The sequence below is a fragment of the Brevundimonas sp. Root1423 genome (genome assembly GCF_001426805.1).
In genome coordinates, this window is the sequence record NZ_LMFL01000012.1 from 559,352 (window position 1) to 608,803 (window position 49,452).

Annotated in this window: 47 protein-coding genes, 1 tRNA gene and 2 pseudogenes; 29 read left to right on the top strand and 21 right to left on the bottom strand. The window is 68.7% G+C overall.

The annotated features are described in order from the left end of the window. Nucleotides 1–28: 28 nt before the first annotated feature. On the top strand, nt 29–598 hold the full coding sequence (locus ASD25_RS10090) for a hypothetical protein (protein WP_056616940.1): 570 nt from the start codon (nt 29–31) through the stop codon (nt 596–598). A gap of 1 nt (nt 599) precedes the next feature. Here the strand turns inward: ASD25_RS10090 and fabB are convergent, their stop codons facing one another. The 5 genes from fabB to ASD25_RS10115 form a co-directional block, all read right to left on the bottom strand. Then, complete coding sequence (fabB, locus tag ASD25_RS10095; protein ID WP_056616942.1) at nt 600–1,829, bottom strand: beta-ketoacyl-ACP synthase I; 1,230 nt, start codon at nt 1,827–1,829, stop codon at nt 600–602. Nucleotides 1,830–1,888: 59 nt separating this feature from the next. Continuing rightward, nucleotides 1,889–2,410, bottom strand: a complete 522-nt coding sequence (gene fabA / locus ASD25_RS10100) for a 3-hydroxyacyl-[acyl-carrier-protein] dehydratase FabA (RefSeq protein ID WP_156389275.1) — start codon at nt 2,408–2,410, stop codon at nt 1,889–1,891. An 82-nt stretch (nt 2,411–2,492) separates the two neighbouring features. Next, nucleotides 2,493–3,191: a Crp/Fnr family transcriptional regulator gene (locus ASD25_RS10105; RefSeq protein ID WP_056616950.1), complete on the bottom strand. Its 699-nt coding sequence runs from the start codon at nt 3,189–3,191 to the stop codon at nt 2,493–2,495. A gap of 96 nt (nt 3,192–3,287) precedes the next feature. Beyond that, nucleotides 3,288–3,503, bottom strand: a complete 216-nt coding sequence (locus ASD25_RS10110; protein WP_056616953.1) for a hypothetical protein — start codon at nt 3,501–3,503, stop codon at nt 3,288–3,290. A 99-nt stretch (nt 3,504–3,602) separates the two neighbouring features. After that, on the bottom strand, nt 3,603–4,169 hold the full coding sequence (locus ASD25_RS10115) for an SH3 domain-containing protein (RefSeq protein WP_082572323.1): 567 nt from the start codon (nt 4,167–4,169) through the stop codon (nt 3,603–3,605). Between the two features lie 20 nt (nt 4,170–4,189). Between ASD25_RS10115 and ASD25_RS10120 the strand changes: the two genes are divergently transcribed. Next, the gene (locus ASD25_RS10120) at nt 4,190–5,176 is read left to right on the top strand and encodes a D-glycerate dehydrogenase (RefSeq protein ID WP_056616956.1); all 987 of its coding nucleotides are present in this window, start codon (nt 4,190–4,192) and stop codon (nt 5,174–5,176) included. A gap of 370 nt (nt 5,177–5,546) precedes the next feature. Here ASD25_RS10120 and ASD25_RS10125 read toward each other — a convergent pair whose 3' ends face one another. Together ASD25_RS10125 and ASD25_RS10130 are read right to left on the bottom strand one after the other, a co-directional pair. Further along, the gene (locus ASD25_RS10125) at nt 5,547–6,299 is read right to left on the bottom strand and encodes a molybdopterin-synthase adenylyltransferase MoeB (RefSeq protein WP_056616959.1); all 753 of its coding nucleotides are present in this window, start codon (nt 6,297–6,299) and stop codon (nt 5,547–5,549) included. Between the two features lie 31 nt (nt 6,300–6,330). Further along, nucleotides 6,331–6,720 (bottom strand): BLUF domain-containing protein, encoded by a 390-nt coding sequence (locus tag ASD25_RS10130; RefSeq protein WP_056616962.1) that lies wholly within the window; start codon nt 6,718–6,720, stop codon nt 6,331–6,333. 142 nt (nt 6,721–6,862) lie between these two features. Between ASD25_RS10130 and hslV the strand changes: the two genes are divergently transcribed. From hslV to hslU, 3 genes are all read left to right on the top strand, one after another. Continuing rightward, complete coding sequence (gene hslV / locus ASD25_RS10135) at nt 6,863–7,420, top strand: ATP-dependent protease subunit HslV (RefSeq protein ID WP_056617212.1); 558 nt, start codon at nt 6,863–6,865, stop codon at nt 7,418–7,420. 97 nt (nt 7,421–7,517) lie between these two features. Beyond that, the gene (locus ASD25_RS10140; RefSeq protein ID WP_056616965.1) at nt 7,518–8,423 is read left to right on the top strand and encodes a DUF4440 domain-containing protein; all 906 of its coding nucleotides are present in this window, start codon (nt 7,518–7,520) and stop codon (nt 8,421–8,423) included. A 103-nt stretch (nt 8,424–8,526) separates the two neighbouring features. After that, nucleotides 8,527–9,828 (top strand): ATP-dependent protease ATPase subunit HslU, encoded by a 1,302-nt coding sequence (hslU, locus tag ASD25_RS10145; RefSeq protein WP_056617214.1) that lies wholly within the window; start codon nt 8,527–8,529, stop codon nt 9,826–9,828. Between the two features lie 13 nt (nt 9,829–9,841). On the opposite strand, the gene ASD25_RS10150 is transcribed toward hslU, so the two are convergent. Continuing rightward, nucleotides 9,842–11,560, bottom strand: coding sequence for a hypothetical protein (locus ASD25_RS10150; protein ID WP_056616968.1), 1,719 nt, complete (start codon nt 11,558–11,560; stop codon nt 9,842–9,844). 206 nt (nt 11,561–11,766) lie between these two features. On the opposite strand from ASD25_RS10150, the gene ASD25_RS10155 reads away from it, so the two are divergent. The 5 genes from ASD25_RS10155 (at nt 11,767) to ASD25_RS10175 (ending at nt 15,268) form a co-directional block, all read left to right on the top strand. Then, nucleotides 11,767–12,471, top strand: coding sequence for a response regulator transcription factor (locus tag ASD25_RS10155; protein WP_056616970.1), 705 nt, complete (start codon nt 11,767–11,769; stop codon nt 12,469–12,471). After that, nucleotides 12,440–14,083 (top strand): cell wall metabolism sensor histidine kinase WalK, encoded by a 1,644-nt coding sequence (locus ASD25_RS10160; protein ID WP_156389251.1) that lies wholly within the window; start codon nt 12,440–12,442, stop codon nt 14,081–14,083. The genes ASD25_RS10155 and ASD25_RS10160 overlap by 32 nt, the downstream gene beginning before the upstream one ends. Further along, entirely contained in the window at nt 14,080–14,508 is a 429-nt protein-coding gene (locus ASD25_RS10165; RefSeq protein ID WP_056616973.1) for an HPr kinase/phosphorylase, read from the top strand. The genes ASD25_RS10160 and ASD25_RS10165 overlap by 4 nt, the downstream gene beginning before the upstream one ends. Nucleotides 14,509–14,594: 86 nt before the next feature. Then, the gene (locus ASD25_RS10170) at nt 14,595–14,999 is read left to right on the top strand and encodes a PTS sugar transporter subunit IIA (RefSeq protein ID WP_056616976.1); all 405 of its coding nucleotides are present in this window, start codon (nt 14,595–14,597) and stop codon (nt 14,997–14,999) included. Next, a complete protein-coding gene (locus tag ASD25_RS10175; RefSeq protein ID WP_056616979.1) occupies nt 14,996–15,268 on the top strand; it encodes an HPr family phosphocarrier protein in 273 nt (90 codons plus the stop codon). The genes ASD25_RS10170 and ASD25_RS10175 overlap by 4 nt, the downstream gene beginning before the upstream one ends. Nucleotide 15,269: 1 nt before the next feature. On the opposite strand, the gene ASD25_RS10180 is transcribed toward ASD25_RS10175, so the two are convergent. Then, nucleotides 15,270–16,250 (bottom strand): rhodanese-related sulfurtransferase, encoded by a 981-nt coding sequence (locus ASD25_RS10180; RefSeq protein ID WP_056616982.1) that lies wholly within the window; start codon nt 16,248–16,250, stop codon nt 15,270–15,272. 103 nt (nt 16,251–16,353) lie between these two features. Further along, on the bottom strand, nt 16,354–17,847 hold the full coding sequence (locus tag ASD25_RS10185) for a PAS domain-containing protein (protein ID WP_235562691.1): 1,494 nt from the start codon (nt 17,845–17,847) through the stop codon (nt 16,354–16,356). Between the two features lie 202 nt (nt 17,848–18,049). Here ASD25_RS10185 and ASD25_RS10190 point away from each other — a divergent pair, with 202 nt between their 5' ends. Further along, on the top strand, nt 18,050–18,685 hold the full coding sequence (locus tag ASD25_RS10190; RefSeq protein ID WP_056616986.1) for a response regulator transcription factor: 636 nt from the start codon (nt 18,050–18,052) through the stop codon (nt 18,683–18,685). 364 nt (nt 18,686–19,049) lie between these two features. Here ASD25_RS10190 and ASD25_RS10195 read toward each other — a convergent pair. After that, nucleotides 19,050–19,125, bottom strand: a tRNA-Ala gene (locus ASD25_RS10195). Nucleotides 19,126–19,301: 176 nt separating this feature from the next. Here ASD25_RS10195 and ASD25_RS10200 point away from each other — a divergent pair. The 6 genes and pseudogenes from ASD25_RS10200 to hisS form a co-directional block, all read left to right on the top strand. Further along, entirely contained in the window at nt 19,302–19,607 is a 306-nt protein-coding gene (locus ASD25_RS10200) for a YggT family protein (RefSeq protein WP_056616989.1), read from the top strand. Between the two features lie 126 nt (nt 19,608–19,733). Further along, nucleotides 19,734–20,612: a 3-hydroxybutyryl-CoA dehydrogenase gene (locus tag ASD25_RS10205; protein WP_056616991.1), complete on the top strand. Its 879-nt coding sequence runs from the start codon at nt 19,734–19,736 to the stop codon at nt 20,610–20,612. Next, on the top strand, nt 20,612–21,181 hold the full coding sequence (locus ASD25_RS10210) for a hypothetical protein (RefSeq protein ID WP_056617219.1): 570 nt from the start codon (nt 20,612–20,614) through the stop codon (nt 21,179–21,181). Before ASD25_RS10205 ends, ASD25_RS10210 begins: the two co-directional genes overlap by 1 nt. Before the next feature lie 82 nt (nt 21,182–21,263). Further along, nucleotides 21,264–22,532, top strand: coding sequence for a DUF418 domain-containing protein (locus tag ASD25_RS10215; protein ID WP_056616994.1), 1,269 nt, complete (start codon nt 21,264–21,266; stop codon nt 22,530–22,532). Between the two features lie 51 nt (nt 22,533–22,583). Beyond that, nucleotides 22,584–22,873 (top strand): ATP phosphoribosyltransferase regulatory subunit (locus ASD25_RS31900; protein WP_235562692.1); only part of this gene is annotated, 290 nt, incomplete at its 3' end. 1 nt (nt 22,874) lies between these two features. Continuing rightward, nucleotides 22,875–24,173: pseudogene (hisS, locus tag ASD25_RS10220) on the top strand (histidine--tRNA ligase); the annotation flags it as partial. A gap of 362 nt (nt 24,174–24,535) precedes the next feature. Here hisS and ASD25_RS10225 read toward each other — a convergent pair. Next, nucleotides 24,536–26,662, bottom strand: a complete 2,127-nt coding sequence (locus ASD25_RS10225; RefSeq protein WP_056617001.1) for a M13 family metallopeptidase — start codon at nt 26,660–26,662, stop codon at nt 24,536–24,538. 152 nt (nt 26,663–26,814) lie between these two features. Here ASD25_RS10225 and ASD25_RS10230 point away from each other — a divergent pair, with 152 nt between their 5' ends. Both ASD25_RS10230 and ASD25_RS10235 read left to right on the top strand, forming a co-directional pair. Next, nucleotides 26,815–28,650, top strand: coding sequence for a cation:proton antiporter (locus ASD25_RS10230; protein ID WP_056617004.1), 1,836 nt, complete (start codon nt 26,815–26,817; stop codon nt 28,648–28,650). Between the two features lie 214 nt (nt 28,651–28,864). Next, nucleotides 28,865–29,527 carry a TetR/AcrR family transcriptional regulator gene (locus ASD25_RS10235; RefSeq protein ID WP_056617006.1) on the top strand — a complete coding sequence of 221 codons (663 nt, stop codon included), beginning with the start codon at nt 28,865–28,867 and terminating at the stop codon, nt 29,525–29,527. Between the two features lie 51 nt (nt 29,528–29,578). Here the strand turns inward: ASD25_RS10235 and ASD25_RS10240 are convergent, their stop codons facing one another. Further along, entirely contained in the window at nt 29,579–30,700 is a 1,122-nt protein-coding gene (locus tag ASD25_RS10240; RefSeq protein WP_056617009.1) for an aromatic ring-hydroxylating dioxygenase subunit alpha, read from the bottom strand. Nucleotides 30,701–30,753: 53 nt separating this feature from the next. Beyond that, entirely contained in the window at nt 30,754–31,614 is an 861-nt protein-coding gene (locus ASD25_RS10245; protein WP_162252068.1) for an FkbM family methyltransferase, read from the bottom strand. Between the two features lie 185 nt (nt 31,615–31,799). On the opposite strand from ASD25_RS10245, the gene ASD25_RS10250 reads away from it, so the two are divergent. Beyond that, nucleotides 31,800–32,753: an alpha/beta fold hydrolase gene (locus tag ASD25_RS10250; protein WP_056617014.1), complete on the top strand. Its 954-nt coding sequence runs from the start codon at nt 31,800–31,802 to the stop codon at nt 32,751–32,753. 117 nt (nt 32,754–32,870) lie between these two features. Then, nucleotides 32,871–34,976 carry a transglycosylase domain-containing protein gene (locus ASD25_RS10255; protein ID WP_056617016.1) on the top strand — a complete coding sequence of 702 codons (2,106 nt, stop codon included), beginning with the start codon at nt 32,871–32,873 and terminating at the stop codon, nt 34,974–34,976. 184 nt (nt 34,977–35,160) lie between these two features. On the opposite strand, the gene ASD25_RS10260 is transcribed toward ASD25_RS10255, so the two are convergent. From ASD25_RS10260 to ASD25_RS10270, 3 genes are all read right to left on the bottom strand, one after another. Further along, complete coding sequence (locus ASD25_RS10260) at nt 35,161–35,886, bottom strand: M48 family metallopeptidase (protein WP_056617019.1); 726 nt, start codon at nt 35,884–35,886, stop codon at nt 35,161–35,163. Then, a complete protein-coding gene (locus ASD25_RS10265) occupies nt 35,852–37,132 on the bottom strand; it encodes a polyhydroxyalkanoate depolymerase (protein WP_056617022.1) in 1,281 nt (426 codons plus the stop codon). Before ASD25_RS10265 ends, ASD25_RS10260 begins: the two co-directional genes overlap by 35 nt. A 118-nt stretch (nt 37,133–37,250) precedes the next feature. Beyond that, on the bottom strand, nt 37,251–37,871 hold the full coding sequence (locus ASD25_RS10270; RefSeq protein WP_056617024.1) for an SCO family protein: 621 nt from the start codon (nt 37,869–37,871) through the stop codon (nt 37,251–37,253). 53 nt (nt 37,872–37,924) lie between these two features. Between ASD25_RS10270 and ASD25_RS10275 the strand changes: the two genes are divergently transcribed. Together ASD25_RS10275 and ASD25_RS10280 are read left to right on the top strand one after the other, a co-directional pair. Next, on the top strand, nt 37,925–39,397 hold the full coding sequence (locus ASD25_RS10275; protein ID WP_235562693.1) for an ActS/PrrB/RegB family redox-sensitive histidine kinase: 1,473 nt from the start codon (nt 37,925–37,927) through the stop codon (nt 39,395–39,397). 71 nt (nt 39,398–39,468) lie between these two features. Continuing rightward, a pseudogene (locus tag ASD25_RS10280) lies at nt 39,469–39,889 on the top strand (response regulator). Between the two features lie 182 nt (nt 39,890–40,071). Here ASD25_RS10280 and ASD25_RS10285 read toward each other — a convergent pair. Beyond that, the gene (locus ASD25_RS10285; protein WP_056617027.1) at nt 40,072–41,571 is read right to left on the bottom strand and encodes a phosphomannomutase/phosphoglucomutase; all 1,500 of its coding nucleotides are present in this window, start codon (nt 41,569–41,571) and stop codon (nt 40,072–40,074) included. Nucleotides 41,572–41,772: 201 nt separating this feature from the next. Here ASD25_RS10285 and gpmA point away from each other — a divergent pair, with 201 nt between their 5' ends. The 3 genes from gpmA (at nt 41,773) to ASD25_RS10300 (ending at nt 44,495) form a co-directional block, all read left to right on the top strand. Further along, entirely contained in the window at nt 41,773–42,489 is a 717-nt protein-coding gene (gene gpmA / locus ASD25_RS10290) for a 2,3-diphosphoglycerate-dependent phosphoglycerate mutase (protein WP_056617030.1), read from the top strand. Further along, entirely contained in the window at nt 42,486–43,124 is a 639-nt protein-coding gene (gene ribD, locus ASD25_RS10295) for a bifunctional diaminohydroxyphosphoribosylaminopyrimidine deaminase/5-amino-6-(5-phosphoribosylamino)uracil reductase RibD (RefSeq protein ID WP_056617032.1), read from the top strand. Before gpmA ends, ribD begins: the two co-directional genes overlap by 4 nt. A gap of 93 nt (nt 43,125–43,217) precedes the next feature. Further along, nucleotides 43,218–44,495 (top strand): pentapeptide repeat-containing protein, encoded by a 1,278-nt coding sequence (locus tag ASD25_RS10300; RefSeq protein ID WP_056617034.1) that lies wholly within the window; start codon nt 43,218–43,220, stop codon nt 44,493–44,495. Nucleotides 44,496–44,546: 51 nt separating this feature from the next. Here ASD25_RS10300 and ASD25_RS10305 read toward each other — a convergent pair whose 3' ends face one another. Continuing rightward, nucleotides 44,547–45,014, bottom strand: a complete 468-nt coding sequence (locus ASD25_RS10305; RefSeq protein WP_056617036.1) for an Hsp20 family protein — start codon at nt 45,012–45,014, stop codon at nt 44,547–44,549. A 270-nt stretch (nt 45,015–45,284) separates the two neighbouring features. Between ASD25_RS10305 and ASD25_RS10310 the strand changes: the two genes are divergently transcribed. From ASD25_RS10310 to ASD25_RS10320, 3 genes are all read left to right on the top strand, one after another. Next, complete coding sequence (locus ASD25_RS10310) at nt 45,285–46,112, top strand: class I SAM-dependent methyltransferase (protein WP_056617038.1); 828 nt, start codon at nt 45,285–45,287, stop codon at nt 46,110–46,112. 107 nt (nt 46,113–46,219) lie between these two features. Then, entirely contained in the window at nt 46,220–47,074 is an 855-nt protein-coding gene (locus ASD25_RS10315; RefSeq protein WP_056617042.1) for a class I SAM-dependent methyltransferase, read from the top strand. Further along, nucleotides 47,071–48,111, top strand: coding sequence for an alpha/beta fold hydrolase (locus ASD25_RS10320; protein ID WP_082572329.1), 1,041 nt, complete (start codon nt 47,071–47,073; stop codon nt 48,109–48,111). The genes ASD25_RS10315 and ASD25_RS10320 overlap by 4 nt, the downstream gene beginning before the upstream one ends. Here ASD25_RS10320 and hisN read toward each other — a convergent pair. Both hisN and ASD25_RS10330 read right to left on the bottom strand, forming a co-directional pair. Next, nucleotides 48,108–48,893, bottom strand: a complete 786-nt coding sequence (gene hisN, locus ASD25_RS10325; RefSeq protein WP_056617045.1) for a histidinol-phosphatase — start codon at nt 48,891–48,893, stop codon at nt 48,108–48,110. The two genes, ASD25_RS10320 and hisN, sit on opposite strands and share 4 nt — an antisense overlap. Nucleotides 48,894–48,937: 44 nt before the next feature. Further along, a complete protein-coding gene (locus ASD25_RS10330; protein ID WP_056617048.1) occupies nt 48,938–49,315 on the bottom strand; it encodes a helix-turn-helix domain-containing protein in 378 nt (125 codons plus the stop codon). Nucleotides 49,316–49,452 lie beyond the last annotated feature (137 nt).

Here is a 49,452-nt window from a genome sequence, read left to right on the forward strand (position 1 = left end):
TGGCGGGAACACTGGCGGAGTCATCCGGATGCGCCTTCTCCCGTCGCTTGTTGCAGCCCTGACCCTGTGCGCGCCCGCGGCCCCGGCCGCGGCGCAGACCGCGGCCGAACGGCCCCGGGTCGCCGTCGTGGTGGTGACGCTGGATCAGGTCCGCCAGATACAGGTGGAACACGGGCGTGCGACGCTCGCCTATCTGGGCGACGAAAAGTGGGGGCAGGTAACCTTGGCGGAGCCCGCGCTGACGCCGGACGCCTTCATGTCCTGCAAGGACGAACGGGCCGACGGCAAGCTGGACTATTGCATCCGCTATTATCTGACGCGGGCCGGGCTGGCAGACGCCCCGCCGACGGTGGTCATCGCGTTCGACGATCGGCCGGCCGAGGCCCGAACGCGCCACAGCGGCGAGATGCGCGTGACCTGCTATGGCCGCGGTGTGGTTCCGGCTGACGCGGCGGCGCAGGACACATGGCTGTGGCCGGACTCGGCGCGGATGCACGGCGTCAACGACTGGAACCGGGACCGCGACGCGCTGGACGCCTGTATCAGGGCGGCGGCGTCAGAGCCTTGGACGGGCCTGAGACAGCCCGACCCGGCCTGACTCAGACCTTGCTGAGGATCAGCGTGCCGTTGGTGCCGCCGAAGCCGAAGCTGTTCGACATGACGTGCTTCAACTCGCCGTCGTGGCGTTTGCGCAGGATCGGCATGCCCTCGAACTCGGGGTCGAGGTTTTCGATGTGGGCGCTCTCGGCGGCGAAGCCGTTCTTCATCATCAGCAGGCAGTAGATCGCCTCCTGCGCGCCCGCGGCGCCCAGCGAGTGGCCCGTCAGCGACTTGGTCGAGCTGATCATCGGCAGGTCGTCGCCGAAGACGTTGCGCACCGCGCCCATCTCCTTGCTGTCGCCGACCGGCGTCGAGGTGCCGTGCGGGTTGAGGTAGTCGATCTTCGGGTTGCCGGCCATTTCGAGGGCGATCTTCATGCAGCGCTCGGCGCCCTCGCCCGAGGGGGCGACCATGTCGTAGCCGTCGGAATTGGCGCCGTAGCCGGTGACCTCGGCGTAGATGGTCGCGCCGCGCGCTTTCGCCCGCTCGTATTCTTCCAGCACCACGATGCCGGCGCCGCCGGCGATGACGAAGCCGTCGCGGTCCTTGTCATAGGCGCGGCTGGCGACCGCGGGGGTTTCGTTGAAGTTCGAAGACATGGCGCCCATGGCGTCGAACATGTTGGACATGGACCAGTCGATGTCCTCGACGCCGCCGGCGAAGACCACGTCCTGCTTGCCCCAGGCGATCTGTTCGGCGGCCGCGCCGATGCAGTGGGCGCTGGTGGCGCAGGCCGAGCTGATCGAATAGTTGACGCCGCGCAGCTCGAACCAGGTGGCGAGCACGGCCGACGGACCCGAAGCCATGGCCTTGGGCACGGCGAACGGCCCGATGCGTTTGGGCGAGTTCTTTTCGACTGTGGTGGCGGCGGCCTGCAGGATGATCTGGGTCGAGGGGCCGCCCTCGCCGACGATGACGCCGATGCGGTCGGACTTGATCTCGTCCGCGGTCATGCCGCTGTCCTTGAGCGCCTCCTCGAAGGCGATGTGGCCCCAGGCGGTGCCGTTGGCCAGGAAGCGGGCGGCGCGGCGGTCGACGTGCGGCGCCCAGTCCTCGGCGGTCACGCCCAGAGCCGGCGGCGCCCAGACCTGCGAGCGGAAGCCATGCTGGATATGATCCGGCGCGGCCACCACGCCCGACTTCGCGTCGCGCAGGGACGCGGTGACCTCATCCTGGCCCGTGCCGATGGAAGAGACGATACCCAGGCCGGTGACGACGACACGCCGCATGTTTGTTTCCTTTGTCAGACTTCAGTCGCCGCGTTGTCCGCGGTCTTCAAGCGAAATGGTCAGCCGCCGATGGGTTCGCCACCGCCGAACAGGCCGACGCGCATATCGTTGCAGGTGTAGATGACCTCTCCGTCGGCCTCGAGCACGCCGTCGGCAATGCCCATGACCAGGCGGCGGTTGATGACCCGCTTGAGATCGATCTTGTACACCACCTTCTTGATGTCGGGGGTGACTTGACCGGTGAATTTCACCTCGCCGACGCCCAGGGCGCGGCCTTTTCCGGGGCCGCCGATCCAGCCGAGATAGAAGCCGACCAGCTGCCACATGGCGTCCAGACCGAGACAGCCGGGCATGACCGGGTCGCCGATGAAGTGGCACTGGAAGAACCAGAGGTCGGGGTGGATATCCAGCTCGGCCTCGACATAGCCCTTGCCGTGCGCGCCGCCGTCGCCGTTGATCTGCGTGATCCGGTCGAACATCAGCATCGGCGGGGCCGGCAGCTTGGCGTTGCCCGGACCGAACAGGTCGCCGCGGCCCGCGGCGAGCAGGGCCTCATAGTCGAACGAGGACGGGTGTTGGATCTGGCTCAACGCGGCGCTCCGGCAGGTGTTGCCGTGGAGGTACACGACGGGAACCGGAGGCTCAATGATTTAGACAGGGACCTCAGACCAGCCGGTCCGGCACGGGCGAGGGGCCGGCGCGGTAGCATTCGCAGGCTGCGCGTTCCAGCGCGGTGCGGTCGGTGATGGTGACCCGGCCGCGCGAATAGGTGATGGCCCCGGCCTTCTGCAGGGTCTGGGCGGCCTCGTTCACCGTCGTCCGCTGCGAACCCAGCATCGAGGCCAGATATTCCTGCGTCAGGTTCAGGGTGTCGCCCTCGACCCGGTCGTGACAGCGCAGCAGCCATTTGGCGAAGCGCTGTTCGGCGCGATGCAGGGCGTTGCAGGCGGCGGACTGCTCCAGCTCGTTCTGGACCGCCACGGCATAGGCGGCGAGCACGGCCCGCAGGGCGGGGCGGTCGTTCATCAGGGCGCGCAGCCGGGCCGCGTCGACCCGCCGGGCGCTGCCGGCCGCCTGTGCGGCCAGGCGCGAATAGGTGTGGGCCGGAGCGGCCGCCGCGGCGGGGCTGGTGACGCCTTCGGGTCCGACCATATAGGCCTCGACCGTGCGACCGTCCTCCATCACCGCGACCGCGGAGACGATGCCGCTGTCGACGAAATACAGGTGGGTGACCAGATCGCCGGCCTCGCAGAACACGTGGCCCAGCGGAAAATCATAGGGCGACGCAATCGCAAGAACCGCGTCACGATCTTCAGAAGTCAGTTGCGCAATCAAATGGTTGCGAAGCGTGGCCGGAGGCATCTTCGCCGCTTAGGGGAAGCCGGAATGATCCGTCCGTCGAAATCCGACTTTTACGGAACGCAGCGCTGGCCCGGCTCGCTTGTAACACGCGACCGACTACAGACTCCCATGCCAAATGTCCGGGTCCGAGGGGCGTTCGAGACGCAGGACCATGCGGTCGCCGTCGAACACCTCGACCCCGTTGCAGGTGCGATGCAGCCCCAGCTGGCGGCCCGCATTGCGCGCCGCCTCGCCGTCGTCGGCGCATTCGATGAAGTCGAGCGCCGGCGAACGGCCGCGACGGTCGAAAAAGAGAAACTGATAAGTCCGCACCGGAACGCCCTCCTCGTGCGGCGTTCACTCAAAACACGCGTCCAACAGGCGTCTGTCGGCAACCGGACTTAGCCGTACACAGTTTCGCGACTGCAAGAATCAGCGGCCGCGTCCGGCGGGACGCGACGCGTTGCAAAGCGCCCGTTCCTGCGCTCCGAAGACCGCGGTCTGGCGCACCCAGCCGCGCAGGCGGCGGACCCGGACCTCGCACCAGCCGTCCTCGCATTCGGTCACCGAGGCCAGGGCGTGGGGGCTCAGGCGGGCCCGCACAGCCGCGGTGTCGGAGCGCCCGGCGCGGATCGGGATCTCGGCGTCCGAGGCGTTCAGCACGCTGCGGCGGCTGGAGACCACGCTGCGGTGGACCCAGGCGACCGCGCCCTCGGGATCGCAGATCTTGCGCCATTCGGTCGTCTCGGCGACCACCTGAACCGGCAGGCCCGAGGCGCGGTATTCCCACAGGATGCGGTAGTCCAGACCGGGGCCGTAGCGGGCCCGGACCTCGGACGACTTCAGCGAGAGCCAGCGCGGCACCGGCTGGCCGCTGGGCGTGGGCCGGCCGTCGGGCATGGTCTGGCCCGCGCCGGCGAGGACGCCTGCGCCAAGAACCGCCGCGATGACAGCCAGCCTTTGGAGGCGGGAGCGAGCTTTGCTAGACACCGTCTGCATCCGTGAATCGAAGGCTTCGAATGTCCTCCCCCCGGCTTAAGGTCGTATTAACCAGACGCCTGCCGGACGCGGTCGAAACCCGCGCGCGCGAGCTGTTCGACGCAGAGCTGAACCTGACCGACCGGCCGATGGAGCGGGCGGCGCTCGAAGCCGCCGTGCAGAGGGCCGACGTGCTGGTTCCGACCATCACCGATGTGATCGATGCGGACCTGATCTCGAAGGCGGGCGACCAGCTGAAGATGATCGCCAATTTCGGCGCCGGCGTGGATCATATCGACGTCGACGCTGCCGTGGCGCGCGGGATCATCGTCACCAACACCCCGGGCGTCCTGACGGAGGACACCGCCGACCTCGCCATGGCCCTGATGCTGGCCGTCAGCCGCCGCATCGTCGAAGGCGCGCAGGTGGTGGCCGCCGGCGGCTTCGAGGGCTGGACCCCGACCTGGATGTGCGGTCGCAAGCTTTGGGGCAAGCGGCTGGGTATCGTCGGCATGGGCCGCATCGGCCAGGCGCTGGCCCGGCGGGCGAAGGCGTTCGGGATGCAGGTCCACTATCACAACCGCAAACCCGTCCCGGCCATGATCGCGGAAGAGCTGGGGGCGACCTACTGGGACGATCTGGACCAGATGCTGGCGCGGATGGACCTGATCTCGCTGAACTGCCCGGCGACGAAGGAGACGCACCATCTGCTGTCGGCCGAACGGCTGGCGCTGCTGCGGCCCGAGGCGCTGCTGATCAACACCGCCCGCGGCGAGCTGATCGACGAGGCGGCGCTGGCCGCCGCGGTGGCGGCCGGGCGGATCGGGGGCGTGGGTCTGGACGTGTTCGAGAACGAGCCCGCCGTCCATCCGGGCCTGCTGGGCCACCCCAACGTCGTCCTGCTGCCCCACCTCGGCTCGGCCACGATCGAGGCGCGTCAGGACATGGGCGACCGGGTCATCGCCAATATCCAGACCTTCGCCAACGGCCACCGGCCGCCGGACCGGGTCATTCCGGCGATGCTGTGAGGTCAGCCCTTTATCCCTACGGAAAACAGAACCTGATCCCTTACAGGTTGCTTTCCGTCTGCGCCGTGCTGGTCTTCCTGGTCTCGCTTGCGTTCGGGATTCTGCAGCAGAGGCCAACCGGTCTTGGGTTCATGATAATGGTCGGGTTCTTCGGCGTGGTGTTGGTCCGGGGCCTGTTCTCATGGAACAGCGAACCGACCGCCAGACGCCAGTATGCAACCGCGCTGGTCCTAACCGTTCTCTACGGCATGCTTGGAGGCTTCGCGCTCGACGCGACCCTCATCAGATATCATCTCTGGCGAGGCGAGTGCCCCGTCTGGATGGATTTCTCGGGCCGCTGCATCTACCCCTACCCCGACGTAAATCAGGCCTACGGACGGACGGTTGAGCCACCACAAGCTGGACAGCCGGGGTCCGCCGAGACCGCCACGGTCCGGGCGGTTCCAGCCAGACCATCGTAGAGCAGCAGGCGGCCCGCAAGAGGCTCGCCGGCGCCCGTTATCAACTTGATCGCCTCCAGCGCCGCCATCGAGCCCACCACCCCGGCCAGCGCGCCGACGACGCCGACGCGCGCGCAGGTCTCGGCGTCCGGCGGCGTTTCGGCGACCAGACAGCGATAGCAGGGACGGCCGGTGAAGACCCCGACCTGACCGCTCCACCGGCCAAGGGCGCCGGACACCAGCGGGATCCGCGCCGCGACGCAGGCGGCGTTTACGGCGAAGCGGGCGGCGAAATCGTCGGTCCCGTCGATGATCACGTCGCAGCCCTCGATCAGACTCGGGGCGTTGTCGCTCGTCAGTCTTTCGGCGGCCGGTTCGATGCGAATATGCGGGTTGAGAGCCGTCAGCGTCTCTGCGCCCGCCTCGACCTTGGCGCGGCCGATGTCGCCGGTGGCGAAGGCGATCTGGCGCTGCAGGTTGGACAGGCCGACGACGTCGTCATCGATCAGCCGCAGGGTCCCGACGCCCGCCGCGGCCAGATACAGGGCCGCCGGGCTGCCGACCCCGCCCATGCCGACGATGCCGACGCGCGCGGCGCTCAGGCGTTGCTGGCCGGGACCGCCCACCTCGGACAGGACCAGATGACGGGCGTAGCGTTCGATTTCGTCGTCGGAGAAGCTCACCGCTCTCCGTTAGGCCGGGATCGCTCCCGCGTCACGCGGCCTTGCGATCGTCGAACATGATCCGCGCTCCGTCGGGGGTGATGCTGGACAGGCAGGGCAGGCCCAGCGTCTGGAGCATGGCGGCGGGATCGCCGCACAGCCCCATGGGTTCGTCCAGGGCGCGCTCGGCGATCGGCGTATCGACGAGGATCCGCAGGCCCGAATGGCGCCCGTCCACCAGCAGGCGACGGATCAGGCGATCGATATCGGCCCGCGAGCCCTCGATGGCCTGAAGGATATGTCCCTGATGGAACATCACGCAGCTGGTGATGTGATCGCGCCGGTTATTGCTCTCGGCGGCGCCCAGAATCTGGGCGATCGACAGCGTGGACACGCCGGTCGCGCCGACGGCTTCGCTGGCATAGATGACGCGGTGAAGCACGCCGTCTCCCTTATATGGCCGAATATGGGGAATGGTTTGGCGTTATAATGGATTAGATTGGTAATATTATGGCTCGGCAGGGCCGTTGTATTTTCGATCCTTCCGGCTTGCCGCGCCGTATTTCGGTCGCCATCTGCAACGGATGGCTAACGACGCATCCAACTTTCCCGACTGGCACGGCACCACCATTCTGGCGGTGCGAAAGGACGGCCGCACGGTGATCGCCGGCGACGGCCAGGTCTCCATGGGGCCGACCATCGTCAAGGGCGCGGCGCGCAAGGTCCGCGTCCTGGCCGGCGGCAAGGTGCTGGCGGGTTTCGCCGGCGCCACGGCCGACGCCTTCACCCTGATCGAGCGGCTGGAAGCCAAGCTGGAGCAGTATCCCGACCAGCTGGCCCGGGCCTGCGTCGACCTGGCCAAGGACTGGCGAACCGACCGCTATCTCCGCCGGCTTGAGGCCATGCTGCTGGTCGCGGACAAGAGCTCGATCTTCACCGTGACCGGCGTCGGCGACGTGCTGGAGCCCGAGCATGGCGTGGCGGCGGTGGGGTCCGGCGGCAATTTCGCCCTGTCGGCCGCGCGCGCCCTGATCGACCACACGGACATGGACGCCGAACAGATCGCCCGACGCGCCATGGCGATCGCCGCGGACATCTGCGTCTACACCAACGGCAATCTGACCGTCGAAACACTCGACTGAAGGCTCCGGACTGTCTTCGTCGCGACCGGGCGGGTTCCGGGCGAATTAAGCTGACAGGCGGCGGTTTGTGATCTCCTGTTCGGGCAGGAGACCCCGCATGCTTCACGCCCTGATGACCCTGACGCTCGCCTTCGCGCCGACGGAGGCCGGAACCGGCGTGCGGTCGCCCGAGGCGGCGGCCGCTGCTGCAACGGAGGTTGTCGCCGCCGAGCGGGCCTTCGCCGGCGATGCGCCGTCGATGGGCATCGCGGGCAGTTTCAACAAATGGTCGACGCCGGACGCAATCATCATTGGCGACGGTCAGGCGCAGCCGGTCAGCGTGGCCTATCCGGACCGCCCGCGCCCCGCGGACGAACCTCTGCTGGAGTGGTGGCCGAATTTCGCAGGCGCCTCGCACTCGGGCGATTTCGGCTTCAGCACCGGCGGCGTGAAGCTGGGCGGACGTCGGACCGGCCAGTATTTCACCGTCTGGAACCGTCAGGCCGACGGCTCATGGAAATGGGTCTATGACGGCGGCTCGGGTTCGACCGCCGCCGATGTGCCGGGACCTGAAACGGAGCCGGAAATCCTGCCTGCCGGCATCGAGCGGCGCCAGTCGACCGAGGCCACCATGGCCGAGGTGAGGGCCCGCGAGGCCGAACTCGCCGAGGCGGCAAGCACCGACCAGAAGGCCGCCTATCTGGCCGCCATGGCTGACAACGGGCGACTGTATGTCGCCCCGCGGCCGCCCGCGATCGGCCGGGAGGCCTTCGCCGAGGCGCTTTCCGCCTGGCCGACAACCTTCCGCTTCGGTCCCACCGAGGGAGGCGGCGCCTCGACCGCAGGCGACATGGCCTGGACCTATGGCGCGGCGGCCTGGACCCGCAATGGAGAGGCGCGCACCGGCTTTTATGTCCGCATGTGGCAGAGGCAGACCGACGGCTGGAAGATCGTGCTGGCCCAGCTGGTCCCGAACCCGCCGCCGCCTCCGCCGCCGCTGTCTTCGGTTCCCGCCGCGGGCTGAGGCTTCAGGGGCGGTCTCATGGAAGGGTTGCGGAACGGAGGATTGCGCCCTTCGTGACGCACCACCCCTCCCCAATCGCGCAGCGCCGCACCATGTGCGCTTCATGACCGACCTCTCTCCCCGCGAAATCGTCTCCGAACTGGACCGTTTCATCGTCGGCCAGCACGACGCCAAGCGCGCCGTCGCCGTGGCCCTGCGCAACCGCTGGCGGCGCAAGCGCGTGCCCGACGACCTGCGCGACGAGGTGACGCCCAAGAACATCCTGATGATCGGCCCCACGGGCGTCGGCAAGACCGAGATCGCCCGACGTCTGGCCCGGCTGGCCGGCTCGCCCTTCCTCAAGGTCGAGGCCACCAAGTTCACAGAGGTCGGTTATGTCGGCCGCGACGTCGACCAGATCATGCGCGACCTCGTCGAGGCGGCGCTGGTGATGGTGCGCGACAAGCGCCGCGCCGGGGTGAAGGCCAAGGCCGAGGGCCAGGCGGAGGAACGCATTCTCGACGCCCTCGTCGGTCCCGGATCGCAGCCCGCCACGCGCGAAAGCTTCCGCAAGAAGCTGCGCGCCGGCGAGATGGACGACAAGGAGATCGAGATCACCCTGGCCGACACGGCCTCGCCGATGCAGGGGCTGGATCTCCCCGGCGGCGGCAATGTCGGCATGATCAATCTGTCGGAAATGCTGGGCAAGCTGGGCGGCGGGCGGACGAAGACCGCCAAGCTGACGGTGCGCGACGCGGTGGCGCCGCTGGTCACCGAGGAAAGCGACAAGCTGCTGGATCAGGAAAGCCTGACCACCGAGGCGATGCAGCTGGCCGAGAACGAGGGCATCGTCTTCATCGACGAGATCGACAAGGTGGCCGGCCGTTCCGACCGCTCGGGCGGCGACGTGTCGCGCGAGGGGGTCCAGCGCGACCTGCTGCCGCTGATCGAGGGCACGACGGTCTCGACCAAATACGGGCCGGTGAAGTCCGACCATGTCCTGTTCATCGCCTCGGGCGCCTTCCACGTCGCCAAGCCGTCGGACCTGCTGCCCGAGCTGCAGGGCCGGCTGCCGATCCGGGTCGAGTTGAAGGCCCTGACGCGCGACGACTTCGTGCGCATCCTGACCGAGCCCGAGGCCAATCTGATCCGCCAGAACCAGGCCCTGCTGGCCACCGAGAACGTCACCCTGACCTTCACCCCCGACGCGGTCGAGGCCATGGCCGATGCGGCGGTGGCGGCCAATGGCGCGGTCGAGAACATCGGCGCGCGACGGCTGGTGACGGTAATCGAACGGGTGCTGGAGGAGACCAGTTTCAAGGCCTCGGACCTGACCGGTCAGACCGTCGCCTTCGACGGGCCGAAGGTCCGGGAGCTGGTCGGCGACCTGTCCCGCGACGCCGACCTGAGCCGGTTCATCCTCTAGGCGGCCAAACCCCCTAGGCGGCCAGGCCGGCGGCCCTCATCAGCCCCTTCAGCGGGGCGAGGGCTTCGGGCGTGGTCGACAGGGTCGCGCGGGACTGGGGCGCGCGGAACAGCTTGACCGCCTCGGCCTTCGCCCGGTCGGCGGCCGGACCGATCGGCGCGGTTTCACCGGCGGCCATGCGCAGGAGGGCGGACAATTTGTTCGGCAGGGGCGCGGGCGAGCGCGCCAGCATGGTTACGATCTTCGCCTCCCGCTCGACCGTTCCACCCACCGCGCCGATGGCGGCAGAAATCTCCGCGTCGTCGCGGTCGTTCAGGCCGCAGGTGTGCACGGCGCGCTGCAGGTTGGCGAGGACTCCCAGCTTGTGCGCCGCGGTCTGGCCGACGGCGCTGGCGCGCATCTCGGTCTCGAACCGCAGCGAACCGACGCAGGCTGACAGCCAGCGGGCCGCCGACCGCTTGTTGGCCGTGCCGGTGACGTTTTCGCACAGCCGGGTCAGGGCCTCGGCCTCGCACAGCACGGTGGTGCAGGTCTTGGCGTAGGCGCCGACGAAATCGGCGGTGACGATGGACTTGGAGCGCTCGTTGAAGGCGTTCTGGACCTCTTCCAGCGTCAGCAGGCGGCCGGCGGTGACCGTCAGCGCCATGGCCAGGGTGCGCAGGATGTCGATCTCGCCGGCGGCGTCGTTGGGGCGCAGGCGCCGGGGGCTCATGAGTTCGCGCAGCACCATCCGCGCGAGGGCGGCGGCGAGCAGGGGAAACTCTCCCGCCTCGAGCCGCGCGCCCAGCCGGACGGCCGGGCCTTCGACGTTCGGCATCTGCAGGGCCATCCGCGCGTCCGTGCGGATCAGGGCGGCGATCTCGTTGGGCGCGACCATCCGCACCACGGCCGCCATGGAGGCGCCCTGATCGAGCGCCGGTCCCAGGATGTCCGACAGATTGGTGCGCGCGGCCATCATCTCGCACAGGATCTGCTCGATGGGGACCAGCACCATGGCGCGCGGGTGACCGTCCATCGGCGCGCGATCGGCCAGGTCCATCAGCCGGTCCAGCCGCACACGGCCCCCCCGCAGCCCGGTCAGGGCGCACGACACGACTCCGCCCATGATGAAGGCGCGTTCGGGCTGGCCCTCCAGCCTGTGCGCAAGATCGGCGAGGGAATGGTCTTCCAGATTGGGGAACTGCCCCCGGCGGCCTGCGGCGATGACACGCTCAAGGGCCTTGCCGGTCAGCTTCTGATAGTGACGCATCAGATCGTGAACCGGCTGACCCACCGCCTGGCTTTCCGGCACAGCCACCTTCTGGACGGCGTGCTGCAGCTCGACGCCCGAGGCTTCCAGCTTTTCCGCCAGATCGGGACGGTGCAGCAATTCGAAGGCGGTGACGCCCTGACGGCTCAGCCAGTCCTCGAGAACCCGGCCGATCGTCTCGCGCGCCTGCGGGTTGTAGAAATCCTGCGGGACATTGCAGCGGGGGCCGCTTTCCTCCTCGGGGATGACCCGTTTCCGCTTCACCTCGGGCGCGCCGCGGGTCAGGACCGTCGAGCTGGCGAACTCCATGGTGTCCGGATCGAGGGTCTCTTTCGTCACCCGCACGGCCGCCGCGCGGTGGTCGGCCAGCATGTCCTCGGCGGCCTGGACCGCTACGGTGCGGTCCTCCGTCGCCATCTGGAGGGCCCAGGGCGCGGGCGCCGTCTTTCGTATGTAAACTTCGTAGTGGACGGAACCGGCCATCAAAACGCTCTAACTATTCCCGTCCATGATGGGGCAAAGGCTTTAAGGCGGGGTTTCGTTGTCAATTGTGGCGACCGGCCCCATCTTGAGACCTTGCCGTCGGGATTTCGGTCGACCGGTCCCCGACAATGATGGATTAGAACGGTAACGCTTGGCGTGCGTTGAGACTGCGAACGACGAACGAGAAGCCTGCAAGGAGACCGCCTTTGGCCAATATCACCCTGGTCGACGACGACGAGAACATCGTCGCCTCCGTCTCGCTGGCGCTGGAAAGCCACGGCCACAAGATCACGGCCTATCATGACGGGGCGGCCGGGCTTGAGGCGTTGGAGGCCAGTCCGCCGGATCTGGCCATCCTCGACGTGAAGATGCCCCGCATGGACGGGATGGAGGTGCTGCGCCGCCTGCGCCAGACCTCGCAGATTCCCGTCATCATGCTGACCTCGCGGGACGAGGAGATCGACGAGATTCTGGGCTTCAACCTGGGCGCCGACGACTACATCCACAAACCCTTCAGCCAGCGTCTGCTGATCGAACGGGTCAAGGCCCTGCTGCGCCGCACCGGCGCCGACGGCGGCGAGCCCGAACCGACGGGTGAGAACGCCTCCAAGGCCATCAAGCGCGGCAAGCTGTCGATGGACCCGGCCCGCCACGAGAGCACCTGGGAGGGCAAGCCGGTCAAGCTGACCGTCACCGAATTCCTGCTGTTGCAGGCGCTGGCCCAGCGCCCCGGCTTCGTGAAGAGCCGCGACAACCTGATGGACGCCGCCTACGACGACCAGGTCTATGTCGACGACCGCACCATCGACAGCCACGTCAAGCGGATGCGGAAGAAGTTCCGGGTTGTCGACCCCGAGTTCGACGCCATCGAGACCCTGTATGGCGTTGGATACCGCTATCGCGAAAGCTGATCCGCTCCCGCCGGGAGACGACGAACCGCGCCGCCCGTTGAAACGCTTCGGGGGGTCGCGGCTCGGCGGCCTGATCCTGGCCCTGAACCTGCTCAGCCTGCTGATCCTGTTTGTCGGGGCCCTGCTGCTGAACGAGTGGCAGAGCGCCCTGACGAAGGCGCGTCAGGAGACCCTGATTGCGCAGGGCGAACTCCTCGTGAGGGTGCTCGGCGAGCCCCAGATCGGCGTCACGCGCGGATCGCCGACCCCTTCGCTTGACTATGTCGAGGCCAGCCGCTGGCTGCGCGATAACTTCATTCCGGCGGGCCAGCGTGCGCGGCTGTTCGACATCGACGGCATTCCCGTCGCGGACAGCTACGAGGTGACAGAGGCGATCCCGGGCCAGGCGCTGCCGCCGGCCCGGCCCGCGGGAACGCCCGTGGATGAGGACGACGCGAAGGATCGGGCGCGCGACGAGGCGAAACTGGCTGACGCCCGGGCGGCCCTGGCGGCCGAGGTGGAGGCGGCGCTCGACGGGGACGTCCAGTCCGGCCTGCGCCGATCGGAGAACGGCGACCGCGTGGTCTCGGTTTCCATTCCGGTGCGCCACGTCCAGCAGGTGCTGGGCGTGCTGACGCTGGAGGCCGGCGACGTCGACGAGACCTTGGCCGCCCAGCGCCGCGCCCTGATGCCCTTCGCCCTGGTGGCCTTGTTCGTGAACCTGCTCGGCTCGCTGCTGATGCACCTGTTCGTGGCCCGGCCGGTTATGCGGCTGTCGGCGGCGGCCGACGAGGTCCGGCTGCAGCGCGCCCGCGCTATCTCCCTGCCTGATCTGGAGGGCCGCAAGGACGAGATCGGCGATCTGGCCCGCTCGCTGGAGACCATGACAGAGACCCTGTCGGACCGGATGGACGCCATTGAACGGTTCGCCGCCGATGTCTCGCACGAGATCAAGAACCCGCTGACCTCGATCCGGTCGGCGCTGGAGACCCTGCCGCTGGTGAAGACCGAGGCCCAGCGCGAGAAGCTGACGGCCCTGCTGCAGCAGGACGTGCGGCGGCTGGATCGGCTGATCACCGACATCTCCAACGCCTCGCGGCTCGACGCCGAACTGGCCCGGGACCGGCCCCGGACGCTGGACCTGACCACCCTGCTGACCGAGATCGTCGGGGTGTACGAGGCGGGGCGGAAACCGGGCGAGCCCCGCATCGTCTTCGCGGCGCCGACCGGCGACCATATCCTTGTTGTCGGCCGCGACGGGCCCCTGGGGCAGGTCTTCCGCAATCTGATCGACAACGCCCGCTCGTTCAGCCCCGCCGAGGGCGAGGTGCGGGTGACGCTGTCCCGCGAGGCGGCTGACGCCGAACACCCCGCCCGGGTGCAGATCGACGACGACGGCCCGGGCATTCCGCCCGAGAACCTGGAGACCGTCTTCCAGCGATTCTACACCTCGCGGCCCAAGGGCACGGCGTTCGGGGCCAACTCCGGCCTCGGCCTGTCGATCGCCCGTCAGATCGTCGAGGCCCACGGCGGCGCGATCCGGGCGGAAAACCGGATGGACGGGCATGGCGCGGTCGTCGGCGCCCGGTTCGAGGTCGCCCTGCCGCTGACCTTTATCGGACGCCGCGGATGAGCGGCCAGCCCCTGCATGGCACGGTCGCGGCGCGCTGGACCCCGGCCTCGGGCTGGCGCGGGGTTCTGATCACCGGCGCGTCCGGCGCGGGCAAGAGCGACCTCGCCCTGCGGCTGATCGGTCAGGGCTGGCGGCTGGTGGCCGACGACTACGCCCACGTCTTCGCTTCGGGCGGGGCCCTGTACGCCACGTGCCCGCCGACGATCGCGGGCCGCATCGAGGCGCGGGGCGTGGGTGTCGTCCCGGCCTGCGCGCTGGATCTGGTCCGGCTGGTGCTGGCTGTGGAGTTGTCGACAGACCCGGTCGAACGCCTGCCGGAGCCCCAAAACACCATCATCGCCGGGGTTCCGCTGCCCGTGGTCCGGCTGTGCGGATTCGAACCCTCGGCGGTCGAAAAGGTCACACTGCTGACCAGCCCGCTTTAACCCGGCGCGGACTTGGGCTATTCCGCCCGGCTTGCGGCAAGCTCAAGGGCTGTCGGACGCGGGGCGTGAGCTTTGGTTATACCGTCATGATCGGGCTGGTGATCGTCACCCACGGGGGACTGGCCTCGGAATTTCTGGCGGCCATGGAGCACGTCGTGGGCCCGCAGCGCGGGGTCGCGGCCATCTGCATCGGGCCCGAGGACGACATGGAGCGCCGCCGGCGCGACATCGTCGACGCCGCCAATGCAGTCAACGACGGCGACGGCGTCATCCTGCTGACTGACATGTTCGGCGGCACGCCCTCCAACCTGGCCATTTCGGTGATGGAAGAAACCCACGCCGAGGTCATCGCCGGGCTGAACCTGCCGATGCTGATCAAACTGGCCAGCGTGCGGGGCCGCGAACCGCTGGAATCCTGTGTGGCCCACGCCCAGGACGCGGGTCGGAAATACATCTCGGTCGCCAGCTGGGTGCTGCAGGGCGAGAAATGACGGTCACGGCTACGGCGAACATCTGCAACACCCGGGGCCTTCACGCCCGCGCCTCGGCCAAATTCGTCAAACTGGCCTCCAGCTTCGACGCCGAGGTCGAGGTCACCCGCGACGGCGTGACCGTGAACGCCCTGTCGATCATGGGGCTGCTGATGCTGGGCGCCGGCAACGGCTGCGGCATCGAGATCAGGGGCGAGGGCCCCGAAGCCGAGGCCGCGGTGGCCGCGCTCTCGGATCTGGTCGAACGCAAATTCGACGAGGACCAGTAGGTCAGTCCGGGCCCTGATCCTCGGGCGGCGTCTGCACGGCCCCGATGTGGACCACACCGCGCCGGTCCGCGATCTCCACCTGTTTCGCGCGTTCCAGATAGCGCGCCCGGTCCGCCTCGGTGCGGCTGCCGGCGCAGCGGTCGCAGGCCACGCCCTCGACATAGCGCGGCGACCGGCGCCCCGCTTCGCTGACCGGCATCCGGCAGCCCCGGCAAAGGCTGTGGCTGCCGGGCGTCAATCCGTGGCCGACGGCGACGCGCTCATCGAAGACGAAGCATTCGCCCCGCCACAGGCTGTCGGTCTCGGGCGTCGTTTCCAGATAGCGCAGGATGCCGCCCTCAAGATGGAAGACGTCCTGAACCCCTTCGGCCTTGAGGAAGGCGGTCGCCTTCTCGCAGCGGATGCCGCCGGTGCAGTACATGGCCACCTTGGGTGGGTTGGGCCCATCCAGCAGGGCGCGGCCCTCCGTCCGGAACCAGTCGGGGAAGTCGCGGAACCCGCGCGTATTGGGCTGAACCGCCCCCTCGAACGCGCCGACCGCCGCCTCATAGTCGTTGCGGGTGTCGATCACGACCGTCGCGGGATCGCGGATCAGGGCGTTCCAGTCGGCGGGGGCGACATAGGTTCCGGCGTCGGACGGGTCGAGGTCCGGCTGGCCCATGGTGACGATCTCGGGCTTGATCCGCACCTTCAGGCGATGGAACGGCATCTTCTCCGCCGTCGCATATTTCACGTCCAGGCTTGCAAAGCCGGGCAGGGCGCGGATGCTGGAAAGCACCCGTTCGATCGCCTCCGCCGGACCGGCGATGGTCCCGTTCAGGCCCTCATGGGCGACCAGCAGCGTGCCGCGCACCTCGGGCCGGCACAGACCTTCCAGCCGCTCGCGCACCGCCTCGCAATCGGCGATGGCCGCGAACCGGTACAGGGCTGCGACGCGGAGCGCGCCTGCCTCCGCCGTGTGATCGCGATCGTCCGCGCGCATGAATCTCTTTCAGTCGCCGCGCTCGAAGCGGCGCACGCCTATACGAGCGTGGCGGCGGACTGGCCAGAGTGGCGGCGAGGCGGATGGGCCGGGCGGCCTGCGCTCACTGACCATCCGCAGAAGGCGGCGCGTCCTGATCGCCCGCCGCGCGCCGGCGTCGCCGCGCCCTGGGTCCCGCTTTGGGCCCGGCCTTGGGCGCACCCTCGACCGGCAGGGAAACCCGCAGGTGGAAGCCCGTCTTGCCCGGCATGACGGCCATGGTTCCGGAAAGGCGTTCGACGCGCGCCTTCATGCCCGACAGGCCGACCCCGACGCCTTCGCCGGACGTCGGGTCCAGGTTGGCGCCGGCCAGTCCGACCCCGTTGTCGATCACGTCCAGACTGACGGTCGCGGCGGACGACGGTTTCAACAGGATATGGACCTCGGTCGCCCGGGCGTGCCGATGGACGTTCATCAGCGCTTCCTGCGTGATCCGGAACAGCGTCAGCTCGGACGCCGAGGACAGGTTCGGCAACTCTCCGGTTTCGGTCACGACCGACAGTCCGGTGCGCGCGCCGAAGCCCGCGCCGAATTTCTCGATCGCGCGGGACAGGCCCAGCCGTTCGATATCGGGTGGATGAAGCAACCAGGAGAAACTGCGCACCTCCTCGTGGGCGGCCTTCAAAGCCTGCCGGATATCCCCCACGGGCTCGTCCGGAAGCGGGGCCGCCGCAGTCCGCTCCAGACGCGACAGGGCCAGGTCGATGACGACCAGATACTGGGCCATGGTGTCATGCAGTTCCCGGGCGATCCGCCGCCGTTCCTCGGTCTCGGCATGCATCACCGCCAGCGACTGCCGGTGCGCGGCCTCCAGCAGGGCGTGGTGCTCGCTGACGTCGATGGCGAAGCCGAGGACCTGGCCCATGGCCCCGTCGAGCGTCCGGTTCAGCACCTCCTCGCGGATTTCGATCCACCGCCAGTCGCCGTCCGCATGGCGCATCCGCGTCGTCACGCGGGCGATATAGCCTTCGTCCGCCGCCGCCAGCCGGCGTCTGTGCGCGTCGAGGCGCGGAGCGTCCTGGGGATGGATCAGATCGGCCTCGGCGGGCGACGCGTCTTCCGCGTACCCCAGCAGGGTCGCGACGTCGGCCGCCACGGTCGGCGAGCGGTCATAGATGGCCGCCGCGCCCGATCCCATCAGATTGAGATGCTGGAACAGAACCCGTCGCCAGCCGACGGCGCCGTCCCGGTGTTCGGCCGGGGAGATGATCTCGACCACGGCCCCGCCCGGCATGGACTGAAGCCTGAAGGAGGTCGGGGAGGTCTTGTAATGTGAACGGCGGATCGGCGCGGTCGCCTCCACCGGGCCCCGCCCTTCAATCGCGCGGTGGAAGGCGTTGCTCAGGACCAGCCACGCATCCGGCGGGAGCAATTGCTCCAGTGTTCGTCCGGCGGCCTCGGCCCGGGTCCATCCCATCGCCTGCAGGAAGCCGGCGCTGATCCGGGTGAAGCGAGGGCCTTCCCCTTCGTCCGCCACGACAGCCAGCGGGGCGCCGAGGCCGAGAATCCAGTCTCCTTCAGCCGGTTCGACGTAACGACCAGGGTCGCCCGCCGGCATCATGGCTAAATATGGCCCATATCGAGACTCGGTCAGAGAAATACTGATTTCCGAAGCAATAGTAAGGCGATGGTGTGCGCTACCGTGCCGATATCCAGCCCAAGTCCCGCATCAACCTCAGGAAGTTCATATCAGTAGTTCAACTTATATACTAGGTGGTGACTTTTCCGTATCTTGATCACTGAGACTGGGGAGGGCTGGAATGCTGCGCGTCCTGATCGCGGACGATCATGAGATTGTGCGTCGGGGCGTGCGGGACGTTGTGGCGAACCAACCCGGCTGGGAAGTCTGCGGCGAGGCGAGCGAAGGCTCCGCGATTCTGGCCCTGGCGCAGGAACAGCAGCCGAACGTCGTCGTGCTGGATGTCTCCATGCCCGGCCTGAACGGCATGGCCGTCACCCGTCAGATCCGGCAGCTGCTTCCGGCCACGGAAGTGCTGCTGTTCACCATGCACGACGACGACGAGACGGTCGCCGGAGGGCTGGCGGCCGGCGCCCGCGGCTATCTTCTCAAGACCGAGGGCGAGGCCCAGCTGGTCGCCGCGATCGGCGCTCTGGCCGTGCACCGTCCGTATTTCTCTCCGGTCATCGCCGAGATGCTGCTGGACGCGACGGTCCACGAGCGCACCCGGTCGCGCCTGGAAACCTTCACCCTTCGCGAGCTCGAGGTCGCGCAGCTGATCGCCGAGGGCTGCAGCAGCAAACAGATCGCCCGGAAGCTGGGCATCAGCATCAAGACCGTGGAAAGCCACCGCGCCGCGGCCATGCGCAAGGCCGGCGTCCGCCGCGCCGCCGAGTTCGTGCGCTTCGCGATCAAGCACAACCTGATCCGGGCCTAGGCGCCGGGCCCGCACGCGGCCATGCGGATCAGGGAGAACCCGCGAAGTTTTCTCAGGGGCCTGCGACGGCCGCATAGCGTGGGCGCCCGATACCCCGGCGCTTCGCGGACCGACATGGTCGGGATGCGCCGGACGAATTCCGCCCCTTCGACCCTGCTTCCAGCCCGGTCACCGCGACATTCCAGCGGCAGGGAGCCGTCCTTCGCACTGCCGGCGGCCCGATTCCTCTCCCCGGGTCCCCGATGAAACTGACCGGTCCCGCCCCAGTGCGGGGCCGGATTTTTTCCAACGGCCTGCGCGCCCGCGGTTCGGTTCAGGGAGCTGTCGTGGATATCGCCAAGCCTGAGACGCTCTGTGGAGCGCCTGGTGGAGCCGAGGGGAGTCGAACCCCTGACCTCGTCATTGCGAACGACGCGCTCTACCAACTGAGCTACGGCCCCCCTTGTCCCACGGTCAGTGGGGCGCAGGCGAGCCGGCGACATACGAGGGGCGGGGCCGGAGTGTCAACGGGGTTGAGCCGGGTCGGTCCGGAGCGGAGCCCTGCGGCGCCGTAATCGTTGGACGTGGGGCGCGGCCACGCTAGAAGCGGGGCTCAATCGGTTTCCGGAGTCCCTTCATGGGTTACGCCATCGTCTGGCTGGTTAATACGATCCTGTCGCTCATGACCTGGGCGATCATCCTGTCGGCCATCTTCAGCTGGCTGTTCGCCTTCGACGTGATCAACCGCCGCAACCAGTTCGTCGCCCAGCTGGCCGACTTCCTCGACCGGATCACCACGCCGATCCTCGAGCCGTTCCGCAAGGTCATTCCGCCGCTGGGCGGGATCGACATCTCTCCGATCGTCGTCCTGCTGTTGATCAATTTCCTCAAGATCCTGTTCAACCGGCTGACCGCGCCGATCCTGATCCAGATGCTGGGATAGGCGCGACCGCCGCGACACGCCTTCACCCGTTCCTCACCGACCCTCGCTTCCGGCCTTGCGCCGTCCGGCGAGGGTCCTAAGGTGCCGCTCCGACCGGGCCCAGCGCCCGCCAGCCAACCGGACTTCATGACCACGATCCGTTCCGTCGCCATCGTCGGCGCAGGCCAGATGGGCGCAGGCATCGCCCAGGCGGTGGCCGTGGGCGGCTATCAGGTGCTGCTGTACGACGCCGCCGCCGATCGCGTGCCGCAAGCCCAAGGGGCTATCGCCGCCAGCCTTGCACGCCAGGTCGCGCGCGGCCTGATTGACCAGACCGCCGCCGACGCCGCCCTGGCGCGCATCTCCGCCGCCCCCTCCCTCGCCGCCGCGGCGAAAGCCGACCTGGTCATCGAGGCCGCGATCGAGGACGAGGCGGCCAAGAAATCCATCCTCGCCGACCTGACCCCGCATCTGGGGGCCGACACCCTGCTGGCGTCGAACACCTCGTCGATCTCGATCACCCGGCTGGCCTCGGCCACCGACCGGCCCGAGCGCTTCATCGGCCTGCATTTCATGAAGCCGGCGCCGGTGATGAAACTGGTCGAGATCATCCGCGGCATCGCCACCTCGGCCCAGACCTATGACGCCGCCGTCGCCTTCGCGGAGTCGCTGGGCAAGACGACGACCAATTCCGAGGACTTCCCCGCCTTCATCGTCAACCGCATCCTGGTGCCGATGATCAATGAGGCGGTCTATGTGCTTTACGAGGGCGTGGGCAACGTGGCCTCGATCGACAAGGCGCTGAAGCTGGGCGCCAACCATCCGATGGGGCCGCTGGAGCTGGCGGACTTCATGGGGCTGGACGTCGTCCTGGCCATCATGAACGTGCTCTATGACGGCCTGGCCGACAGCAAATACCGGCCCTGTCCGCTGCTGGTGAAATACGTCGAGGCCGGCTGGCTGGGGCGCAAGTCCGGGCGCGGCTTCTACGACTATTCCGGCCCGGAACCGGCGCCGACCCGATGATGCTCCCGACGCTCGAAAAGCCGGAAGACTTCCCGGGTCAGCAGCGCGTCGCGTGGCGGCGCGAACCGCAGCGCATCGTGCTGGCGGCGTTGGCCGGGGCGCTCTGGCCCCCGCTGGTCATCACCCTGCTCGTCTGGCCGCCCCAGAACTGGCTGCCCAGTCTCGAGATGGACTGGCGTCTGGTCGTTCTGGTCATCGGCTTCGCGGCGGTGCCCGGCGGTCTGTGGCTGCTGGGTCGCGAGCGCGATATGACCGGCCGTCCCTCGACCCGGCTGGGCGTCGTCTGGCGCTTCATGTTCTACGGCGGCCTGCTGGCGGCGGGGCTTCAGGGCGCGCTGGCCCTGATCGTGTCGATCGTCGGCTGGTTCGAGGCCGGGGGCATCGCCCAGGCGGCGGGCGCGACCGAGACCACGCTTCTGATCTACGGCGTCGGCGGCCTGCCGATCGCGGTCCTGCTGGGCGTCAGCTACGCCCTGTGGGCCGGTCTCTGCGCGGCCTTCATCGCCTTCATGCCGCAGCCCGAGGTCCGCGACCGTCTGGGCGTCATGCGCGACCGCGACCCGGACTGACGGGGCCGCCGGTTACGGCGAATTCAGTTTCCAGATATCGCCGCTTCCGCCACTGTGACGCCCGCCGGGACGGGGGAAAATCATGGCTGCAGTCGACATTGAATCCGCGCCGCGGGCCGCGCCCGCGCTCGAGCCCGTCCGGCCGAAGGACCGCATCTACAATCTGGATGTGCTGCGCGGCTGGGCCATCCTCGGCATTCTCGCCGTCAACGCCATCGCCTTCGCCTGGCCCTACCAGCTGACCATGTCCGAGGGTGCGCCCCCAGGCGTGCTCACCCAGGCCGATCACATCGGCATGTGGGTCACCGACGTCTTCTTCTCCGACAAGATGCGCAGCCTGTTCACCATGCTGTTCGGCGTGTCGGTCTTTCTGGTCGGCGGCGAGCGGTTCGATGATAACCGCGGTCCGCTGCTGCGCCGCCGCCTGTTGTGGCTGGGGCTGATCGGCCTGATCCATGGCGCGGTCTTCTGGTACGGCGACATCCTGTTCCACTACGCCTACTGCGGCCTGCTGGTGATGCTGATGCGCTCGTGGAGCGCGCGCCGCCTGCTGTGGGTCGGCGGGTCGATCACCCTGCTGTGGGGCCTCGTCGCGACGGCCGGCTATTGGGGCATGGCCAACATGCCCGCGGAATACGCGGAACAGATGAAGGCCGGGATGCCGGCCATGGATCCCGCCGCCATCCAGGCCACGATCGATCTCTACCGCGCCGGCTGGCCCTCGGGCCTGCTGGCGAACCTCGAGACCTGGGCGACCTTCCAGCTGATGGCCAGCCCGTTCCTGATCCCCGTCACCGTGCCGTTGATGCTGCTCGGGCTGGGCCTGTTCAAGTCGGGCTATTTCTCGGGCCGGTCGCCGCTCTGGACCTATCTGCTGGTCATCGCGCTCGGCGGCGCCAATCTGGCGGCCTTCGCCTGGTTCGGCTGGCAGGAGGCGATGGCGCCCAAGGGGACCGACTCCACCAACGGCCTGGCCGCCGCCGCCGGCGGCATGGCGCCCCTGATCACCCTGTTCTACGCCAGCGTCCTGATCCTGATAAACCGGTTCGGGCTGCGGGTGCTGACCGCGGTCTTCGCGCCGGTCGGCCGCATGGCCTTCACCAACTATCTAACCCAGACCCTGATCATGGTCACCCTCTACTATGCGCCCTGGGGCCCCATGTGGTTCGGCTCGCACAGCCCGGCCGAGATGTGGATGGTGGTGATCGGCGTCTGGATCGCTCAGCTGATCTGGTCGCCGCTGTGGCTGTCCGCGTTCAGCATGGGACCGCTGGAGTGGGTGTGGCGCTGCCTGACCTACGGACGGATGGTGCCGATCCGCAAACCCGCCGCGGCCCCGGTCGCTGCCTGAGCGTTGCCCTGAACGTTGCCGGGGGGCGGGTGATGGCTTAAGCGGCGCGGCATGAGCACCGACACGCCGATCCGCCCCGAAGCCCGCAATCCGCGCGGATTCGCCGACCGCCGAGGCGCGGACCTGACCGCCGAGCGCCGCCTCGTGGCGCGCGTGTCCGAGGTCTATGAGCGCTGGGGCTTCGAGCCGCTGGAGACCGGCGCCTTCGAATACGCCGACGCCTTGGGCAAATTCCTGCCCGACGCCGACCGTCCGAACGAGGGCGTCTTCGCCCTGCAGGACGACGACGAACAGTGGATGGCGCTGCGCTACGACCTGACCGCGCCGCTGGCCCGGTTCGCNGACCGTCCGAACGAGGGCGTCTTCGCCCTGCAGGACGACGACGAACAGTGGATGGCGCTGCGCTACGACCTGACCGCGCCGCTGGCCCGGTTCGCGGCGCAGGGATGGGAGACCCTGCCCAAGCCGTTCCGCCGCTACGCCTTCGGTCCCGTGTGGCGCAACGAGAAGCCCGGCCCCGGCCGCTTCCGCGAATTCGTCCAGTGCGACGCCGACACCGTCGGCTCTGACCGGCCCGAGGCCGACGCCGAGATCATCGCCATGGCCTGCGAGGGTCTGCGCGCCGCCGGGCTCGACGCCGGTCAGGCCGTGGTCCGGGTCTCGAACCGCAAGCTGTTCGACGGCCTGTTCGCCGCGGGCGGGATCGAGGACGCCGGTCAGAAGCTGACCGCCTTGCGCGCTATCGACAAATTCGACCGTCTGGGCTGGGAGGGCGTCGCCGCCCTGCTGGGCGAGGGCCGGCTGGACGAGTCGGGCGACTACACCAAGGGGGCGAAACTGCCGTCCGGCGTGATCGCGACCATCGAAGGCTTCCTCGCCTCGGTCGGGACCGAGGGCCTGACGCGGGCGCAGACGCTCGACGCCGTGGCGAAGGCCGGCGGTCTGGGCGAGATCGGCGAGGGGGCCCTGAACGAACTGGCCGCCATCGACGCGGCGCTCAACGCCATGAAGGTCGGGCAGGAGGCGGTGCGTTTCGATCCGACCATCGTGCGCGGGCTCGAGTATTACACCGGCGCCGTGTTCGAGGCCGAACTGCTGCTGGACACCACCGACGACAAGGGCCGGGCCGTGCGCTTCGGCTCGATCGGCGGCGGCGGGCGCTACGACGATCTGGTCGCCCGATTCACCGGCGAGCGGCTGCCCGCCACGGGCTTCTCGTTCGGCGTCTCGCGTCTGGCCTCGGCGCTCAAGGCGGCGGGCCGCGGCGGGGCGGACGGCGTGCGCGGCCCGGTGGTCGTCATCGTCTTCTCGGACGCCGACATGCAGCACTATCTCGATGCGGTGTCAGAGCTGCGCAACGCCGGGATCGCCGCCGAACTCTACCTCGGCCGGGCGGGCATGAAGGCCCAGATGAAGTATGCCGACCGGCGCGGGGCCCCCGCCGCCGTCATCCTCGGCGGGGACGAAATCGCGGCCGGACAGGTGACGGTAAAGGACCTGGATGCGGGCCGCGCCCTGGCCGCCGGCGTCACCGACAACGAGGCCTGGAAGGCTGAACGGCCGGGTCAGCGCGTGGTCCCGCGCGGCGACCTGATCGCAACCGTGCGCGCCATCGTCGAAGGCGCACACACAGGTTCGTGAGTTAACGGCGATAACCCAGGAATTCCCGTTGGTTCCACAGGGTATTCATTGACTGAGGCGTTTCGGGGAGGAAACGTCCGCTCGTCAAAGAGCGAAAAGAAGCCCGCCGCGATGTATCCCCCGCGGCGGGCTTTTTTGCGTCTGGAGATCAGTTCTCCCTCCCCCGAAGTGGGGAGGGACGGCGAGGCGCAGCCGAGCCCGGGTGGGGAAGTGCGAACTCTCCGCCATTGGCTGCAGAACTGACGCACCCCACCCGGATCGCTGCGCGATCGTCCCTCCCCATGAAGGGGAGGGAGAGGGCAAAGAAAAAGGGGCCGGAGCACTCGGCTCCGACCCCTCGTTCGTTCAGCGTGTGGAACGCCCTACCAGATACGCACCCGGTCTTCCGGGGCGAGGTAGTATTTCGAACCCGGCTGGACGTTGAACGCCTCATACCAGGCGTCGATGTTGCGCACCGGGCCGATGACGCGGAACTCGGCGGGGCTGTGCGAGTCCGTGGCGATCTGGTTGCGCAGGGAGTCGTCGCGCATCTTCGACTGCCAGACCTGGGCCCAGCCGTAGAAGAAGCGCTGGTCGCCGGTCGTGCCGTCGATCACCGGAGCCGGGCGGCCGTTCAGCGACAGGTGGTAGGCTTCCAGACCCACCGCGTTGCCGGCGGCGTCGCCGATGTTCTCGCCCATCGTCAGGCCGGGGTTGATGGTGAAGCCGGGGATCGGTTCGAACTGGGCGTACTGTTCGCCCAGACGCTTGGTCAGGCCGTCGAAATTGGCCCGGTCCTCGGGGGTCCACCAGCTGCGCAGCACGCCGTCGCCGTCGGACTTGGAGCCCTGGTCGTCGAAGCCGTGGCCGATCTCGTGGCCGATGACGCCGCCGATGCCGCCGTAGTTGACGGCCGGGTCCGCGTCCGGATCGAAGAACGGCGGCTGCAGGATGGCGGCCGGGAAGACGATCTCGTTGTTGGTCGAGTTGTAATAGGCGTTCACCGTCTGGGGCGTCATGCCCCACTCGGTCTTGTCGACCGGCTGGTTCAGGCGGTTCAGCTGGTAGTTCCACTGGAAGAGGCCGGCGCGCTCGGCGTTTCCGAACAGGTCGTTCGGGCGGATTTCCAGCGCGGAATAGTCACGCCACTTGTTCGGATAGCCGATCTTGACCGTGAACTTGTTCAGCTTCTCCTCGGCCGCCGCCTTCGTCTCGGCGCTCATCCAGCTGTAGTTCTGGATGCGGTTGCCCAGGGCGGTGCGCAGGTTGGCCACCAGCTCTTCCATCTTGGCCTTGGACTCGGCGGGGAAATATTCGGCCACATACTGGCGGCCGACGGCCTCGCCCAGCATGCCTTCGGCGAAGCTGATGCCGCGCTTGTCGCGGGGGCGCTGCATCGGCTGGCCGTTCAGGTCGCGCGAGCGGAACTCCCACTGGGCGTCGGAGAAGCGGCGCGACAGGCGTGGTGCGGCGTCGTCGACGGTGTGGAAGGCCTGCCAGGCCTGGATGACTTCGATCGGCGTCTCGGCGTAGATGGCGGCGATCTTCGGCATGGCCGTGTCCTGCCGGACGATCAGGCGCGGAACCTCGCCCACGCCGACGGCGGTGTAATAGTCCTGCCACGGGAAGCCGGGAGCCTCCTCGGCCAGGCGGGCGATGGTGTATTCGTTATAGGTCTCGTCGCGGTTCCGGTTCTCGGCGGCGGTCCAGTGCGCCTCGGCGATCCGGGTCTCGAAGGCCAGGATGGCTTCGGCGGACGCGGCGGCGTTCTCCCAGCCGGCCATCTCCAGCATGCGCGCGATATAGGTCTGGTACAGGGCCTTCTTCTCGGCCCAGCGCTGCTCCAGATAGTAGTCGCGGTTGGGCAGGCCCAGGCCCGACTGGCCGGTCGAAACGACGTAGCGGGTCGGCGCCTTCTGGTCGGTGGTGATGCCGGTGCCGAAGATGGAGCCGCCGATGCGGCCCTGGGTGTCGCCCATGTAGACGGCGGCCAGCTCATGGGTGTTGGCGGCGCGGATGGCGGCCAGGTAGGGGGCCAGCGGCTGGGCGTCCAGCGCCTCGATACGGGCCTCGTCCATATAGGAGCGGTAGGCGTCGGCGATCTTCTGTTCGTCCGAGCCCGCGGTCAGATCGGAGCGCGCGGCCAGACCGTCGATCATCGCCTTGACGCGGTTGTCCGACAGTTCGCGCAGCAGGGCGAACGAGCCATAGCTGGTGCGGTCCGACGGGATCTGCATCTGATCCAGCGCGGCGCCGTTGGCGTAGCGCATGAAGCTGTCGCCGGGGTTCACCGAGGTGTCGCGGCCGGCGAGGTCGAAGCCCCAGGTCCCGTATCGCGGCGCTTCCGTGCCCTGATAGCCCAGCACCGTGGCGCCTTCCTGCGGGGTCTGGAACAGTTCGTAGACCGTGCAGCCCTCGTCGATGCAGCCGTGTTCATGGTCCTGGGCGGCCGCCACCGAGGCGGGCAGAAGCAGGGCGCCGAGCGCGGCGCCGATCAGCATTTTTTTCATGGGGTTTCCCTCGACTTCGCATCTCTGTGGACAGCGTCGGCCGGGACCCTACGCCCCGGTTCCGGGCTGTCGCCTGAATTTTTTGTCATGTGCGACGGAAAGCCGGACGGAGCGGCGTTTCAGCCTGTAGGCTGAGCGTCATTGGGGATGCGATGACGATTCACGGCGGCGGCGGCGAATACCAGGATCTGGTGGTCTTTCTGGCCGCGGCGGGCGTGATCGTACCGCTGTTCAACCGTCTCAGGATCAGCCCCGTTCTCGGCTTTCTCGCGGCGGGCGTGCTGTTGGGCCCCCACGGCTTCGGCCGTATGGCGGAGACCGTTCCCTGGCTCGCCTGGCTGACCATTTCGGACGCCGAACAGATACGCTCCCTCTCGGAGCTTGGCGTCGCCTTTCTCATGTTCATGATCGGCCTCGAGCTTTCGTGGAGCCGGTTGAAGGCCATGCGCCGGCTGGTCTTCGGCCTGGGTCTGACCCAGGTCGCCGTCTGCACGGTCGGCCTCGGCGCCGTCTTCATGCTGATGGGGCAGCCGCTGGTTTCCGCGGCGGTGCTGGGCATGGGTCTGGCCCTGTCCTCGACCGCTGTCGTCATGCCGGTGATGGCCGAGCGCGGCCGCATCTCGACGACGTCCGGCCGTTCGACCTTCGCCATCCTTCTGGCCCAGGACTTGTCCGTCGCCCCGATCCTGATCACGGTCACCTTCCTCGCCGCCATGGTGAAGGACGGAGCTACCCCGGCCGGCGAGTTCGATCCGACGGTGCTGGGCCCGGCCCTGTTCACCCTCATCCCCGCCGCGGTCGGTGTGGCCCTGCTCTTCCTGCTCGGCCGGCTGGTCCTGCGGCCCCTGTTCCGGTCGGTCGCCAAGGCCAAGGCGAGAGGGCAGGGGCAGGAGATGTTCGTCGCCGCCAGCCTGCTGGTCGTGGTCGGTTCCGGCCTCGCCGCCCAGGCCGCCGGCCTGTCGATGAGCCTCGGCGCCCTGATCGCCGGCCTGCTGCTGGCCGAGACCGAGTTCCGGCGCGAGGTCGAGCTGTCGATCGAGCCGTTCAAGGGTCTGCTGCTCGGGGTCTTCTTTGTCGGCGTTGGCATCGGTCTGGATGTGGACGCGGTGGTCGCCGACCCCGGCGTGGTCTTCGGCCTCGCCGCGATGATGACCCTGCTCAAGGCCGGCCTGATCTACGCGGCCGCGCGGGCGTGGAAGCTGGGCAACCGCGTCGCCATCGAAACGGCGCTCATCCTCGGGCCGGCGGGCGAGTTCGCCTTCGTCATCCTCGGCGCCGGTCTGGTCGAGGGAATCGCCTCGCCCGACTTCACGCGGCAGGTCATGCTGGCGGCCACCATCAGCATCTTCAGCATTCCGTTGATGGCCCTGATCGCCTCGCGTCTGGTGAAACAGGTCGAGGCCGGCCGCCCCGATCTTCCGGACGAGGCGACCAGCCCCACGGCCGAGGACGGCCAGGTGCTGATCGTCGGTTTCGGCCGGGTCGGGCGGCTGGTCGGTGAAATCCTGCTGACCCACGACCAGCGGTTCCTCGCCGTGGACGCCGATCCGTCCACCGTCGCCAAAGGCCGGGCCGAGGGGTCGAACGTCTTCTACGGGGACGCCGCCCGCGAGGAGATGCTGGGCCTGTGCGGAATTGCCTCGGCCCGGGCGGTGGTCGTGACCATGGATGCGCCCGCCAAGGTGGACGAGGTCGTGAAGGCGGTGCGGGCCGTCCGCCCCGACGTCGTCCTGATCGCCCGCGCCCGCGACGACAAACATGCGGCGCGCCTGTACAGCCTCGGCGTCACCGATGCGGTGCCGGAAACCACCGAGGCCAGTCTTCAGCTGGCCGAGAACACCCTCGTCGATCTGGGCGTGCCCATGGGTCTGGTTCTGGCCTCGATCCACGAAAGGCGCGACCGGTTCCGCAAGGTGTTCCAGGAGGCGATGCCGGACGGCGAGGCGCCGCGCCGCGCCCGCGCCCTGCGCTCCACGCTGCGGCGCTGAGCCGCAGGCGACGGAAACGCCGCCGTCGCCGCGTTAACCCCCAAGCTAATGGCGCCGTTAATCCCGCTACCCCAATTTGGTCATCGTTGCGTGATGACTGCCCGTCCTCGCCCCTGAGGCGATTTTGCGCGCCGCGCGCGCCCCGAAAGACCCTTCGCTTCGGCGTTCAGTTTTACCGGCGGATGTCAGCCGCCGCTTCGTGAGTAGTCCCTTCATGCGAGATATCGCCCCGACCTCCGCCCCCTCCAACGATGTTGAAGGGGAGGCCCCCCGTCTGAACCGCCGCCAGGCCGCCAAGGTCCGGACGCGTCAGAAGGTGCTGGACGCCGCCCGCCTGCTGTTCGCCGAGCGCGGCTACGAGCCCGCCACCATCCGCGACATCGCCAAGGGCGCCGGCATGTCGACCGGCGCCGTCTTCGCCAACTTCCAGGACAAGGCCGAGCTGTTCGAGGCCGTCCTGTCCACCGACATGGTCCAGCTGGCGGAAACGCTGAAGGCCGCCGCCGCGGCTGAATCCACCGTGAAGGGCCGGCTGCTGGCCGCCCTGACCGCCGGTTACCACGCCTCTCTGGAGCAGCTGCCGCTGGTTCAGGCCGTCGTCGCCCGCTCGTGGTTCCAGCCGGTCGCCGCCGAAATGCGCTCGCGCGAGGCCATCAAGCCGCTGGTCTCGGTCGTCACCGACGCCCTCCAGGCCGGCGTGGCCGAGCGTGAACTGCGTCAGGACGCCGACGTCCGCCTGCTCGGCGAGATGATCTACGACGCCTGGCTGTCGAACTACCGCCGCGCCGCCTACGACAACTGGACCATCCAGCAGCTGACGACGCAGATCGGCAAACAGGTCGACGTGATCCTGGCCGGTCAGCTCTCGCGCCAGTAAGACTCCGCCGCCGACCAGACGTGTCGAAGGCCGCGACCCCCGTCGCGGCCTTCAGCTTTTCCAGCGCAATGTCGCCGGCTTCACCGGATTCGCGAAGGCCCGCCCCTCGGCGCGGCTCCTGACCCATTCGCGCTTCAGCTGCTGGTACCATTTCGCCTGTTTGTCGGCGTCGTCGATCCAGATCAGCGCCGGGTCGTAGCGCAGCCCCTCGTTCTGCAGGTTCACCATGCCGCCGTCCTGTTTCAGGAAGGCGACCACCCCCATGCGCAGGAACGGCCTGGCGAGTCCGAACACCCAGTGGTCGGACCAGAAGATCTGGGTGATCCGCGTCTTCGTCTCGCTGACAGGCGTCAGACAGGTCAGGGCCAGCACCTGCCGTTCCCCGACCTGGATATGCTCCCAGCGATAGCCGGGCAGGCGGAAGGTGATCTCCGTCGCCGGCGCCCCGCCGAGGATTTTATACGCCCGGCTGTTCGACGACGGTGCGTGCCGCACCATGGCGAAGCCCTGCTCTCGCGGCTCGAAGGCCTTGGCCTTCTCGTGCATCGAATGTTCCGACCGCCACCACCACTGCTGATGCACATAGGGGCCATGGGCCGGGTCCATCAGGCCGACGACCGCGTGATCGATATGGGCCTCGAAATCCATCCATTCGACCAGTTTCGCCTCGCCGCCGACCACGCCGGGAAACTGCGGCGGCTCCTGATCCGGCTCGGCCGGATTGCGCGGGTCCGACGTGACCCAGACGAAGACCATCCCCTGGCTCTCGCGCACGGGATAGGACCGCACCCGGATGCGATCGGTCTCATAGGCCTGATCCTCGACCAGCGACGGAATGGCCGCACACACCCCGTCCGGCCGGAAGCGCCAGCCGTGGTAGCAGCACTCGATCGTCTCGCCCTCGCCCGGCTTCTCGACCAGCCGCCCGGCCGACAGGGGCGCGGCGCGGTGGGGGCAGATGTCGCGCATGGCGTAGACCTGACCCGCCCGCGTCCGGCCGATCAGCACGGGTTCGCCCAGCAGCTCGTATCGTTTCAATGAGGCGGCGGCCACGTCGCGCGACAGGGCGACGAAATACCAGGCGTCCAGCACGAACCCCTTGCCGAACGCGGTCGGCGGAGCCTTGGCTTCTGGCGTTTTGTCGGAAACGGGGGCGCTGTCGGCTGGGTTCATGCATCCAGTCTAGACGGCGGGCCCGCCGCCGTCACGATCGCCGCGCTGCGGGCTCAGCAGCAGAACAGATCGACGCGCCGCCTCAGCACCATGGCGTCCGCCTCGGCCAGCGGCTCGAACCCTTGGGCCTCGATGATGCTGACGTCCGTGTAGTGCGCATAGACCGTGCGGATGATCCGCTGCCGGGTCGCGTCATCATAGAAGCCCGGCGTGAATTCGAAGGCCATCGGCGTGCGCCGGGAGAGAAGCCGCGTGCAGGCCGAGAGGATTTCATCCTCGAACCCTTCCGCGTCCATCCAGATCAGGCCGATCGCCGCCGGGTCAAGGTCGCCCTGTTCGACCAGCCCGTCGATTGTGACCACGGGTACGGTGATTTCGGAGTCCACGATCTGGGGCAGCCGGTCCGCCCGCAGGGTCGCGCCGCCGGAGTTGCCGGCGTCCCGTCTCAAGGTCAGCGACCCGGCCTCGGCTCCGGCCGCCGCGGCCACGACGGCTACCCTTTCATCCAGCGCGTTGATGCGAACGTTGAGCCGCAGCAGGTCGACGTTTCTCGGATCCGGCTCAAGGCTGATGACGGAATCAAACAGGCCGGAGCGGATGAAATAGAGGGTCTGGGTGCCGATGTTGGCGCCGATCTCCAGAACCGTGCGCCCCTCGCTGAGGCGCGCCGCCCGTTCGCAGATCATGTCCGTGCGCCGCCGGTCGAAATCGCCGGTCTCGAGCACGGTCTTTCCGACCAGATCGCCCGGATCCAGAACAAGATCGTGATCGTCGAACCGGCGGTACACCAGATTGTCGCCGGCGGAGAGCTGGCGGTAGGCCGCCTTGCGCAGCGCCTTCGAGGACATGAGCCCGTCGAGGAACCGGTCCCGCAGCGACCGGATGGTCCGTTCGATCTGTGGGGCGAGCGACATGGGCGTTCCGATCCGGCGAAACAGCATGGTGCCCCGCCGTCGGCGTCCATCTACGGACTTGCGTCGAAGATGCGATAAACAGGGCTGCCGCGATGACGGCTTGACCGGCTGCATCCGTTCGCGCCCTCTGCGGCGACTAGGGAACAGGACCGGGCGCATCGCCCGCTCATTCCGGGGATCCGACCATGAAGACCATGACCGCCGCCGCCGCCCTCGCCGGGGTTCTCTGCCTGATCGCCGCGCCGGCGATGGCGCAGGAGCACCAGCACCACCAGGCCGCGGCCGCCGCCCAGGGCCATGCCCACGGCCATGCCCACGCCGATTTCGAATCGGGCCGCTTCCACGTCCGCATCGACGGTCCCGAGCATCCGGTCGGCGACGTCATCCTGATCCCGGGCCTGTCGTCCTCGCCCGAGGTCTGGGACGGGCTGACGGAACAGCTCAAGGGCCGCTATCGCGTCCACCGCATCCACGTCCAGGGGTTCGCCGGCGCTCCCGCCGAGGACAACGCCACGGGCCCTGTCTCAGCGCCCGTCGCCGAGGACCTGGCCCGCTACATCGCCGAACAGGGCCTCAACAAGCCCGCCGTCATCGGCCATTCCATGGGCGGGACCATCGGCATGATGCTGGCCGCCCGCCATCCCGACAGCGTCGGCAAGCTGATGGTCGTCGACATGATCCCCTTCATGGGCGCCATGTTCGGAACCCCGGGCGCCACGGCCGAAAGCGTCACCCCGATGGCGGACCAGATCTACACCGGCATGTCGACGTCGCCGCGCGAACAGTACCAGCAGCAGGCGGACGCGCAGATCGTCGCCATGATCAACACCGAGGCCCTGCGCGCCGGCCCGCTGGAAGACAGCCGGACCAGCGACCAGAAGGTTTCGGCCTCGGCCTTCCGCGAGCTGATCGTCACCGACCTGCGTCCCGAGCTGGGCCGCATCACCGCCCCGACCACTGTGCTTTACGTCAAGTTCAACGACCCGCGCATGAGCAACGACATGGTCGACGGCATCTACCGCGCCTCGTTCGCCACCCTGCCCTCGGCGCAGCTCAAGCGGATCGACGACAGCGCCCACTTCATCATGCTGGACCAGCCCGCCGCATTCGCCGCCGAGGTGAACGCGTTTTTAGAATAGAGGTCTCAGGCGTCATGGTTTCGGCGGAAACGCTCTTCACAGTCCTGTGACTGAAGCGGGGGCGTTTCCGTTCGCGGCCTGATCGGCTAGGACCGGTCAGGGTCAGGTGAGGTTTTCATGGCGGGTTCCGGCTTCAGCTTCGGTCGCGGCGGCAATGCCGGCGGTCCCCGGCCCGCGCGCACGCCTATTCAGCGGCTGATCTACTGGGCCGCCGTCCTCGCCGTCTGGGGTCTGATCTTCCTCGTGGTCTTCTTCGCGGTGTTCGCCCGCGACCTGCCCGACACCTCGACCCTCTACAATGTCGATCGCCAGCCCTCGATCACCTATCTGGACCGCAACGGCGCCCTGATCGCCACGCGTGGCACCCAGCAGGCGCCGCCGGCCGACCTCGACGCCCTGCCGGACTACGTCCCGGCCGCCTTCATCGCCATCGAGGACCGCCGCTTCTACCACCACCCCGGCTTCGACCCCGTCGGCATGACCCGCGCCATGGCCGCCAACATGCGCGCCGGCCGCGTCGTCCAGGGCGGTTCGACCCTGACCCAGCAGCTGGCCAAGAACCTGTTCCTGTCCCCGGACCAGAACATGAAGCGCAAGGTCCAGGAGCTGATGCTGGCCGTCTGGCTGGAGATGAAATTCTCCAAGGACGAAATCCTCGCCCTCTATCTGAACCGCGTCTACTTCGGCGCCGGCGCCTATGGCATCGAGGCCGCCTCGCAGCGCTATTTCGACAAGAGCGCCAAACAGCTGACCGTCGGCGAGGCTGCCCTGCTGGCCGGCCTGCTGAAGGCCCCGTCGCGCTATTCGCCGGTGTCCGAGAGCGAGCGCGCCGGCACCCGGGCCACCGTCGTCCTGAACGAAATGGTCGACGCCGGCGTCATCACCCCCGAACAGCGCGCCCAGGCCGCGGCCTCTCCCGTCCGCGTGTCGCGCACCCTGTCGAGCCAGCACGCCCAGTACTTCATCGACTGGCTGGACAAGCAGATCCGCGAACTGGTTGGCGAACCGACCGAGGACATGATCGTCGAGACGACCATGGACCTCACCCTGCAGACCCAGGCCGAACGCTCGGTGAACCGCATCCTGACGCGCGACCGCTCCAAGGGCGTGCAGCAGGCGGCGCTGGTGGCTCTCGACGGCGAGGGCCGGGTCCGCGCCATGATCGGCGGCAAGTCCTACGCCGACAGCCAGTTCAACCGCGCCGTCGACGCCCGCCGTCAGGCCGGTTCGGCCTTCAAGCCCTTCGTCTATCTGACCGCGCTGGAAAGCGGCTACACGCCCGAGACCCGGGTCAACGACGCCCCGATCCGCATCGGCAACTGGTCTCCGCGCAATTATTCCGGGACCTTCAACGGCGAGATGAGCCTGGCGAACGCCGTAGCCCAGTCGGTGAACACCGTCGCCGCCGGTCTCGCCGACCAGATCGGCCGCGACAACGTCGCCCGCACCGCGCGCCGCCTCGGCATCACCAGCCGCATCGGGCTTGAGCCCGCCATGGCCCTGGGCGCCGTCGAGGTCTCGGCGCTCGAGATGGCCCAGGCCTATGACGCCTTCGCCAACGGCGGCAAACGCGTCCGCGCCTATGGCATCAGCCGCATTCGCACGCCGCAGGGCCGGGTCATTTACCAGCGCTCCGCCCGCGCCGACGGCGGCTCGGTGCAGGCCATTTCCAACCCCTTCCTCTATTACCAGAACCAGATGCTGCGCGGCGTCATGACCAGCGGCACCGGCCGGTCCGCCGCCATCGCCGGCCGTGACGTGGCGGGCAAGACGGGCACCACCTCGGACTACAAGGACGCATGGTTCGTCGGCTACACCGGCGGCTTCGTCACCGCCGTCTGGGTCGGCAAGGACGACAACACCCCGATGCGCGGCGTCACCGGCGGCTCGTCTCCGGCGGCCATCTGGCGCGGCTTCATGGAGGCGGCCCTCCCGCGCCTGAACGCCCCGGCCATCCCCAACGGCCCGGCCATGCCCGAAGGCTGGCAGCCGCCCAGCCCGGTGGAGAACCTGCTGGGCGAGATCGGCGACCTGTTCGGCGACAGCCCGCCCGCCGACGAGACCATCCCGCCCGAGGACCAGCCCACGCTGGAGCCGCGCCGCCCCGAACCGGGTCCGCCCGTCGTCCGCCCGACCGCGCCCCAGCCCCAGCGCGACACGCCGGACCAGCGGCCCGAGCCTGCGGCTCCGCCGGAGCGCAAGGCGGATCCGCTGTTCTTCTGAGTGAGCGGTCTCCTCCCCACATCGTGGGGAGGTGGCGCGGCGCACCTTCGCGCCGTGACGGAGGGGGCGGCGCCGAGGTCAGCCAGCCTTCCGCCAATCCCCGATCACCGAGCCGCCCCCTCCGTCTCGCCGGCTAGCGCCGTCGAGCCACCTCCCCATTCGCGATGCTCATGGGGAGGAGAGGTCAGCGCCCCACCGCGTGCAGCGCGGGCCCGTTGTCGCGCAGCCATTTGCGGAACGGCCGGTGGTCGCCCACCAGCCTTTGCACCACCGACCAATAGGCAGGGCTGTGGTCTGCATGGACCAGATGCGCCACCTCGTGGGCGGCGAGATAGTCCGCCACCGCGGGCGGGGCCATGATCACGCGCCAGCTGTAGCGGATCGACCGGTTGTGCGGGCTACAGGAACCCCAGCGGGACCTGGTGTCGGCGATCGACACCTTCACCGGGCGCTGGCCCAGGGTCCGCAGATGGTGGTCGGTGCGCTCGACCAGCACCTGTCGCGCCAGTCGTTTGAACAGATTCTCGACGCGCCGGGCGAAGGCCTCGCCCTCGCCGCCGGACTGGATGACCGGCCCGTCGGCCGTCTCGATCAGCCGGGCCGCGCCCGCGCCGCCCGCCGCCTCAAGCCGCGTCGGTTCGCCGAACAGCAGGACAACCGCGCCGGGCTCCAGCGGGGCGCTGTCGGGCCGCTCGGCCAGACGCTCGCGCATCCAGGACGCCTTGGTGCGGGCGAAGGCGACGACGTCGGCCAGCTTGCGCTCGGACGGGGCGATCAGCACCGCCTCGCCGGCCCGCGCGTCGATGCGGATCGACAGCCGCCGCGCGCGCGGATTGACCGACAGCCTCGCGGCGACGCCGAGCCGTTCAGGGCTCTCAGGCGGCAGCCGCTGGCCGTTCCGGTACTGCACAAATGGCCTCATTTTTGGCGATGAAGTCGCGCACCGCCGGATAGATGTCGTCGCGGAACCGGCGCCCGTTGAACACGCCGTAGTGGCCGACCTCAGGGTGGACGTACAGCTTGCGCAGATCGTCCGGCAGGCTGGTGCACAGCGTATGCGCCGCCTGGGTCTGACCGACGCCCGAGATGTCGTCCTTCGCGCCCTCGACCGTCATCAGGCCGATGTCCGTGATCTTCGTCAGATCGACCTTGCGCCCGCGGTGCTCCAGCAGGCCGCGCGGCAGCAGGTGCTGCTGGAAGACGATGTCGATGGTCTGGAGGTAGAACTCCTCCGACAGATCCAGAACCGACAGGTATTCGTCGTAGAATTCCTCGTGCTTGTGGGCGCCGTCGCCGTCGCCCGAGACCAGATCCTCGAAATAGCGGCGGTGGGCGTCGACGTGCTTGTCCTCGTTCATCGACATGAAGCTGTAGAGCTGGACGAAGCCCGGATAGACCCGCCGCCCGAAGCCCGGATAGGGCCAGGGCACGGTGTGGATCATGTTCGACTTGAACCAGGTGAAAGGCTTTTCCTCCGCCAGCTGGTTGGTCACCGTCGGCGACAGGCGCGCGTCGATCGGCGAACCCATGAAGGTCATCGAGGCCGGGCGGTTCGGATCATTGTCTTCGGCCATCAGGGCGCAGGCGGCGAGAACCGGCGGTCCCGGCTGGCAGACGCCGACCACATGGGCGCGCGGGCCGATCACGCCCAGCATGGTCCGCACGTGGTCGATATAGTCGAAGAAGTCGAACCGCCCCTCCAGCATCGGCACCTGACGGGCGTTGGTCCAGTCGGTCACATAGACGTCGTGGTCCTGCAGGAAGCCTTCGACCGTGCCGCGCAGCAGGGTGGCGTAGTGGCCCGACAGCGGGGCCACGATCAGCACCGCCGGCGCCGTGGTCGGCTTCTTCGCCCGCTTCAGATCGCCGATGTGTCGCGCGAACCGCACCAGCTTGCACCAGGGCGAGGACCAGATGACCTGTTCGGTCGTGCGGACATCCTTGCCGCCGATGTCGATGGTCTCCAGACCCCAGGCGGGCTTGCCGTACCGGCGCGTCACGCTCTCGAACAGCTCGGCCGAGGCGAAGGCCGTGCGGCCGATCGCCGTGTCCGAAGCCGGGTTGAACGGAGAACTCCAGAACTGACGGGCCATCTGGGCCCCGAACCGGAACGGCGTCGCCGAGTGATAGGCGAGCTCGTGAAGCGAATAGAGCATGGAATCCTTGAGACGGCCCCCGCCGTTACGCGGCAGAGCACCATAGAACGCATCGCACTGCAAAAAGATTAGCGATGATTCCCAGATCGTGTCTCCCGCCCTGTGCGCAAGGGCAAAGTCAGCCCCGCGCCATGGTCCGTTCGATCAGCTGCGCGGCCCGCTCCGGCCCCAGATCGTGGGCGAGGGCGGTGCGGAATTTCCCGTCCGGCCCCATCAGATAGACGGTCAGCGAGTGGTTCATGGTGTAGCCCTCGGCCTCTCCGACCTTCTGGTAATAGGCGCGGTACGCGTCGGCGGCCGCCTTCACCTGCTCCTGCGACCCCGTCAGACCGATGACCCCCCGCGGGAAGCCTTCGGAGGACAGATAGTCCTTCAGCGCCTGCGGCGTGTCCCGCTCGGGATCGACCGAGACGAAGATTATCTGCACGTCCTTCGCCTTCGCCCCCATCTGCTGCTTTGTCGCCTCCAGCGCCGTCAGGGTCGTGGGGCAGAAGTCGGGGCAGTAGGTGAAGCCGAAGAAGACCAGCGACCATTTCCCGTCCAGCATCGTCTGGTCGACCGGCTGGCCCTCCTGATTGACCAGCTGGAACGGCCCGCCGACTGACGGCTGGCCGGTCGAGGTCTCCAGCGGCGGGATCGCGCCCTCGCGCTGGTTGACCACCACGATGGTCGAGACGGCGATGGCGGTCGCAAAGGCGATGCAGGCGCCGGCGAACAGCAGGATGGAACGGCGCGGCATCACGGCCCCCTCGAAAACGCGCACCCCGCGCGCGACCGGTCTATAGAAGACCCGTGAGCCTGTCCCAAGAGCCCTCCACGCCGCAGCCGGCCAACGACGAAACCGGCGCCTTCCCCGCCTGGCGCAACATGCCGCGCCGCAGCCGGGGCCTGTCCCTGCGCACGCTTGTCATCCTGCGCTGGATGGCCATCGTCGGACAGACGGCCACCGTCGCCGTCGCCACCCTGTATTTCCATTTCGACCTGCCGCTGTGGGCCTGTCTGGCCGTGATCGCCGCCAGCGTGGCGATGAACCTGAACGCCACCGCCCGGCTCAAGCGCGTCGACGGCTCCCTGCCCGACGGCCGGATGACCGCCGCGCACCTCGGCTTCGACATCCTGCAGCTGTCCATCCTGCTGGCCCTGACCGGCGGACTGCAAAACCCCTTCTGCCTGCTGCTGGTCGCGCCCGTGACCGTGGCCGCCGCCTCACTGCCGGGGCGTCAGGCGGCGCTGATGGGCCTTCTGGTCCTGATCGCGACCACCACCCTGTTCTTCTTCTCCCTGCCCCTGCCCTGGCAGGCGGGGACCGAGATCAATCTTCCGCCCCTCTACCGTTTCGGGGTCGGCCTGGCCCTGTTCACAGGCGTGATCTTCACCTCGGGCTATGCGTGGCGCGTCGCCGCCGACGCCGAGAAGCTGGAGCTGGCGCTCGCCACCACCCAGGACGTACTCCAGCGCGAACAGCGGCTGGCCGCGCTGGGCGGTCTCGCCGCCGCCGCCGCCCACGAACTTGGCACCCCGCTCGCCACCATTCAGGTCGTGGCCAAGGAACTTCTCCGCGCCTCGGCCAAGGACGGCGCCGCCGCCGAGGACGCCGCCCTGATCCTGCAGCAGGCCGAACGCTGCCGCGACATCCTCAAACGCCTGTCCCAGCAGCCGGAAGAGGGCGACGCCGCCTTCGCCGTGGTCGGCCTCAAGGCTCTGCTGGAAGAGGTGATCGAGCCCCACCGCGGCTTCGACCTGGCCTTCGCCGTCGAGGTCCGCACCGCATCCGGCGAGCCCGCGCCCCGCGTCCGACGCCTGCCCGAGGTCATCCACGGCCTGTCGACCCTGGTCGAGAACGCCGCCGACTTCGCCGCCTCGAAGGTCCGGGTCCGCGCCGTCGTCGACGCCGGTTTCATCGAGATCGAGGTGGTCGACGACGGCCCCGGCTTCCCCGCCGACATCCTGCCCCGCCTTGGCGAGCCCTATGTGACCAGCCGCCCGCAGGGCAAGGCGCGCCGGGCCCTCGCCGCCCAGATCGCCGCCTCCGTCGCCGCCGCCACGCCGGGCCGGAAGACGAAAAAGGGCGTCCCCGCGCCCGAGCCCGAGGCTATCGCCCCCAGTCAGGGCGGCATGGGTCTGGGCTTCTTCATCGCCCGCACCCTGCTGGAACGCACGGGCGGCAAGGTCTTTGTCGGGGCAGGGGACGGCGGAAAAGGCCAGCCGAAGGGCGCCCGCGTGGCCGTGCGCTGGTCCCGCCCCGCGCTCGAGGTCTCGTCGTGATGTCGCACCCCCGCCCCTGAACCTTGACCGCAGCCGCGCCGTTACCGACTTGAGCCTGCAGGAGACGCAAGATGTCCGAAGCCGAAGACCGTATCGCCGCCCTCGCCGACAAGACCCTGCTGGTTCTCGACGACGACAACGCCCTGCGCACCCGTCTGGATCGTCGAGGCCATCCGCGACCGGCGCGAGGACGCCCGCATCGTCATGCTGACCGGCTACGGCGCCATCGCCACCGCCGTGGCGGCGGTCAAGGCCGGCGCCGTCGACTATCTGCAGAAGCCCGCCGACGCCGACGACGTGGTCAAGGCCCTGCTCTCAACCGGCGAGGCCCCCGAGCCCCCCGACAACCCCATGAGCGCTGACCGCGTCCGCTGGGAACATATCCAGCGCGTCTACGAGCTGTGCGACCACAATGTCTCAGAGACGGCGCGGAGACTGGGGATGCACCGGCGGACGCTGCAGCGGATCCTGGCCAAGCGCGCGCCGCGCTAACCCGCACCAACATTGTCGTCATCCCGGCGAAGGCCGGGACCCAGCGGCGCCGCGACGGCGGCGAAACACCGGCGGTCGACCGCGTAGCCGTCACTTCAGCCGACGCCTGCGCTCCCGACAGTTTCGCGCTCACGCGCCGCCGTCATCCTGGCCTTCGCCGGGATGACGGTGGCTGAACTGCCTCAGATCTCCTGATTATACGCCCCGACCTCGGCGTATTTCGCTAGCCGCGGCTTCACCTCGTCGTGGAACAGCGCCCGCATGTCGTCGGCCGAGCGCATGCTCTCGACGACCACCACCAGCTCCGGCTTGTTCGAGGACGCCCGCACCAGCACCCATGACCCGTCCTCGAGGTGCACCCGCACCCCGTTGACGGTGATCGCCTCGACGATCTTGCGGCCCAGAATGGATCCGCCAGCGTCGGCGAGCGCCTGATACTCGGCCACGATCCGCTCCAGCACCTCGTACTTCAGCTCGTCGTCGCAGTGCGGGCTCATCGTCAGCGACGTCCACGCATCCGGCAGCGCGGCCTTCAGCTCGCTGAGTTTCCTGCCCGGGTTCCGGTCCAGCATGGCCAGCACGGCCCCCGCCGCAACGATCCCGTCGTCATAGCCGTGGCCCAGCGGCGCATTGAAGAAGAAGTGGCCCGACTTTTCGAACCCGGCCAGCGCCCCCAGCTCGGCGGTCTTGCGCTTGATATAGCTGTGCCCCGTCTTCCAGTAGACGGTGGTCGCCCCGTTCGCCTTCAGGACCTCGTCGGTCTTGTACAGGCCGGTCGACTTCACATCGACGACGAAGGTGGCGTTGGGGTGAAGGGCGCTCAGGTCGCGGCCCAGCATCAGGCCGATCTTGTCCGCGAAGATCTCCTCGCCCGTGTCGTCCACCACGCCGCAGCGGTCGCCGTCGCCGTCGAAGCCCAGGGCCAGGTCGGCCCCCGTCTCGCGCACCTTCGCCGCCATCTGCATCAGCATGGCGTGATCTTCCGGGTTCGGATTGTATTTGGGGAAGGTGTAGTCCAGCTCGGTGTCCATCTCGATCACTTCCGCCCCCATCCGGCGCAGGGCCTCGGGGGCGAAGGCGCCCGCCGTGCCGTTGCCGCAGGCGGCCACGACCTTGATCGGCCGGGTCAGTTTCACCTTGGAGACGATGTCGGCCAGATAGGCCTCGCGGAAACCCCCGACCCGGGTCAGCGACCCGCCCCTGCGGCTGACGCCCTCGCCGTTCAGCACGATGTCCTTCAGTCGCCCGATCTCGTCGGGGCCAAAGGTCAGGGGCGGCTGGGCGCCCATCTTCACGCCGGTCCAGCCGTTCTCATTGTGGCTGGCGGTGACCATGGCCACGCAGGGCGCGTCCAGTTCGAACTGGGCGAAATAGGCGGTGGGTGACAGCGCCAGACCGATGTCCAGCACCTCCATCCCGCCTTCCAGCAGGCCCAGCGTCAGCGCCTGTTTCACCGACAGGGAATAGGAGCGGTAGTCGTGGCCGACCACGATGCGGGGCGTCTGGCCAATCTCATGGACATAGGTCGCAAGTCCGAGGCCCAGCGCCTGGATGCCCAGCAGATTGATCTCCTTCTCCAGAATCCAGCGCGCGTCGTATTCGCGGAACCCCGTCGGCTTCACCAACGGCACGGTCTCATAGTCGGCCGTATTGGGGCGAAGGTCCTGGCGGGGCTTGATCATGGTCGGGTCCTGTTGGAGAGCGGCGCCCGGTATAGCAGGCGGCTCCGGGCTCACAACAACGCCGCCTCCGGTCCTTGGCTGCAATGCTTCCCCTTGCCGTCATCCCGGCCTTCGCCGGGAGGACCACAGCAGGGGGGCGACCCGTCGGCTTGACCCACGTCGCCGCCGGTCCTACGCCCGCAGGACTGTTCGGAGACGTGAATGCCTCGCCTGATCCTGCTGCGCCATGGCCAGAGCCAGTGGAACCTCGAGAACCGGTTCACCGGCTGGGTCGACGTCGACCTGACGGCCGAGGGCGAGGCGCAGGCGCGCCGCGGCGGCGAGCTGATCCGGGACGCGGGCTTCCATCCCGCCGTCATGTTCACCTCGGTGCTGACGCGGGCGAAACGCACCGGCGCACTGGCGCTGGACTCCGCAGGACTGAAAGACGTTCCCGTCGTCGAGGACTGGCGTCTGAACGAGCGCCACTACGGCGGCCTGACCGGTCTGGACAAGGCCGAGACCGCCGCCCTGCACGGCGACGCCCAGGTGAAGATCTGGCGCCGCAGCTACGACATTCCCCCGCCCCCGCTGGCTCCCGGCGGCGAATGGGATTTCAGCGCCGACGCCCGCTACACCGGCCAGGCCATCCCGGACACGGAGAGCCTGAAGACCACCCTCGACCGCGTCCTGCCCTATTGGGACGAAGCCATCGCTCCGCGCCTGCGCGCCGGCGACGACGTGCTGATCGCCGCCCACGGCAACTCCCTGCGCGCCATCGTCAAACATCTGTTCTCCGTGCCGGACGACCGGATCGTCGAGGTCGAGATTCCGACCGGCAATCCGCTCGAGATCGACCTGGACGCGAACCTCAAGCCCGTCGCCGCCCGCTACCTGGACGCCGCCCGGGCGACCGACTTGCCGAAGGTGAGCGAATGACCACCGCGCAGCAGACCTCCGACGACATCCGCTTCATGGGGCGGGCCATCGCCCTGGCCAAGGCCGGCATGGGCCAGACCTGGCCCAATCCTTCGGTGGGCTGCGTCATCGTCAACGACGGTGAAGTCGTATCCGAGGCCGTCACCGCGCCGGGCGGTCGCCCCCACGCCGAGGAACAGGCCGTTCCCGCCGCCGGAGCCAAGGCGCGCGGCGCCACCGCCTATGTCACCATGGAGCCCTGCGGCGCCCGCTCCTCGGGCCGCACCTCCTGCTCGAACTTCCTGATGGACGCCGGCGTCAGCCGCGTCGTCGTCGCCGCCGTCGATCCCTCGCCCTTCGCCGCCGGCCGCGGCGTCGAGCGGCTCAGGAAGGCCGGGCTGGATGTTGAGACCGGCCTGCTGGCCCAGGAGGCGGCGGTTCTCTACGAGGGCTATCTGCACCGGGTCGAGACGGGCCGGCCGATGGTCCGCATCAGCGAGGACGGCGTGGGCTATGACGCCCGCTTCGCCGCCTCGGCCAAGGCCGACCTGACGACGGAGCTCCAGCGTCTTGGCGAGGCCGGCTACACCCGCGTCTGGGTCAGTCCGGGCGAATTGGCCGACGCGCTTCAGGCCCAGGGACTGCTTACGGCCTGACCGGCCAGCCGGTCGGAATTTTGTACGGCGGAACACGGCTCTGCCGGTAACCATTTCAGCCTTCCTTAAGCGCCGCTGTGCCAGAACGGGATCATGTCGTCTGCCCCCGCCTCCCCCAGCGCCAGAAGGCGCATAGACCAGGCCGAACTGGACGCCATCTGTGCGCGCCATGACCGCCTGTGGCAGGCCAAGCCGGGCGGGGCCCGCGCCGTATTCGCCTGGATGGATCTCTCCGGCCTGAGTCTCGTCGGCCGTAATCTGGCGGACGCGGACTTCGCCGCCGCCTGGATGCAAGGGACCGACCTGACCGGGGCCAAGCTCGACAACGCCACCTTCTTCGGCGCGGACATGCAGGACTGCATCCTCGTCGACGCCAGCATGCGGCGGGCCGATCTGCGCGGCGCCTCCCTGCGCGGCGCCGACCTCTCGGGCGCCGACCTGTTCGAGGCCGACCTGCGCGAGGGCACCATCGCCGCCGCCGACTCCAAGCTCGGCTTCCGCGTGGTCGAGCCCCGGGCGCGTCAGGACACCTTGGCCCAGGGCGCCTGTCTGGTCGGAGCCAATCTGCAGCGGTCCAAGCTGACGGGGGTCGTCGCCGTCGCCGCCGACTTCACCGACGCCATCATGAAGGACTGCAAGCTCGTCCGGGCCAACCTGAAACAGGCCAGCTTCCGCGGCGCCGATCTCGCGGGCGCGGACCTTTCAGGGGCCGACCTGTCGGGCGCGGACATGCGCGACGCCGTGCTGGTCGGGGTCAAGATGGCCATGTGGCGGACCGACGGGGCCAATATGACAGGCGCGCTCACCGACGATCGGTCCTCCGGGGCGCCCGTGGGCAAGATGCCCGCCGCCGAGATGCTGGCCGAGCACGCGCGGTGGTGCGAGACGGGCGGCGTACAGGGCCGTCCCTCGGTCTTCGACGGTGTCGACCTGCGGGCCCTTCGCTCGATCCACGGCTACAACCTGACCGCCCTGTCGGCCAAGGGCGCCGTCTTCTACGGCCTCGACATGGAGGGGGTGCAGCTTCAGGGCGCCCACCTCGAGGAGGCCGACCTGCGCTCGGTCAATCTCAAGGGCGCGGACCTGCGCGGCGCGCGGCTGGCGCGGGCGCGGCTGAACGGTGCGGACCTTCGCGGCGCCAAACTGGGCCCGCTGATGATCGCCGCCGACCGGCTGTTGCCCGCCGACCTGACGGGCGCCTGCCTGCGCGGCGCGGACCTGTCCGGCGCCGATCTGAATCGCGCCGTCCTGAACGGAGCCGATCTCAGCCGGGCCAGCCTGCATGGCGCCGTCATGGCCCAGACCGATCTGACAGACGCCGTCGTCGTCGGCGTTCGCGGCATGGAGCCGGCGCCCGCGCCCGACGCATGAAAAAAGGGGCGGCCCGGAAGCCGCCCCTTCTCATTCAGCCTGTGCGGCGGCTCAGGCCGCCTTGGCCTTCTTGCCTTCGATCAGCTTCGAACCGCCGCCGATCTCGATCCGGCGGGGCTTCAGCGCCTCCGGCAGTTCGCGGACCAGTTCGATGGACAGCAGACCGTTGTTCAGGTCCGCCGTCTTGACCACCACATAGTCGGCCAGCTGGAAGCGGCGCTCGAAGTCGCGCTCGGCCAGGCCGCGATGCAGATAGGTGCGCTCGGCGCCCGCATCGTCGTTCGCGGTCTTGCGGCCGGTCACGGTCAGCAGGTTCTCCTTGACCTCAAGGGTCAGTTCGTCGGGCTTGAAGCCGGCGACCGCGATCTCGATGCGATAGGCGTTCTCGCCGGTCGTCTCGATGTTGTAGGGCGGCCAGCCGTTTTCCTGGCTGGAGCGCGCGGCGCTTTCCAGCAGGCCCGCCAGACGGTCGAAGCCGACGGCGGAGCGGTACAGCGGGGTGAAATCATAGGTACGCATCAGTCATCCTCCTGAGGATCAGCAAGGTTGAACCGCTCCAGCGTTTTTGGCCCGGAGCGGCGGTGGGAGTTCAGCCCTGACGGTCCGAATGCTCGGCCCCGTCCGGTCTGGAGGCCCCGGAGTCGGCGGCCTCGCATCCGATGTGGGAAGCCTTCGCGCTCCGTCAAGGCCACCTCAAGACCGCGCCCATCTGTCGCCCTGCGACCGGCAAGGCTTGCCCCCGCGCCCACAGGCCGTAGGGTTCGCCCGCACCTTTTCCGGAGACCCTTCATGCGCCTGCTGGCCCTCGCTGTGACCGCCGCCCTCGCCCTGCCGTCGATCGCCGCGGCGCAGACCCTGCCGGCGCTCCCGGCCCTGAACGAGACGGCGGCCCAGCGCACCGTGCGCCGCGCGGCCATGACGCCTCCGGTCCTGCAGGAGGACGCCGCCCTCCAGGCCGCCGTCGGCTCGGACACCCGCCCGGCCGCCGATGTGGCCCGCGACGTCTATCGCCATCCGTTCGAGACCCTGACCTTCTGGGGCCTGACGCCGGGGTCCACCGTTGTAGAGATCGAGCCCGGCCGCGCGGGCTGGTGGCGCAACATCCTCGAGCCCTACGCGGCGGCGACCGGCGGGACCTATGTTGCGGTCAATCGCCCGGTCGAGAGCATGGGCGTGGCGGATGGAACGGCGGACATGGTCGTCGTCGCCCGCGCCTTGCATAACTGGCACCGCTCCGACCGCACCGCCCCCTATATGCAGGCCTTTTTCAAGGCTCTGAAGCCCGGCGGGATTCTGGCCATCGAACAGCATCGCGGCGCCGAGGGCCTGAACGCCGACGCCACCGCACCCTTCGGCTATGTCTCTGAAAGCTATGTCATTCACGCCGCCCAGGCCGCCGGCTTCGTGCTGGACGGGCGCAGCGAACTGAACGCCAATCCGAAGGACGACCGCGACCATCCGTACGGCGTCTGGACCCTGCCGCCGGTCCGCACCAGCGCGCCGCGCGAGGGCAACGCCAACGACCGCGCGACGCCCCTGACCGAGGCCGAACGCGCCGAGTATGACGCGATCGGCGAAAGCGACCGCATGACCCTGCGATTCCGCAAGCCTGCGTGACCCACAGGTCATGTGTGCAAGCATTTTGACGGGCTGGAGGAACACGGTTAAGCCCTGCTTGCCGGGGCGGATCCTGATCGGACAGGACTGCTCTGCGGGGAACGTGCATGGCTGAATCCGTCGAACGCCGCCAAGGCCAGATGTCGCGTCGCGGCCTGCTGTCCGGCGTCGCCGTTCTCGCTGTCGCCGGTCTGGCCGGCTGCGGCCGCGAGGAAAAGACCGCCGAACCGCCCGCCACCCCTGACGGCCCGCCCAAGGGTTCGCTGGAATGGGCCGTCGCCGGCCCGTGGCGCGCCCAGGACAAGGCCCGCGACGCCGCCCGCCATCCCATGGAAACCCTGCGCTTCTTCGGCCTTCAGCCGCGCATGACGGTGGTCGAGTTCTGGCCCGGCAGCGGCTGGTACACCGAGATTCTGGCCCCCTACCTCGCCGAGGGCGCGGGCAAATACGTCGCCGCCGGCTTCCAGACCGGCCCGGGCGCCGACCCGTCGCAGGTCCAGCTGGCCGCCGCCTTCCAGCAGCGTTTCACCACCGACGAACGCCTCTACGGTGAGATCGAGCTCAGCGCCTTCGGTCCCACCTCGGGCCCGGTCACCGCCGCCGGCACGGCCGACATGGTCCTGTTCATGCGCAACATCCACGCCTGGATGGCCGCCGGCATCGCCGAAAAGGCCTTCGCCGACGCCTGGGCCGCCCTGCGTCCGGGCGGCGTCCTCGGCGTCGAACAGCACCGCCTCGGCCCTGAGGAAGCGGCGGAAGCGGGCTTCGCCTTCGTCGCCGCGTCGGAAATCAACGCGAATGAAAGGGATACCAAGGATCATCCGTTCGGGGTCGAGACCCTGCCGCCCTCGTCGTTGACCGCTGCCCGCGGTTCGCCGCCGAACCCCGCCTTCGACCGGTCGAAGTATGACCGGATCGGGGAGAGTGACCGCATGACCTTGAGATTCAGGAAGCCAGAGTGAACCGAGCCGTCGCCTACGCCGCCAACGCGCCCCTGATGGGGGTTCCGGGCGCCTCCGCGCCTCCGGGCGGGGTCGGCGAGTGGTTCCGCGGCGCCGGCGGCCTGCGCCTGCGCGCCGCCTTCTGGACGCCCTCGGCCCTCGTCGCCAAAAAGCCGCGCGGCACGGTGGTGCTCAGCCCGGGCCGCACCGAACCGATCGAGAAATACTACGAGGTCATCGGCAATTTCCTCGCCCGCGGATGGTGCGTCCTCGCCCACGACTGGCGCGGACAGGGCCTGTCGGCCCGCCTGCTGCCTGATCGCCTCAAGGGCCACGCCCGGGCGGTCGAGGAGTTCCTCGACGACTACGCCCGGCTGATGGACGCGTGGGAAAGCCGCGCGCCCAAGCCTTGGGTCATGGTCGGCCACTCCATGGGCGGCGTCCTCAACCTGATGACGCTGGAGGGCGGCGAGACCCGCTTCTCGGGCGCCATCCTGTCCAGCCCCATGCTGCGCATCAGGACCGGCAAGCGGTCGATGTGGTCGGTCAAGCTGGCCGTCCGCTGGAACCTGCGTCACGGCAAGGCGGGCGACTATGTGCTGGACGACGCCGACGATCCCTTCGACCACACCTTCGAAAAGGACGCCCTGACGTCCGACGAGAGCCGCTACGAACAGTGGCGGCAACAGCTCTACGCCTGCCCGCATCTGGCGGTCGGCGGCGTGACCTGGGGCTGGCTGGCCGTCGGTCTCGACGCCGGCGAACGTGCCCTCAAGCCCAAGGCGTTGAAGGCCGTGCAAATCCCTGTCGCCATCGTCCAGGCCGGCGAGGACGACCGCGTCTGGAAACAGACCAGCAAATGGGCCGCCAAACGGCTGGGCCGCGGCCGCTATGTCGAGGTCCCGGGCTCGAAGCACGAGGTCATCATGGAGACCGACGAACTGCGCGCGGTCTTCCTCGAGGAATTCGACGCCATGGCCGCCTATGTCTCGCCGGTCGAGGATCTCTCGCCCCTGCCGGTCAGCGAGCCGGTCGCCGAACCGACCGAAGCGGCCTAGGCCGCCGCCCGCCTCAAGGTCACCAGCGCCTGCTCGCGGATGGCCACATCCCCGACGGCCAGAATTTGCCCGGACCCATCCGGCGCCTCGCCGCGCCAGTTGCTGACCGCGCCGCCGGCCGCCTCGATCACCGGGACCAGCGCCGACCAGTCCCAGACCTTCAGCGCGCTTTCTGCGACCAGATCGATCCGTCCGGCCGCCAACATGGCGTAGGCATAGGCGTCGCACCCCAGCCGGGCCAGCCGCGCGGCCGCCCGGACCTGCGTCCACGCGCCCAGCTCCGCGCCGTTGAACAGATCCGGATCGGTGGTGGCGATGACGGCGTCGTTCAGGCTGACGCAGCGCCGGACGCCCAGCGCTGTCTCCGCCCCGCCCTTCAGCAAACGCGCGCCGGACGGCCCGCCGAGGAAGATCTCGTCCAGATACGGCTGGCCGATCACTCCGACGGTCGGGCGCCCCCCGGTCCTGAGGGCGATCAGATTGGTCCACAGCGGCAGGCCGGCGATGAAGGCGCGGGTGCCGTCGATGGGGTCCAGAATCCAGACGTGGTCGGCGTCCGGCCGGTCCTCGCCATACTCCTCCCCGATCACGCCATGGTCGGGATAGCGGGCCGCGATCAGCTTACGGATCGCCGCCTCAGCCTCGCGGTCGGCCTGGGTCACGGGGTCGAACGCCCCCGGTCCCCCCTTGTCCGCCTCTTCATACGCACCCCGGAAATACGGCAGGGACACACGCGCGGCCTCGCGGGCCAGGTCGATGGCGAACAGTTCAAACTCGGTCATGACAGGCGGGATACTGAAGCCCCGCCCTCATGTCACCGGATGAATCAGGCCGCGTCAGCCTCGACGTGCAGCGACTTGGCCAGGTCCAGCAGGCGCCGGCGCGGCTTCTCGTCCAGCTGGTAGTAGGCCTGGATCAGGTCGAGCGTTTCCTTGCGCGAAAACATCTCTCCGCCCTGGCTGGCGGCCTCGCGGCGTTCGATGGCCTCTTCCAGACCGTCGTAGAAATAGCTGACCGGCGATTCCAGCGCCTCGGCCAGCTGCCACAGGCGGGCGGCCGAGATGCGGTTGGCGCCGCATTCGTATTTCTGGATCTGCTGGAAGCGGATGCCGACCTGGTTGGCCAGCTGTTGTTGCGTCAGGCCCAGCAGGCGCCGGCGGCGGCGCAGGCGGCGTCCCAAGTGCAGGTCGATGTCGGTGGCCATGGCCCTATTCCCCGTATTGGCAGGCTGTCCCGAAGCGGGACGGCTCGCCCCTCACGCGGCAAGCCCCATGCCGCGCTCGTCGGCTTCGGCAAGATCGGCCCCGCCGTCCGCGCCGCCTTGACCGGCGACGGCGTCTC

Excerpts from the sequence above, each read along its gene's own strand:
- ASD25_RS10140 (WP_056616965.1), top strand. The coding sequence starts at position 7,518 with ATGCTTCACGCCCTGATGACCCTGACGCTCGCCTTCGCGCCGACGGAG.
- hslU (WP_056617214.1), top strand. The coding sequence starts at position 8,527 with ATGACCGACCTCTCTCCCCGCGAAATCGTCTCCGAACTGGACCGTTTC.
- ASD25_RS10160 (WP_156389251.1), top strand. The coding sequence starts at position 12,440 with ATGGCGTTGGATACCGCTATCGCGAAAGCTGATCCGCTCCCGCCGGGA.
- ASD25_RS10305 (WP_056617036.1), bottom strand. The coding sequence starts at position 45,014 with ATGCGTACCTATGATTTCACCCCGCTGTACCGCTCCGCCGTCGGCTTC.
- hisN (WP_056617045.1), bottom strand. The coding sequence starts at position 48,893 with ATGACCGAGTTTGAACTGTTCGCCATCGACCTGGCCCGCGAGGCCGCG.
- ASD25_RS10225 (WP_056617001.1), bottom strand. The coding sequence starts at position 26,662 with ATGAAAAAAATGCTGATCGGCGCCGCGCTCGGCGCCCTGCTTCTGCCC.
- ASD25_RS10170 (WP_056616976.1), top strand. The coding sequence starts at position 14,595 with ATGATCGGGCTGGTGATCGTCACCCACGGGGGACTGGCCTCGGAATTT.
- ASD25_RS10120 (WP_056616956.1), top strand. The coding sequence starts at position 4,190 with ATGTCCTCCCCCCGGCTTAAGGTCGTATTAACCAGACGCCTGCCGGAC.
- ASD25_RS10285 (WP_056617027.1), bottom strand. The coding sequence starts at position 41,571 with ATGATCAAGCCCCGCCAGGACCTTCGCCCCAATACGGCCGACTATGAG.
- ribD (WP_056617032.1), top strand. The coding sequence starts at position 42,486 with ATGACCACCGCGCAGCAGACCTCCGACGACATCCGCTTCATGGGGCGG.
- ASD25_RS10250 (WP_056617014.1), top strand. The coding sequence starts at position 31,800 with ATGAAGACCATGACCGCCGCCGCCGCCCTCGCCGGGGTTCTCTGCCTG.
- ASD25_RS10240 (WP_056617009.1), bottom strand. The coding sequence starts at position 30,700 with ATGAACCCAGCCGACAGCGCCCCCGTTTCCGACAAAACGCCAGAAGCC.
- hslV (WP_056617212.1), top strand. The coding sequence starts at position 6,863 with ATGGCTAACGACGCATCCAACTTTCCCGACTGGCACGGCACCACCATT.
- ASD25_RS10245 (WP_162252068.1), bottom strand. The coding sequence starts at position 31,614 with ATGTCGCTCGCCCCACAGATCGAACGGACCATCCGGTCGCTGCGGGAC.
- fabB (WP_056616942.1), bottom strand. The coding sequence starts at position 1,829 with ATGCGGCGTGTCGTCGTCACCGGCCTGGGTATCGTCTCTTCCATCGGC.
- ASD25_RS10310 (WP_056617038.1), top strand. The coding sequence starts at position 45,285 with ATGCGCCTGCTGGCCCTCGCTGTGACCGCCGCCCTCGCCCTGCCGTCG.
- ASD25_RS10090 (WP_056616940.1), top strand. The coding sequence starts at position 29 with ATGCGCCTTCTCCCGTCGCTTGTTGCAGCCCTGACCCTGTGCGCGCCC.
- ASD25_RS10265 (WP_056617022.1), bottom strand. The coding sequence starts at position 37,132 with ATGCTCTATTCGCTTCACGAGCTCGCCTATCACTCGGCGACGCCGTTC.
- ASD25_RS10255 (WP_056617016.1), top strand. The coding sequence starts at position 32,871 with ATGGCGGGTTCCGGCTTCAGCTTCGGTCGCGGCGGCAATGCCGGCGGT.
- ASD25_RS10190 (WP_056616986.1), top strand. The coding sequence starts at position 18,050 with ATGCTGCGCGTCCTGATCGCGGACGATCATGAGATTGTGCGTCGGGGC.
- ASD25_RS10230 (WP_056617004.1), top strand. The coding sequence starts at position 26,815 with ATGACGATTCACGGCGGCGGCGGCGAATACCAGGATCTGGTGGTCTTT.
- ASD25_RS10165 (WP_056616973.1), top strand. The coding sequence starts at position 14,080 with ATGAGCGGCCAGCCCCTGCATGGCACGGTCGCGGCGCGCTGGACCCCG.
- ASD25_RS10315 (WP_056617042.1), top strand. The coding sequence starts at position 46,220 with ATGGCTGAATCCGTCGAACGCCGCCAAGGCCAGATGTCGCGTCGCGGC.
- ASD25_RS10270 (WP_056617024.1), bottom strand. The coding sequence starts at position 37,871 with ATGCCGCGCCGTTCCATCCTGCTGTTCGCCGGCGCCTGCATCGCCTTT.
- ASD25_RS10175 (WP_056616979.1), top strand. The coding sequence starts at position 14,996 with ATGACGGTCACGGCTACGGCGAACATCTGCAACACCCGGGGCCTTCAC.
- ASD25_RS10215 (WP_056616994.1), top strand. The coding sequence starts at position 21,264 with ATGGCTGCAGTCGACATTGAATCCGCGCCGCGGGCCGCGCCCGCGCTC.
- ASD25_RS10185 (WP_235562691.1), bottom strand. The coding sequence starts at position 17,847 with ATGCCGGCGGGCGACCCTGGTCGTTACGTCGAACCGGCTGAAGGAGAC.
- ASD25_RS10205 (WP_056616991.1), top strand. The coding sequence starts at position 19,734 with ATGACCACGATCCGTTCCGTCGCCATCGTCGGCGCAGGCCAGATGGGC.
- ASD25_RS10235 (WP_056617006.1), top strand. The coding sequence starts at position 28,865 with ATGCGAGATATCGCCCCGACCTCCGCCCCCTCCAACGATGTTGAAGGG.
- ASD25_RS10180 (WP_056616982.1), bottom strand. The coding sequence starts at position 16,250 with ATGCGCGCGGACGATCGCGATCACACGGCGGAGGCAGGCGCGCTCCGC.
- ASD25_RS10200 (WP_056616989.1), top strand. The coding sequence starts at position 19,302 with ATGGGTTACGCCATCGTCTGGCTGGTTAATACGATCCTGTCGCTCATG.
- gpmA (WP_056617030.1), top strand. The coding sequence starts at position 41,773 with ATGCCTCGCCTGATCCTGCTGCGCCATGGCCAGAGCCAGTGGAACCTC.
- ASD25_RS10210 (WP_056617219.1), top strand. The coding sequence starts at position 20,612 with ATGCTCCCGACGCTCGAAAAGCCGGAAGACTTCCCGGGTCAGCAGCGC.
- ASD25_RS10300 (WP_056617034.1), top strand. The coding sequence starts at position 43,218 with ATGTCGTCTGCCCCCGCCTCCCCCAGCGCCAGAAGGCGCATAGACCAG.
- ASD25_RS10150 (WP_056616968.1), bottom strand. The coding sequence starts at position 11,560 with ATGGCCGGTTCCGTCCACTACGAAGTTTACATACGAAAGACGGCGCCC.
- ASD25_RS10105 (WP_056616950.1), bottom strand. The coding sequence starts at position 3,191 with ATGCCTCCGGCCACGCTTCGCAACCATTTGATTGCGCAACTGACTTCT.
- ASD25_RS10115 (WP_082572323.1), bottom strand. The coding sequence starts at position 4,169 with ATGCAGACGGTGTCTAGCAAAGCTCGCTCCCGCCTCCAAAGGCTGGCT.
- ASD25_RS10330 (WP_056617048.1), bottom strand. The coding sequence starts at position 49,315 with ATGGCCACCGACATCGACCTGCACTTGGGACGCCGCCTGCGCCGCCGC.